At 67.6% G+C, this 57,671-nt stretch carries 16 protein-coding genes and 1 pseudogene (2 of these 17 only partly in view); 2 read left to right on the forward strand and 15 right to left on the reverse strand.

Going from position 1 to position 57,671, the window contains the following annotated elements:
- The 11 genes from ACWMMN_RS34670 to ACWMMN_RS34720 all read right to left on the reverse strand — a co-directional run.
- On the reverse strand, window positions 1-6,783 hold the 5' portion of the coding sequence (locus tag ACWMMN_RS34670) for an amino acid adenylation domain-containing protein (protein ID WP_486424468.1). Its footprint begins 2,304 nt before the window's first position; 6,783 of the gene's 9,087 nt are visible here — the first part of the coding sequence; it begins with the start codon at window positions 6,781-6,783; the stop codon falls past the left edge of the window.
- Entirely contained in the window at window positions 6,780-10,694 is a 3,915-nt protein-coding gene (locus ACWMMN_RS34675; protein WP_486424469.1) for an amino acid adenylation domain-containing protein, read from the reverse strand. The genes ACWMMN_RS34670 and ACWMMN_RS34675 overlap by 4 nt, the downstream gene beginning before the upstream one ends.
- Window positions 10,682-12,298, reverse strand: coding sequence for an MBL fold metallo-hydrolase (locus ACWMMN_RS34680; protein WP_059241576.1), 1,617 nt, complete (start codon window positions 12,296-12,298; stop codon window positions 10,682-10,684). Before ACWMMN_RS34680 ends, ACWMMN_RS34675 begins: the two co-directional genes overlap by 13 nt.
- A 10-nt stretch (window positions 12,299-12,308) precedes the next feature.
- A complete protein-coding gene (locus ACWMMN_RS34685) occupies window positions 12,309-25,715 on the reverse strand; it encodes an amino acid adenylation domain-containing protein (protein WP_486424470.1) in 13,407 nt (4,468 codons plus the stop codon).
- The gene (locus ACWMMN_RS34690) at window positions 25,712-29,035 is read right to left on the reverse strand and encodes a type I polyketide synthase (RefSeq protein WP_486424471.1); all 3,324 of its coding nucleotides are present in this window, start codon (window positions 29,033-29,035) and stop codon (window positions 25,712-25,714) included. The genes ACWMMN_RS34685 and ACWMMN_RS34690 overlap by 4 nt, the downstream gene beginning before the upstream one ends.
- On the reverse strand, window positions 29,032-33,435 hold the full coding sequence (locus ACWMMN_RS34695; RefSeq protein WP_486424472.1) for a beta-ketoacyl synthase N-terminal-like domain-containing protein: 4,404 nt from the start codon (window positions 33,433-33,435) through the stop codon (window positions 29,032-29,034). The genes ACWMMN_RS34690 and ACWMMN_RS34695 overlap by 4 nt, the downstream gene beginning before the upstream one ends.
- A 309-nt stretch (window positions 33,436-33,744) precedes the next feature.
- Entirely contained in the window at window positions 33,745-34,743 is a 999-nt protein-coding gene (locus ACWMMN_RS34700; RefSeq protein WP_486424473.1) for a TauD/TfdA family dioxygenase, read from the reverse strand.
- A gap of 78 nt (window positions 34,744-34,821) precedes the next feature.
- Window positions 34,822-36,132 (reverse strand): diaminobutyrate--2-oxoglutarate transaminase family protein, encoded by a 1,311-nt coding sequence (locus ACWMMN_RS34705; protein WP_486424474.1) that lies wholly within the window; start codon window positions 36,130-36,132, stop codon window positions 34,822-34,824.
- A gap of 160 nt (window positions 36,133-36,292) precedes the next feature.
- Window positions 36,293-37,243: a UDP-glucuronic acid decarboxylase family protein gene (locus ACWMMN_RS34710; RefSeq protein WP_059241587.1), complete on the reverse strand. Its 951-nt coding sequence runs from the start codon at window positions 37,241-37,243 to the stop codon at window positions 36,293-36,295.
- Window positions 37,244-37,389: 146 nt separating this feature from the next.
- The gene (locus ACWMMN_RS34715; protein ID WP_486424475.1) at window positions 37,390-38,109 is read right to left on the reverse strand and encodes a thioesterase II family protein; all 720 of its coding nucleotides are present in this window, start codon (window positions 38,107-38,109) and stop codon (window positions 37,390-37,392) included.
- A gap of 106 nt (window positions 38,110-38,215) precedes the next feature.
- Complete coding sequence (locus ACWMMN_RS34720) at window positions 38,216-38,434, reverse strand: hypothetical protein (RefSeq protein WP_340625994.1); 219 nt, start codon at window positions 38,432-38,434, stop codon at window positions 38,216-38,218.
- 23 nt (window positions 38,435-38,457) lie between these two features.
- On the opposite strand from ACWMMN_RS34720, the gene ACWMMN_RS34725 reads away from it, so the two are divergent.
- On the forward strand, window positions 38,458-38,844 hold the full coding sequence (locus ACWMMN_RS34725; RefSeq protein WP_486424476.1) for a hypothetical protein: 387 nt from the start codon (window positions 38,458-38,460) through the stop codon (window positions 38,842-38,844).
- Between the two features lie 51 nt (window positions 38,845-38,895).
- Here the strand turns inward: ACWMMN_RS34725 and ACWMMN_RS34730 are convergent, their stop codons facing one another.
- Complete coding sequence (locus ACWMMN_RS34730; RefSeq protein ID WP_486424477.1) at window positions 38,896-39,582, reverse strand: HAD family hydrolase; 687 nt, start codon at window positions 39,580-39,582, stop codon at window positions 38,896-38,898.
- A 148-nt stretch (window positions 39,583-39,730) separates the two neighbouring features.
- Between ACWMMN_RS34730 and ACWMMN_RS34735 the strand changes: the two genes are divergently transcribed.
- Window positions 39,731-40,921, forward strand: coding sequence for a WG repeat-containing protein (locus ACWMMN_RS34735; protein WP_486424478.1), 1,191 nt, complete (start codon window positions 39,731-39,733; stop codon window positions 40,919-40,921).
- Between the two features lie 96 nt (window positions 40,922-41,017).
- Here ACWMMN_RS34735 and ACWMMN_RS34740 read toward each other — a convergent pair.
- The 3 genes and pseudogenes from ACWMMN_RS34740 to ACWMMN_RS34750 all read right to left on the reverse strand — a co-directional run.
- Window positions 41,018-41,425: pseudogene (locus tag ACWMMN_RS34740) on the reverse strand (response regulator transcription factor); the annotation flags it as partial.
- 207 nt (window positions 41,426-41,632) lie between these two features.
- Entirely contained in the window at window positions 41,633-56,725 is a 15,093-nt protein-coding gene (locus ACWMMN_RS34745) for an amino acid adenylation domain-containing protein (RefSeq protein ID WP_486424479.1), read from the reverse strand.
- Between the two features lie 909 nt (window positions 56,726-57,634).
- Window positions 57,635-57,671 carry the 3' portion of a dienelactone hydrolase family protein gene (locus ACWMMN_RS34750; RefSeq protein ID WP_059241599.1) on the reverse strand. It continues 1,193 nt past the right edge of the window, so the window shows 37 of its 1,230 coding nt (coding positions 1,194-1,230); the start codon falls outside the window, past its right edge — the gene reads right to left on this strand; its stop codon occupies window positions 57,635-57,637.

The following is a 57,671-nucleotide window of genomic DNA, read 5'->3' on the forward strand; positions in this document are numbered from 1 at the left end:
CGCGTTGATGAGCCGGACCGCCGGATTCAGGCGGAACCACGCGTGCGCGGAGGCCGGCTGCAGGGTTTCGCCGATCGTCAGCAGCGTGTCGAGGTGCGGGAACGCCGGCGCCGGGTGCCGTTCCAGCTCATCGAGGAAGGTCGCCAGATAGGACGGCACGAACTGCATCGCCGTGATGCGGTCGCGGTGAAGCGCGTCGATCAGGCGCGCGGGCTCGAGAATGTCGGCATCGGGATAGATCACCGTCGTGCCGCCCGACACCAGTGCCGCGAAGCACTGCCAGACCGAAATGTCGGAGCAGTGCGAAGCGGTCTGTGCGACCGCGCTCTGCGCGCCGAGCCCGACCCTGCGCGCCATCGCGAGCACGTGATTGAGCATGCCGCGATGCTCGACCATCGCGCCCTTCGGCTGGCCGGTCGAACCCGACGTGAAGATCACGTACGCAAGGTCCGCGGGCCGGCAACGCGGCACCGGCGCGCCGGCGTCGCGTTGCTCGGGCACGCGCGCGGGATCGACCCGCGGGATCGACGCCAGCGCCGGCGGCGGCACGCCGTCCGTCGCGACGACGATGGCCGGCCGGGCCAGCGTCAGGAGGGTCTCGACCCGCTGGGCCGGATAGGCCGGATCGACCGGAACGTACGCCGCGCCGCACTTCCAGATGGCCAGGATCGTTTCCAGCATCAGCGGCGAGCGCGGCATCCAGACGGCGATCCGGTCGTCCGGCTGGATCGGCGCGACGTGCAGCAGATGACCGGCGATCCGGTTGGCGCCTTCGACGAGGTCGCGATAGGTGCGGACCTCCGTGCCGCAACGGACCGCAATGCGCTCGGGGTGCGCGGCGGCGACGGCTTCGATCAGTTCGGGCAGGGTCCGGTCGGACGGAACCGGCGCGAACGTATCGTTCCATCCGAGCACGATGGCGTCCCGCTCCGCGGCGGTGAGGAGCGCAACGCTGCGGTTCGGGCGATCTTCCTCGCCGGCGAGGCCGACGAGCAGCGTTTCGACGTGACCCAGCAGGCGGACGATCGTTTCGCGATCGAACCGGCCGTCGTCGTACAGCACCTGCAGCGACAGGCGCTTGCCCGGCGTCACGACCAGCGTCAGCGGGTAGTTGTTCGGATCGGCGACCTGGAATTCGCCGATCCGCAGGCCGGGCAGCCCGTCGGCCAGCGCTTCCTCGACCGGATAGTTCTGGAAGATGAGCAGGCTTTCGAAGAGCGGCACGCCGGGCGGCAGGCCCGCGAATTTCTGGATGTCGGCCAGCGGAAAGTGCGCATATTCCTCCTGCTGCGCGAGCTCCATCTGCAACTGCGCGAGCCACGCGGACGTCGGGCGCGCGTCGATGCGAACCCGCACCGGCAGCGTGTTGATGAACAGCCCGACCATCTCGTCCGACGCCGGCAGCGAGGCCGGGCGACCGGAAACGATCGTGCCGAACACGACATCCGCTTCGCCGCTGTAGCGGCCCAGCAGCTGTGCCCACGCGCCCTGCACGAGCGTGTTGAGGGTGAGGCGACGGGTTTGCGCGAAGGCGACGAGCCGTTGCGTGTCGCTTTCGGAGAGCCGCAGCGGCACTTCGACATAGGCGCCCGGCGCGGCCGTGCCGTCGAGTTCCGGGCGTCCCAGCACGAGCGGCGTCGTCGCCGGGAAATCCGCCAGCCTGGTCTTCCAGAAGCGTTCCGCCGCGGCTGCGTCCTGGCGCGCCAGCCAGCGCACGTACTCGGCGAACGCAGGCGGCGCGTCCTGCTCCGGCGCACCGTCGGCCGGCAGCGCCTGATAGGCGGCGGCCACTTCGCCCAGGAGCCGGGCGGAGCTCCACCCGTCGAGCAGGATGTGGTGATGGCTCCAGTGGAAGCACCATGCGTGATCGCCCATGCGGAACAGCGCGAGACGCATCAGCGGCGCCCGGGTGAAGTCGAAGCCGCGTGCCCGGTCCTGCGCGTCGTAGGTTTGCCGACGCTGTTCGGCCTGCGCGGCGGACGCCGCGCGCAGATCCTCCTCGTGCCACGGCAAGTCGATATGGCGATGCACGACCTGCACGGGGCTGTCGAGGTCTTCCCAGTGAAACGACGTTCGCAAGATGTCGTGCCGTTGCGCCACGGTATCCCACGCGCGGCGGAACCGTTCGACGTCGAGCGCGCCGTCGATACGGAAATTCAGGCTGCTGAAGTACGCATCCGACGCGGGTTCGTACAGCCCGTGGAACAGCATGCCCTGCTGGGTCGGCGTCAGCGCGTAGACGTCGGCGATCTCGTCCGGCATGACCGAGGCCGGCGCCTGCGCCTGGCCGGTCGCGGGCCGGGTCGATGCGGACGGGACGGCAGGGTCGGCGACCAGGGATTCGAGTGCCGCGATGTACGCTTGCGCGACGCGCCGGATGGTGGCGGCGTCGTGGCAGGCCCGGCTGAATTCCCACGCAACATGCAGGCGGTTGCCGGTCACATAGGCGTTGATGTCGAGCAGGTGTTCGCGCCGCTGGCTCGCATGGCGGCCGTCGCCGCTCGGCTCCATCGCCGGTTTCCAGTCGCGCGCGGCGGCGAACAGCTGGTCGGTCTGGCCCAGGTAGTTGAACAGCAGTGGCGGCTGCGGCGCCGGAGCGTCGAGCCGGTCTTGCAGCAGGCCGTAGCTGATGCCCGCGTTCGGCACGGCGCGCAGTTGCGTCTTCACCGACGCAATCAGGCGAGCCGGATCGTGCAGGCCGGGATCGACCGTCAGCGCGACCGGGAACACGGACGTAAACCAGCCCACCGTGCGCGAGATGTCGAGGTCTTCGACCAGTTCCTCGCGCCCGTGCGCTTCGAGATCCAGCAGGACGTCGGCGGATCCGCTCCAGTCGCTGACGGCACGCGCGAGCGCGGCAAGCAGCACGTCGTTGATCTGCGCGTCGTAGGCCCGGGGCGCGGCGCCCAGCAAGGCCGTCGTCGCGGCTTCGCCCAGCTCGACCACGATCGTTTCGGCGGACGACACGGTATTGGCGTCGGCCGGCGCGGTGCGGTCGAGCGGCAGGCCGGGCAGGTCGGCGCGCGCGAGGGCCTGCCAATGGACGCGATCGGCGTCGGCGGCGCCCGCGCCGGCCCAGCGCGAGATCGCCTGGGTCCAGGCGGCCCACGTCGCGCTGCCGCCCGCAAATTCGGGCGCCTTGCCGTTGCGCAGGCGGGTATAGGCGTCGTGCAGGGTTTCGAGCAGCGCCCCCCACGACACGCCGTCGACGACCAGGTGATGCGCAACCAGCAGCAGACGAAGCGAACGGCCTTCGTCGAGACGGAACAGGTCCGCACGCACGACGGGGCCATCCGACAGATTCAGGCTCGCATGCGATTGCGCGACGTGCTGCGCGAGCTGGTCGCGCGGAAGGTCGAACACGCCGACGGGCACCTCCGGATCGTCGACGACTGCCTGGATCCAGCCGGACTCGCCCGCGCGAAAGCGCAGCCGCAGCGCATCGTGCCATTTGACCGCGTGCCGCAACGCCTGGCGCAGCAAGGCGGGATCGAAATCCGCCGGCACGTCGAGCAGGACCGCCTGGTTGTACTGGTGCGGATCGTCCTGGTGCTGCGCGAAGAAACGCTGCTGGATCGGCGTCAGCGGCAGCGGGCCGGACGATGCGACGAACTCCGCCGTGCCGACCGTGCCGCGCGTCGCCACGGTGGCGAGCTCGGCAACCGTCGGATGCTGGAAGATCAGCCGGGTGGTGAGCTTCAGGCCCGCCTTGGCGGCCAGCGACACGATGCGCATGCTGAGAATCGAGTCGCCGCCCAGCGCGAACAGGTTGTCGTGGATGCCGGGCGCCGGAATGCCCAGCGCTTCTCCCCAGATGCGGCACAGCAGCGTCTCGGTGGGCGTGCGCGGCGGTGTCGGTGCGTGTACCGCCGCCGACAGCCGCGACCGGTCCAGCGGCGGCAGCGCCTTGCGGTCGATCTTGCCGTTGCCGCTCAGGGGCAGCGCGTCGAGCACCACGTAGATGGCGGGCACCATGTAGTCCGGCAGCGTGGCGGACAACGCGGCGGCTATCGCGGCATCGCTCAGCGACGCGCCGTCGCGGAACGCGACATACGCGCACAGCGCGGCGCGGCCGGCGTCGTCGCGATAGTCGAGCGCGGCCGCCTGGCGGATTTCCGGAATGGCGGCCAGCGCGTTGTCGATCTCCCCGAGCTCGATGCGGTAGCCGCGGATCTTCAGCTGGTGGTCCTTGCGGCCGTAGAGCGCGATCGTGCCGTCGGGGAGATAGCAGCCGATGTCGCTGGTGCGGTACATGCGGACGCCGCGCTCCGGAACGAACGGATCCTCGACGAAAGCCTCCCGCGTCGCGGCTTCGTTGTTCAGGTAGCCGCGGCCGACGGCGATGCCGGACACGCACAGTTCGCCGGGAATCCCGATCGGGCACAGGTTCATCTGCGGGTCGACGACGTAGAGGCGCACGTTGCGGATCGGCTTGCCGACCGGGACGTAAGGCGTGGCCGGCGCGCACGTCATGCGGTGCTGCGCGACGTCGTCGGACGCTTCCGCCGGGCCGTACGCGTTCACCAGCGCGATGTCCGGGAACACGTCGAACCACCGTTTCACCAGGGCCGGGCTGACCATCTCGCCGGTGACGAGCAGGTGCCGCAGGTGCCGCATCAGCGCCGGCCGTTCCGACGCGCGGTCGAGCACGGCGGACAGATAGGACGGCACCAGTTCGAGGATGCTGACCCGGGTGGCGTCCAGGGTCGCGACGAAGGACGCGGGATCGCGAATGCATTCGTCGTCGACGATCACGGTCTTGCCGCCGGCGAGCGGCGCCGTGAAAAATTGCCAGACCGAAATATCGAAGCAATGCGGCGCGGTTTGCGCGATCACCGACGACGCCGATATCGAAAACTCGTCGATCTCGGCGAGCATGTGATTCAGCATGCCGGCGTGCTCGACCATCGCCCCTTTCGGCTTTCCGGTGGAACCGGACGTGTAGATCACGTAGGCGAGGCTGTCGGGAGACACGGGGCGGCCGGGATTGGTGTCGTCGTCGCTCCCGGTGGCGTCGTCGAGCGACACGACCGGCGCGAGCGAGGCCAGCTCGGGCGGCAACAGGCCGTCGCAGGTCATCACGAGGGCGGCGCCGGAATCCTCGAGAATGGTGCGGATGCGCGCCGCCGGATAGTTGGGGTCGATCGGAATGTAGGCGGCGCCGCACTTCCAGACGGCGAGGATCGCCTCCATCAGGCGGGCCGACCGGTGCATGCAGATCGCGACCAGCGCGTCCGGCCCCAGCTCGGCGGCGGCCAGCAGGCGGTGCGCGATACGGTTGGCGCGGGCGTTCAGTTCACCGATGCTCAGGACGCTGTCGCGGTACTCGACCGCCGGCCGCCCCGGGTGCGCCGCGGCGGCCTGTTCCAGACGATGCACCACGGTGAGCGCGGCGTCGAACGGCACGGCGGTGTCGTTGAAGGTGTCCAGCAGTTGCCGTCGTTCGGCCTCGGGCAGGATCGGCAGGCGTCCGAGCAGCCGGTTCGGATCGGCCGCGAAGGCATCGAGCGTCGCGGCCACGTGGCCCAGCATGCGCTGCATCGTGTCTTCGTCGAAGCGCCGCGGATCGAACGACAGTTCCATCTTCCAGTCGTCGCGCGCCGTCACCACGAATTCGAGCGGGATGTCGGCGCGGTTGTAGAGTTGAACCTCGTCGACCGCCAGCCCGTGCGCGCCATGCGTCAGCGACGCGTCCAGCGGGTAATTCATGAACGTGATGTTGCTCTCGAACAGCGGCGTCGTCAGCGGCACGTCGCTGCAGCGCTGGATGTCGGGCAACGGCGTGTGCTCGAACGGCGCGCGGGCGGCCACGCGCGCCTGGATCATCTTCAGCCACGGCACCAGCGGCTGCCTGGGGTCGACCCGCACCCGCACCGGCACCGTATTGATGAACAGGCCGAGCATGGATTCGATCCCGGGCAGGTTCGCGCCCCGTCCGGACACGACGGCGCCGAACACCACGTCGGTCTCCCCGCTGTAACGCGACAGCACGAGCGCCCAGGCCGCTTGCGCGAGGGTATTGAGGGTGACGTGATGACGGGCCGCAAATTGCCGCAGGCGCGCGCTCAGGTCGGCCGACAGGTCGGCCTGCACTTGCGCGAGGCCCTCGCCGAAGCGCTCGCCCGCGTCCGCGCGCGCGGCCGTGGGCAGCGGGGTCGGCGAGTGAAAACCTTCGAGATAGCGCGCCCAGTATTGCTGCGCGGCTTGCGGCTCGCGCTGCTGCAGCCACTGGATATAGTCGCGATAGGGGCGCACCGCGGGGAGCGTCGGCGGCACGCCGTGCGCGAGCGCGCGATAGGCCTCGAAGATCTCCTCGATCACGAGCGACAGGCACCAGCCGTCGGCCAGGATGTGATGGTGGCTCCAGCTGAACAGGTAGGCGTGCTCGGCGACGCGCACCAGGCGGCAGCGCACGAGCGGCGCACGATCGAGCGCGAAGCCTTCGGCCAGGTCGCGGTCGAGATGCGCGCGCCACCGCGCGCGCTGTTCGTGGTCCGGCAGATCGCGCCAGTCGTCCTGCACCCACGGCAGCGTGGCGTGCGCATGCACGACCTGCATGGGCTTGTCGAATTCCTCCCAATGGAACGACGTGCGCATCACCGGGTGCCGATCGATCAGCTGCTGCCATGCGGCTTGAAACAGCGCGGGATCGAGGCTGCCGGTGATCCGGCAACCGAGCTGGTTGAAGCTGCTTCTCGCGCCGGGCGAGTGCACGGCATGAAAGAGCATCGCCTCCTGCATCGGGGAGAGCTCGTAGATATCGGCGATGGTGGGGGAGGTCACGATTTGATCCTTGATACGAGGGCGTCCAACGCTTCCTGACTGATGCGCGCGGCCGGAAAGTCCGACGGGCTCAGCCCGCGCGGGCCGTCGCCGCTGGCCTCGACGATCGACAGCAGGCGGCTGCGGTAGCACTGCGTCAGCTGCTCGATGACGCCGGGTGCGCAGGCCTCGCGGTTGTAGCGCCAGGTCAGGCGCAGACGCCCGTCGAACACCATCCCGTCGATCTCGAACAGGTGGCCGCGACGTGCGCGCGGGCTGTGCTCGGGACTCTGGAAGTCGAGCACCGGCTTCCAGCCCGTGTCGTCGGCCAGCACGCGGTCGATCTGGCCGAGGTAGTTGAAGCGCACCGGCGCCGGCGGCTGCCGCTCCAGTGCCGCCGCGATGCCGGCGTCGTTGCCGAGGTAGCGGGCGACGCCGTAGCCGAGCCCGCGCATCGGCACCGCGCGCAGCTGCTCCTTGACGTGGCGCAACGCGTCGACCGCCACGGTGGCGTCGCCGGCATTCAGGTACACCGGGTAGTGCGTGGTGAACCAGCCGATCGTGCGCGACGTATCGACGCCGTCGAAGAGGTCCTCGCGACCGTGGCCTTCGAGCTCGACGACCAGCGTGGCGTTGCCGGTCCAGTCGCCGAACGCGAGCAGCAGGGCCGCCAGCAGGACTTCGTTGATCTGGGTGTTGAACGTGCGCGGCACGTCCTGCAACAGCGCGAGCGTTTGCCCGGCGTCGAAATCGATGACCGTCGTGCCGGCTTCGCCGACGGTGCCGACGGGCATGTCGTCGAAGCATGCAGGCTCGTCCGCGCTGGCCTGGAGCCAGTAGTCGAGCCCGTCGGGCGCGCTCGCACCGAGTTCGGACAGGCGCGTCGACCAGTCGCGCCACGCCGTCGTCCTGGCCGGCAGCTGCACCGCTTCGCCCGCTTCGCGCTGGCGGCATGCGGCGTACAGGTCTTCGAACAGGATGCGCCACGACACGCCGTCGATCACCAGATGGTGCGCGACCACCAGCAGGCGCTGCGGCGCGTCGGGACCGAACTGGAACAGGTGCGCGCGCAGCAGCGGCGGCGCCGACAACGTGAAGCTTTCCTGCAGGTCGCTGGCGGTCGCGAGCATCGCCGCCTGGCGTGCGGCGGGCGCCGCGTCCGCCAGCGACGTGACGCCGAGCGGAATCGCCAGCGGCGGCGCCGCATGCGATTGCTGCCATGCGCCGGCGACGCGCTCGAACCCCAGCCGCAGCGCGTCATGATGGGTCGCGACCGCCGCCAGCGCGTGCTCGAGCACGTCCGGCCGCAGCGACGCGGGCACCTCGATCATGGTCGACTGGTTGTAGTGGTGCGGATCCGCCACGTCCTGTGCGAAGAACCACGACTGGATCGGCGTCAGCGGGGCGGGGCCGACCACCGGTTCCTGCGAAATCCGGAGCGACGGCGCCTCCACCGCGACCTGGGCAAGCGCGGCGATGGTCGGATGCGCGAAAAACTGGTCGGCGGTGAATTTGAGGCCGACCTGCTGGGCCAGCGACATCACCTGGATGAGCAGGATCGAGTCGCCGCCGAGTTCGAAGAAATTGTCGTGCACGCCGATCGGCTCGCGGCCCAGCACCTCGGACCAGATCTTGCCCAGGCGCGCTTCGACGTCATTGGCCGGTGCGGCGTACGCGGTTGCGCCCGGCACGGGCGCCAGCTCCAGCGCGGCGAGCGCCTTGCGGTCGGGTTTGCCGTTCGGTGTCAGCGGCAGGCGTTCGAGCGTCACGATCGAGGCGGGCACCATGAACTCGGGCAGGCGTTCCTTCAGATGTTCCCGCAGGCCGGCGACGCTGGCCGTCGCCGTGGCGACGCAGGCCACCAGCTGCTTGTGCTGCGGCGTATCCTCGCGCACGAACACGATCGCGTCGGTCACGCCGGCGTGCTGCCGGAGCGCCGCTTCGATTTCGCCCGTCTCGATGCGATAGCCGCGAATCTTCACTTGCGTGTCGCGGCGCCCGGTGACTTCCAGGTTGCCGTCCGGCAGCCAGACGCCGAGGTCGCCGGTGCGATAGAGGCGCTCGCCCGCTTCGAACGGGTGGTCGACGAACGCGGCGGCGCTCAGGTCGTCGCGGCCGACATAGCCGCGCGCCAGCGCGATGCCGGATACGCAGATCTCGCCGGCACACCCGTCGGGGGCCAGCGCCCCGTGCTCGTCGAGCAGGTACAGGTGCGTGTTGTGGATCGGCCGGCCGACCGGCAGACGGGCGCCGTAGGCGATCGCCGGATCGACCACGTAGTCCGCGATGCACACGGTGGCCTCGGTCGGGCCGTACGAGTTGTGGCACACGCGGGTCCGGGCCAGTTCGCGCAGATCCGCCACGCGCGCGTTGTCGCCCGCGCTGATGACCCGCTTCACGGCGCCGAGCGCGTTCCAGTCGAGCGACGCGAGATAGGCCGGCGTCGCGTTGACGGTGGTGACACCCTGCTGCGCGATGTAGTCGACGAAGCGCGGCACGTCCCGGATCACGGCGGTCTTCGCCAGCACCAGGCGCGCCCCCGCGAGCAGCGTGACGAAAATCTCCATGATCGAGCCGTCGAAGCCCGGGGAGTAGAACTGGACGAACCGGTCGTCGGCATCGAAACCGAAGGCGTTCACATGGTACTGCGCCATGTTCAGGAGCCCGGCATGTTCGAGCACGACACCCTTGGGGGTGCCCGTGGAGCCGGACGTGTAGATGATGTACGCCGCGTCGCCCGGCGCGACCTCGACCTGCGCCGACGCCGGTGCGGGTTCCAGCGTGTCGAGCTGAAAGTCGAGCGCGAACATCGGAATCGCCCAGAAATCGGCGAGCAGCGGCAGGTATTCCGAGTTCGTCAGCAGCGCCTTGACGTTCGCGTCCTCGATCATGAAGCGCAGCCGCTCCCGCGGAAACTCCGGGTCGAGCGGCAGATACAATGCGCCCGCCTTGAGCGCGCCGAGCATGCCGACGATCCAGCGCTCGGAACGGTCGGCGACCACCCCCACCACGTCGCCGCGCCCGATCGCGTATTCCGCGAGCAGGAAGCCCGCCAGCCGGGACGCCTGGTCGTCCAGCTGCGCATAGGTCAGCGATGCGTCGGCGGTCACCACCGCGACGCTGTCCGGCGTGGCCGCGACCCGTTGCGCGAACTGCGCGAGGAAGGTGCCATCCACGGCAACGGGTGCCGCATGCGCAAGCAGGCGCGCACGTTCCTCGTCATCGAGCAGCGAGACCGTGTCGAGCGGGGCGTCCAGCGCGCCGAAGCCGGCCACGACGTTGCGCAGGTGCCGCGCGACATGCTGCAGATAATGCAGCGTGAAGACCGTCGGCCGGCCCGTCAGGACGATCTCGTAGCACGCGCGATGCCGGATCTCGATCGACAGGTCGTAGTCCCCCGCCGTCCACGCTTCGTGCAGGCCGTCGAAGCGCACGCCGACGTTGGTCGCGGGCCGTGCGCCGCGCAGTTTGTGCGCGAGGGCCGCGATCGGAAAATCCTGATACGAATAGCTGCGCTGCACGCTGTCGCGCACCTGGTTCAGGTACGCGCGAACCGTGGGGCCGGGCTGGGCGGCGTCGAGCAGCGGGATGGAATCGGCGGAACCGTTCGCGGCTTCGGCGATCAGGCGCGGCGTATCCACGAACAGGCCGGCCGCGCCGTCGTAGCGCCCGAGCACCCGGAACAGCGCCGCCAGCAGCACGACGAACGCGCCCAGCTCGTTGCCGGCCGCGAGCTTCGCCAGGGCCTGCCCCGCGTCGCCGTCGAGCGCGAACGTCAGCGCCGGCGCGGGGCCGAGGGGCAACGCATACGCCTGCCACGCTTGCTGAAGACGGAAGTCTTCGTCGAGGCGTCCGAGCGCCTCGCTCCAGAACGCGAAGTGTTCCTGGTATTGCCCGCTGGTCGACAGCGCGTTGAGATTCAGTTCTGACAAAGCACGATCTCCCTGGTCGCGTACAGGATTTCGGAAGCGATGCCCTTGGCCTTGCAGTGCGCGACAAACTGGGTGGACTGGATATGGCTGGGCGAGTTTTCGTCGAAGGTGTTGTCGAGGAGGTGGTTGAGCCACGGCTCCTGGCCCATCGCGTAGACATACGCCGCGTTGAACGGGAAGTCGTCCACCAGCGCGGCCGCCTCGCCGAACTGGCAGCCCCGCGCCCGGCGCGAGCGGTCGAGGTCGCGCGGCAGCGCCTTGGGAAACAGCGGGCCGTAGACCCATGACGGCGGTGCGCCCTCGGTTTCCATCCCGACGAACAACGTGTCCGGCTTGCCGGCGAGGCGGAAGACATGCTCGTAAAGACGCGGGTCCAGGTTGCACGAATCGGCGATGCACAGCACCGAACGCGTGCCGAAGCGGATCATGAAGCTCTGCTTGCTCTGGATCGCCAGGTCGTTGTGTTCGCCCAGGAACGGAATGGCGGTGATGGCGCCGTTGGGCACCTTGATTTCGTCTGCATCCCTGACTTCCAGCACGTCGTCGAAACCGAGCTTGCGCAACGCCAGCGCCAGTGACGGATCTTGCGGAAACCCGTCGAGATTCCTGCCGACCACCACGGTCTTGACCTTGTGGCGAAGCTGCAGCAGCGTTTCGAGGACGATGTGATCGTGATGGCTGTGCGTGATCAGCACGTAGTCGATCTGGTCGGGCAAGTCCGCGAACGTATAGCGCGGCAGCGCGGTGTCGTAGCCGTAGCTGATCGCCGGATCGATCAGGATGCTCACGCCGCGGCTCTGCACCAGCAGGCACGCGTGGCCGTAATAGCGGATGCGGATGTCGTCGCCGTCGAACGAACGATCCGGTTTCGGCGCGGGCGCCTCCTCGACGAAGAACGTGCGGAACAGCGGCTCGTCCTTCTCCTCCACGCGCATCAGGTCGACGATTTTCGCGTAGCTGCCGGGCGTGTCGCGCATCCGGAACAGCGCATCGAGCGCGCGATCGTCGAAGGCCATGTTGCAAAACAGCGTGCGCTCGTCGCTGAGCCGGGGCGTGCTGAGAATGAACGGCCGGGGCGTGTTCTCGTCGATCGCCGACAGCGCGATGCTCTGGGCGTCGCGCGCGTAGAGCGGGCTCGCATACAGCAGGCTCTCGAAGAGCCGGAAGGACGGGTTGTGATTCAGGTCGTAGTAGATCTCGACATAGCCTTTCAGCACTTCCGGGATCTCGGGATAGATCGGATCCGATGCCATCCCCTTCGCCTGTTCCAGCAGCAACGTGGAGAATGTCTTGTAAGCCTTCGCCAGCTCCAGTTGGCGGGTCGCGCGAGCGGTGGTCTGCTCGATCAGCGCGCGGATTTCGTCGACGCGCTTGCCGCCCAGGTCGAGAAACGGGCCACCGCGCATCGCGGGATCCTTGCAGGCCGCCGCATGCATCATCGGCGACGCCGCATAGGATTTCATCAGCGGCAGGAACCGCTCGGCCACGTTGAGTGCGGCGGTCAACGGCGGCAGCGTGTGAAACCACGCGTACCAACCGTTGATCAGCGGTTCGAACTGAATGTTTTGCCGCAGGTAGACGTGTGTGCTGGACGAAATAGTCAACGAAGGCTCCTTAGAATGCGCTGAGTTCGACGGTCGGCTGACGGGTTTCGGCGTGCAGCGCAGGTTGTCCCAAGGTCAGGTTCCGGATGCGAACACCCGGATCGGCGAGCACTTCGCCGATGACGGACGTCAGCGCGTCGGCAAGGCCTTGCACCAGGGCCTCGCTGAACCGCCCCGCGTGATAGACGACGCTGATCGCGAGGCCCTCGGCGCGCGGCTCGGCCAGGAACCAGAAGTCCGTCGCGGCTTCCGTGTCCGCGCGTTGCGGATCGTGGTCCGGCCGCTCGGCAATGTGCACTTGTCCCGCATAGCGATCGACGGCGCCCTCGCGCTGGTTCTGCAGCGTCAGGCCGATGTCGAAGAGCGGGTTGCGTCCCGCAACGCGTTTGACGTGCAGTTCGTCGAGCAGGCGATCCAGCGGATACAGCGGATGGGAGAACGCTTCGAGGGTGGTGTCCCGCACCCGGGTCAGCAGCGTGTCGAAACGGTCGTCGCCGGCGACGCGATCGCGCAGCGCGAGCACGTTCAGGTAGGGGCCGACCTGCGCCTCGAGTTCGGGCAGCTCGCGGCCCGCGACCGGCGTGCCGACGACGATGTCCTCCTGGCCGGAACGGCGGTAGAACAGCGCCTTGATGGCGGACAGCAGCGCGACGAACAAGGTCGCGCCGTGACGCTTGCCGAGCGCATCGAGCGCCGCCGTCTCGGCGGCGGGCAGTTCGAACCGCCAGGTTTTCCAGCTCGGCGCAGCCGGCTGCTCGACGTCGCCCGGCAGTGCCAGCGCGCGCAGGCCGCCGCCCAGCTTGGCCAGCCAGTAGTCCTTCATGCGGGCGCCGTCCGGCCCGGCGAGCAGGCGGTTCAGCCAGCCGGCGTAATCCTTGTACTGGATCGAGAGGGCGGGCAGCGGATTGTCCCGACGCTGGACGAACGCGTCATAGAGCTTCGACAGGTCGTCGAGCAGCACCTCCGTGGACCAGCCGTCGCTCACGATGTGATGCATCGTGCAGAGGCAGACGTGCCGGACTTCGGACAACCTGAGCAGCTTGACGCGGAAGAGCGGGCCGGCGGCGAGATCCATCGGCGCGAGCCGTTCGCTCTCGTAGATCGAGATGACCTGGGCGTCCCGGTCCTCGGCATCCTGCAGATTGACGACCTCGACCGGGAAGGCCGCTTCGCCGGGCGGCAGCACCTGCTGGACCGGCTGATTGCCTGCCAGCACGAAACGCGTGCGCAGGATCTCGTGACGTTCGCTCAGCGCGCGGAACGCACGCACGAGCGCATCCACGTCGAGCACGCCCTCGAACAGCAGGGACGTGGGCAGCGGCCCGCCGGCCTGCCCCGCATTGAGGCGATCCTGGACCCACAGCCGGGTCTGGGCGGGAGAGAGTTCGTAGTGCGTCTGCGCCGGCAGCGGCGTCACGGGCACGTAATCGATCGGCTGCGTATCGGCGATGCGCTTCGCGAGGCCCGAAATGGTGGGGTGCGCGAACAGGCTGCGAATTTCCAGTTTCGCCTGCAGATCGCGACGGATGCGTGCGACGACCTTCGTCGCGGACAGCGAATTGCCGCCCAGCTCGAAGAAATTGGCGGTCGTACTGATGCGGGCCTGGCCGAGCACTTCCTGCCAGATGGCCGTCAACTGCGCTTCGAGCGCGTTGGCGGGCGCAACGTGGTCCGGGCCGTCGCCGGGTTCGGGCAGCCTGGCGCGATCGAGCTTGCCGTTGGGCAGGGTCTCGAACGCGGTCACGACGACGAACGCCGACGGCACCATGTAATCCGGCAACCGCTGCTGCAGATGGCCGCGTACCGCTTCGATCAGTTCGGCTTCGGGGTGCGACGCGCACAGCCATGCGACGAGTTTCGCGCCGTCGTCCACGCCGCGCACCGCCACGACGGCGGCGTCGACCAGCGGGTGCGAGGTCAGTACCGCCTCGATTTCACCGGGCTCGATGCGCAGGCCACGCAGCTTGATCTGGTGATCGATGCGGCCGAGGAATTCGATGTTGCCGTCGGGGCGGTAGCGCGCGAGATCGCCGGTACGGTAAAGGCGCGCCTGCGGGTCGGTCGAGAACGGATCGGCGATGAACTTCTCCGCGCTCAGTTCCGGTTCGCCGTGATAGCCGAGCCCGACCGGCGTGCCGCCGATCAGCAGTTCGCCCGCCACGCCGAGCGGCGTGGGCTGCATCTGCGCGTCCACGATATGAAGGCGGGCATTGGCGATGGGGCGGCCGATCGGGACGATGCGGTGCGGGTCGTCTCGCCGGCATTCCCATGCGCTCACGTCGACAGCGGCCTCCGTGGGGCCGTAGAGGTTGTACAGCCCGACGTCCAGGCGCTCGAAGCAGCGCTGCTGCAGGTCGTAGGGCAGCGCCTCGCCGCTGCACACGACGCGGCGCAGCGACGTGCAGTGCGCGTCGAGGTCCGGATGGTCGAGGAAGGCGCGCAGCATCGACGGCACGAAGTGGATCGTGGTGATCCGCTCGCGCTCGATGAGCGCGGCCAGATAGTCGGTCTCGCGCTGTCCGCCGGGTCGGGCGAACACGAGTCGCGCACCGGTGACGAGCGGCCAGAAGAATTCCCAGACGGAGACGTCGAAGCTGAACGGGGTCTTCTGCAGGACGGCGTCGTCGGCGTCGAGCGAGTAGGCGTGCTGCATCCAGAGGATGCGGTTGGTGATCGCGCGATGGGTGTTGAGCGCGCCCTTGGGGCGGCCGGTGGAACCGGACGTGTAGATCATGTAGGCGAGGTTGTCGCCGTTCAGATCGGGCTCGGGGTTGGCCACGGCGTCGAGATCGAGGCCGAGTTCGTTGGAATCGACGACGATCAGGGCGGCATCGGTATCGGGCAGCGCGGCGCGCAGATGTTGCTGGGTGAGGAGCCAGCGCAACTGCGCGTGCTCGATCATGAAGCGCACGCGCTCGGCGGGATAGTCTGGGTCGACGGGGACGTAAGCGCCGCCGGCCTTGAGGACCGCGAGGAGCGAGACGATCATGTCGAGCGAGCGCTCCATGGCGACGCCGACGAGGGCGTCGGGCCCGACGCCGAGCGCGATGAGCCGGTGCGCGAGGCGGTTGGCGCGCAGGTTGAGTTCGGCGTAGGAGAGCGTGGCGTCGTCATAGACGGCGGCGACGGCATCGGGCGTGCGCGCGACCTGCTGTTCGAACAGGCGGTGCAGCGGTTGCGCGGCGGCCTCGCCGAACTCCGTCGCGGTCCGGTTCCACTCGACGGTCAGCAGGTTCCGCTCCGCTTCGCTCGTCAACGGCAGCCGGGCAACGACGGCCGACGCATCGTCCGCGAGACGGGCGAGCAGGGTCCGGTAGATCGCGAGGAAACGCTCCACGGTGCTCTCGTCGAACAGATCGGTGTTGTAGTCGCAATCGATCAGGAGTGCCTGCCCCGAGTCGAGGACGTTGACGTTCAAATCGAACGCGGTGTGGCGGATCAGCGGGGCGACCAGGCCGACCGTCAGGCCCGGCAGGCCGGGCAGTGCCGACACGGGCTCCAGATTGAAGACCGCCGATACCAGCGGGGCGGCGTTGAGATCGCGCTGCGCGCCGATTTCGCGGACCAGCTCGGCGAACGGATAGTCCTGGTGCTCGAGCGCGTCGAGCAGGTTCTGCCGGGTGCCGGCCAGGAAGCTGGCCACGGTGGCCTGCTCGGGCAGCGTGGAGCGCAGCGGCAGCAGATGCGTGCAGTAGCCGGCGAGGCGATCGCTGCCGGCCACGGAACGGCCGGTCACCGGGATGCCGGTGACAATCTCTTGCTGGCCGGCGATGCGGTGCAGGAACAGGTTGAAGCCGGCAAGCAGCACCATGTAGAGCGTGCAGCCGTTCTGACGGGCGGCGGTGCGCAGCGGCGCGGCCGCCGCCGCGTCCAGATGCAGCGACACGCGCTTGCCGTGAAACGTCTTCACCGCGGGCCTCGGGTAGTCGGCCGGAAGGTTCAACGGTGCGGCCTGGCGCTCGCACTGCGCGAGCCAGTACGCGCGATTCGCCTTCGTTTCCGGGCTGTGGCGCTGGGTGTCGAGCTGCTTCAGGTATTCGCGAAACTGGAGCGGCGCCGCAGCCGGCGCGGCGCCGGCATACGCGCGGGCCAGATCCTCGAGCAGGATGCCGAACGTCGAGCCGTCACAGATGATGTGATGGGCCGTCATCACCAGCAGGTGACGTTCGCTGTCGACGCGCACGAGCGCGGCGCGAAAGAGCGGGCCGTTCACCAGATCGAACGGCTCGCGGCTTTCCTGGTCCCGCCACGCGTCCTGGTCCGCGTCGATCAGCGGAATCCGCAGCGTCAGCGACGGATGCACGATCTGGCCCGACCCGTCCGGCGTCACCGTCGTGCGCAGCGCCTCGTGTCGATCGACCAGGCCCTGGACGGCGGCGCGCATCGCGGCCTCGTCGAGCCGGCCCTTCAGTTCGAGGGTGGTGTTGACGTTGTAGGCCAGCGAGCCTTCGGGATCGATTTCCGACAACACCCACAGCTGGCGTTGCGCTTCGCTCAGCGCGGCGACCGTGCCGTGCTTCGAGTGCGGCCGGATGAAGCCGCCCCGGCGCAGGTCGGCGACGCTGTCCTTCACCGCGCGGATAAACCGGTCGACATCGGCATCCGTATGCGCGGTGGAGAGGAAGCAGGTGCGCCATTCCCAGATGTAGATGCCCTTTTCGAGCATGTGATAGAAGAACAGGTCCAGGTTCTCGGTGAATTCGAAACGGAACATCGAGCCGAACCACGTGACCTTGATCGGCGCCTCGGCCTCCACGAAGAACGCATTCAACGTGCCTGCGATTTGCGCGGTCCGTTCGTTGAGCGCGGCCTGCAGCGCCGGGCCTTCCTGTTCGATCTTCTCCAGCACGGCCAGCGCGGCCGCCATCGCCAGCGGGTACTGGCAGAACGTGCCGCCGAACGCGGTGCGGTCCGCGACCGGGAACGAGTGGTCGCCGTAGGTCCACATGCCGCCGTCGATGGCGTCCATGAAGCGGGTGGTGCCGGCGATGACGCCCAGCGGCAGGCCGCCGCCGATGATCTTGCCGTACGTCGCGAGATCGGCCCGGATGCCGAACATGGCCTGCGAGCCGCCCGGATGGACGCGGAAGCCGGTGATCATTTCGTCGAAGATCAGCGCGACACCGGCCTCTTCGGTGATGCGGCGCAGTTCCTTGAGAAACGCGACGGGCTGCAGGGACGGGTTGCGGCTCTGCACCGGCTCCACCATCACGGCCGCCAGGGTCGACGCCATGCCGCGAATGGCCTCGAGCGCGGCGTCGCTGCCGTAGTCGAGCAGGATCATGTTCTCGACCGAGCCGAACGGCACGCCGGGGGCGATGGTTTCCGTGACGCCTTCCGCGTTCGCCGCGGCGAGCGTGCCGTCGGCATGGCCGTGATACGAATGCGTGAACATCACGATCTTGTCGCGCCCGGTCACGGCGCGCGCGAGCCGCATCGCGGTCATGACCGCCTCGGTACCGGTGTTCGAGAACGCGACGCGATCGAGGCCGGTGACGCGGGCAAAGCGCGCGGCCACTTCGCCGACGAGGCTGGAGCGTGCGCCCAGTTCGAGCGGGCGTTGCCATTCGCGGCTGACCTGATGCTGGATGAAATCCGGCGTGTGGCCGAACAGATGCACGCCGAAGCCCATCGTGAAATCGATGTACTCGTTGCCGTCGATGTCCCACAGCCGCGAACCGGCCGCGCGCTCGCCGACGATCGGATACAGCATCTCCTTGGTCGAAAAGCGGAAGCCGACCGTGGCCCGGCTGTCGGCCAGCACCGGGCGGGACGCCTGCACCGATTCCTTCGATTTCCGGGTACGCGTCGTGTAGCGCGCGATCAGCGCTTCGAGATGCTCCTGCTGTACGGCGGACAAGCCGCGCGCCCGCTGTTCGACCGGGCTGCCCCACGGCATCATCGGCTTGGGCGGCCGGTTGTCGGTCGCGGCCGCAGGTGCCGGCGCGGGCTTCGCTGCGGGCGCGGCGGCCGGCACCGCGGTCGCGGCCTTGGCCGCGACGTTCGCAACGTTCGCGACGTTCGCGACGGCTTGCGCGGCGACCGTCGCCGGCCGGACGTCGGCGTGGCCGGTCAGCGACGTGCGCAGCAGCTCCATCTGCTGGCTCATGACGCGCGACAGCAACTGATTCTGTTCCAGCAACACGCGCTCGACCGTGGAGCCGCCTTCGGCCGCCACCCATTCCGCCGGCGCGGCGGCGAGCGGCGCCGGCACCTCCGCGGATGGCGCGAGCGCCACCGCGGACGGCTCGCCCACGGTCGCGACCACGGCCTCGGCCTCGGACGGCGCGGCGGCCGCCGGCAGATTGTCCGCGACATACTCGGCGAGCGCCTGCACCGTCGCCAGGTCTTCGAAGAAGCGACGCATGGCCAGCTTCACGCCGTACTGTTTCTCGATGTGCCGGATGGCCTCGATCAGCACGATCGAGTCGGCGCCCATTTCCAGGAACGGCAGGTCGATGTTGATGGTGGCGGGATCGGCCTGGATCAATTCGCCGATCTTGCCGCGAAGCCATTCGAGAACCTCGCCGCTACGGTCGTGGGTCGGCGTTGCAGCGATGGGTGATGCGCTTGTCTGAGTCATGGACGTGTCCGCTTTCTGAAACCAGGTACGGCTGCGTTGGAAGGGATAGGACGGCAATGCGACGCGCATGGGCGCGGGTGTTTCGGTTGCGGCCCAGGCGACATCGACGCCCCGGGCATAAAGGCTCGACAGCGTTTCGATCAGCGCTTGCTGCTCGACTTGCGGCCGCTGCAGGGCCAGGAACTGGATCCCGGCATCCGGCGCGCAGCACGCGCGGGCCAGGTTGACGAGCACCGGCTTGGGACCGATTTCGACCAGCACGTTGAAACCGGCTTCGGCGAGGCGCTCGACGCTGCTTGCGAACTGCACCGGCTCCCGGCAGTGGCGGCGCCAGTACGCGTCGGTGGGCGCCTCGTCCATCGCGGCGCCCGTGAGATTCGAATAGAACGGGATGGCCGGGCGCGCGACGGGCACGGCTTTCGCCGCGGCCTGGAAGCTGTTCAGCATCGGCTCGAGCAGCGGCGAGTGAAACGCGTGCGACGTGTTGAGCGGCACGGACCGGATGCCCTGCGCGGCAAACGCGTCGACCAGCCGTGCGATGCGCTCGCGCTTGCCGGAAATCACGATGCTGGCCGGCCCGTTGACGGCCGCCACCGCGACCTCGTGCGGACAGGCTTCGATCGCGCGCTCGACCGTGGCGAGGTCGGTGAAAATCGCCGCCATCTCGCCGTCGCGGGGCAATGCCTGCATCAACCGGCCGCGTTCGGCGATCAGCCGCAGGCCGTCTTCCGGCGAGAAGACGCCGGCCGCGCAAGCCGCCGCGTACTCGCCGACGCTGTGCCCCATCACGGCGTCGGGCACCACGCCGAACGACGCCAGCAACGTGGTGAGCGCGTACTGCAGCGAGAACAGGGCCGGCTGGCTGTAGCCGGTCTGGTGGATGTCCTCGGACGGCGCGGACAGCACCTCGAGCAACGGCTTGTCGAGCAGCGGATCGGCCACCGCGCGGCAGCGGTCGACGGCGTCGCGGAACACCGGATACGCGTCATACAGGCGGCGGCCCATGCCGGCGTATTGCGAGCCCTGACCGGTGAACAGGAACGCCATCTTCACGCGCGGCGCGGGCTGCACCGCGCCCGCAGGCTCCTTGGCCTGGAAGGCGCGCAGCTTGTCGATGGCGTCCTCGACGGACGTCACCGGCAGCGCCAGCCGGTGTGAGAAAGGCGAGCGGCCGGCCGCCGCAGAAAACGCCACGGCCGCGATATCGAGACCCGGTTCGGCTTCGAGCCGCCGCTGATAGCGCCCGGCCAGCTCGCGCAACGCCGCCGGCGTCTTGCCCGACAGCACCAACGGATGCACCTTGTGTCTCGACGGTGTCGCCCGTTGCGCCGGCACGGGGGCTTCTTCCAGCACCACGTGCGCATTGGTGCCGCTCGCGCCGAACGCGCTCACGCCGGCTCGCCGTGGCCGCTCGCCGCGCGGCCACGCGCTCGCCTCGGTGCAGATCTCGACGGGCAGCGCGTCCCACTGCACCAGCGGGTTCGGGCGGCGCAGATGCAGGTGGGCGGGCAGGCGGCCGTGGTTCAGCGACAGCACGACCTTGATGACCCCCGCGATGCCGGCGGCGGATTCCGTGTGGCCGATGTTGGTCTTCACCGAGCCGACGCGCAGCCGCCGGCTCGCGTCACGGCCTTCGCCGAATACCGTCGCCAGCGCCTGCACCTCGACGGGATCGCCGAGCGGGGTGCCGGTGCCGTGCGCTTCCACGTAATCGATGGACGCGGCGGGCAGCCCGCCCAGCGCCTGGCGGATGACGGCTTCCTGCGCGCGGCCGTTCGGTGCGGTAAACCCGCTCGATGCGCCGTCGTGGTTGACGGCCGAACCACGCAGCACGGCCAGCACGCGATCGCCTGCGGCGAGCGCATCGGACAGGCGCTTGAGCACCAGCGCGCCGCAGCCTTCACTGCGCACGAAGCCGTCCGCCGCCGCGTCGAAGGTCTTGCAGCGGCCGTCCGGCGCCAGCGCCCGCGTGCGCGACACGGCAATGGAGTTGTCCGGCGAGAGGATCAGGTTGACGCCGCCCGCGATCGCGAGATCGCATTCGCCGCTTCGCAGATTCTGGCTGGCGAGATGGATCGCGGTGAGCGACGACGAGCAGGCGGTGTCGATCGCCATGCTCGGTCCCTGCACGCCCAGTCCATAGGAGATGCGGCCGGCCGCCGTGTTGAGCGGATTGCCGGTGAAGAAATAGCCGTCGATGCCGCTGCCGCCGCCGTTGCGAAGCTGCAGGTTCGCGTAGTCGTTGGTGGTGATGCCGACGAAGACGCCGGTCCGGCTGCCCTTGAGCCCGTCGACGGGAATCCCGGCATGCTCCAGCGCTTCGTGACTGACTTCGAGCAACAGGCGCTGCTGCGGGTCCATCGCGGCCGCTTCGCGCGGCGTGATACGGAAGAAGGCAGGATCGAACTGGTCGACGTCGTCGAGGAAACCGCCGAAGCGGCAGTACAAGCGCCCCGGCGCTTCCGGATCGGGGTCGTAGTACGCGTCGACGTCCCAGCGCTCGCGCGGCACTTCGGAAATCGCATCCACGCCGTCGTTCAACAGCTGCCAGTAGGCATCGAGGTCGTGCGCGGCGCCCGGAAAACGGCAACTCATGCCGACGATCGCGATCGGCTCCGGCGTACCGGTCTCGCGGGCCGCCACGGTCGCCACGGCCGGCCGCGGCTGCACGACCTCCGTCGGCGCCGCGTGCGCGTCCGGCGTCGTGCCGGACGACTGCTCCGCCAGGAAATCGGCGAGGGCGTTGACCGTCGGATGATCGAACAGCAGCGCGACCGGCAACGGGATGCCCAGCGCCTTTTCGACGAGCGTGCGCACGTCCAGCGCCATCAGCGAATCCATGCCCATCTCGAAGAAGCCGAGATTGCGATCCAGCGCCTCCGTTTCGTAGCCGAGCACCTGGGCCACTGCGCGGTCGATGCTGTCCGCCAGCAGACGCTTGCGCTCGCGCGGCGATGCGTCGCGCAATGCCGGCATCGCCTGCGCGCCCGTGGCGGGGCCGGCCACCCGCACGCGGTCGAGGAAGGGGCGGGGCCCGCGCGCCTCGTACGAGGCCTGGAACAGCGCCAGGTCGATATCGACGACCGCCGCCTGCGGCACGGCGGGGAGGCGATCCAGCAGGTCGAGCGCGCGATCCGCCGCCAGCGGCCGGATGCCGACGCGCCGCAGCAGCGCTTCCGCCTCGGGGAACGTCATGCCGCCTTGCGCCCAGGGCCCCCAGTTCACGCTCAGGGCCGGCAGGCCCAGCGCGCGGCGATGATGCGCGAGCGCGTCGAGGAAGCGGTTCGCGGCGCTGTAGTGCGCCTGGTCGCGCGAGCCCCATGCGGATGCGATCGACGAAAACAGGATGAAGAAATCGAGCGGGAAGGGCGCGCTGTGCTGATGAAGCAGCCACGCGCCGGCGACCTTGGGTGCCAGGACCGCGTCGAGTTCCGCGCGCTCGACCTGCACGATCGGCTTGTAGCCGACGATGCCGGCCGCATGCACGATGCCCCGCAGCGGCACGCCGTCGCGCTGCAGCGCGGCGAAGAAATCGGCGACCGCCACCGGATCCGCGATATCGAGGCGCTCGCAGCGCAGTGACACATTGCGCTCGCGCAGCTCGGCGATCGCCTGCCGGCTCTCGTCGCTCGCCGCCCCTTGACGGCCGACCAGGATCAGCGTGCCCGCGCCGCGCGCCGCCAGCCATCGCGCGGTGTGCAGCCCGAGCGCGCCGAACCCGCCGGTGATCAGGTAGGCCGCGTCCGGATCGACCCGCAGCGCGGCCGTGTCGGCTTGCGCGAGCGGGCTCAGGCGTGCGACATGGCGCACGTCGCGCCGCAACGCCACCTGTTCTTCGCGGTGCTCGCCGAGCAGTTCCTGAAGCAGCGCCTGCGTCTCGTCCGCCGGCGCGGCCGGATCGAGATCGATCGCCGTGCCGAACCATTCCGGATGCTCGATCATCGCCCCGCGTGCCAGGCCCGACAAGGCAGCCTGTGCGAGCCCGGTGACGCGGGGCGCTTCGCCGGCTTCCACCGCGTCGCGCGTGACCACCGAGATCCTGGGCCCGATCGAAGGCGTCCCGGCGCGCTCGCTGCCGGCCCGCGCGTGCACGAGATGCAGCAGCGCGGTGGACATGCGCGACGTGCCTACGGCTTCGTCCAGCGCCCATAAAAAGACGATGCGCTGCCCGGGCGCGGCGGTCTCGTTCAGCAAGCGCACGAAATGGTCCGGCTGCTCGGGCGCGACCTGCCAACCCGCTTCCGCGCCACCGCCATAGTCGCGGCCGGGGCGTACCAGCGCGCACGATGCGCCGTGCGCGCGCAGCAGCGCGGCGAGCCGCTCGCCGACCCCGCTTCCGTCCGCGAAGATCAGCCACGGAGACGCGTCGGCGGCGAGCCGGGCCGGCGGCAACGCGGCTTGCTGCTCCCACACCACGCGATAGAGCGGAGGCGCGGCCGGGGCGCCGGGTTCGGCCGGGGTGAACGCGGCCCTGAGCAGGTCCGGAAAGAGGTTCAGCACGTCTTCCGGGTATTTGCCGGACGACTTGAGGTGCCGCAACGCGGCGTCGATGCTGCCGGCATCCATGCCGACGACGGGCGACGGGATCTTCTCCAGGCTGAAACGCTGCCGCTCGAACGGATAGTTCGGCAAGGTCGTGGCAGGCTGGGCCGGCGCCGGGAACAGCGCGTGCCAGTCGAATTGCCCGCCCTGCACGTACAGGGCCGCGAGTGCGTGCTCCAGTGCCTCGCCGGCGCACGGCGGCGGCAGCCAGCCGTCGGCGAGCCCCTCCGGCACGTGCGGCGCGTCGGCCTGATCCGGCGCACCGGCAAGCTGCAGCCAGTACTGCGGGTGCGTCACCTCGTCGGTCACCTCCGCGCCGAGACAGCCGGAAATCAGGCGGACCGACGGCCGTGCGAGCGGCATGTCATGAAGCGCAGCGCGCAACGCGTCGGCGTCCCGGCGGGCGGCCACGAGGCGCAGCGCGTCGGCCATGCTCACGACACCCGCCACGCAGGCCGCCACATATTCGCCGATGCCGTGCCCCGACACGACGGCCGGCCGGATGCCCCATCCCTTCCACAGTTCCGCCCACGCGAACTGGACCGCGAAACGGCCCGCGTCGGTATCGAGCGCCTCCAGCGGCACCGCGCAACGGTCGAAGGCATCGCGAAACAGCGGTTCCGATGCGTGGAGCGCGCGCGCGGCGCCGGTGCCCGGCACGCCGAACAGGGCGCCCAGGCGCAACGGCTTGCCCGTGCGCGCCACGGCCGCCGCCGCGCTCCGCCCGCCCGACACATAGGCCGCGCGAAACGGATAGTGACTCCTTCCGGTGGCGGCGGCGCGGCAGATGGCGGCCTGCTCCTGCGGCGTCGCGCCGGCGATCGTGCGCTCGTAGCGTAACGCGAGCGCCGCCAGCGCCGCTTCGGATCTGGCCGACAGCAGCAGCAACTGGCGCTGCGCCGCGTGCGCCGGTGCGACCGGCGGTTCCTCGACGATCGCGTGCGCATTGGTGCCGCTGAATCCGAACGCGCTGACCCCGGCGATTCGCCGGCGCTCGCCGCGACGCCATGCGACCGGATCGGCCGCGACGCGGATCGGGATCGCCTGCCACGGCGTATGCGGATTGGGTTGCGTGAAATGCAGGTGCGCCGGAATCCGGTCGTGCTCGAACGACAGCAGGACCTTGATCAGGCCGGCGATGCCGGACGCGGATTCGAGATGCCCGATATTGGTCTTGACCGACCCGATCACGAGCGGCTCGCTCGCCGTGCGGCCGGGACCGTAGACGCCCGCCAGCGCTTCGACCTCGATCGGGTCGCCGAGGGAAGTCCCGGTGCCGTGGGCCTCGACATAGGAGACGTCGCCCGGCGCGAGGCCAGCCTGGTTCAGCGCGCGGCGTATCACCCGTTCCTGCGAATCGCGGCTCGGCACGGTCAGCCCGCCGCCGCCGCCGCCCTGGTCGACCGCCGTGCCACGCACGATGCCGAGCACCCGGTCGCCGTCCGCGAGCGCGTCGGCGAGGCGCTTGAGCACGACCATGCCGCACCCTTCGCCGCGCACGTAGCCGTCCGCCGACGCGTCGAAGGTCTTGCAGCGTCCGTCCGGCGACAGCATGCGCGCTTGCGAGAAACTGACCATGACCTCGGGCGACAGCATCAGGTTGACGCCGCCCGCGAGCGCCATGCCGGTTTCGCGCGAGCGCAGGCTTTCGCAGGCGAGGTGCAGGCAGACCAGCGACGACGAGCAGGCCGTATCGATCGCCATGCTCGGGCCGGTGAGGCCCAGCACGAACGACAGCCGGCCGGCGGCCATGTTCAGCGCGCTGCCCGTGCCGGCATAGCTGCTCGACGGCATCGCCGCATTGGATACCTGGATCGCATGGTCGAAGCAGGTAATGCCGACGTACACGCCCGTGGCGGACTGCCGGAAGCGCTCGGGCGCGAGATGGGCATTCTCGAGCGCCTCCCAGGCCACTTCGAGCAGGAGCCGTTGCTGCGGATCGAGATAGGTCGCTTCGCGCGGCGCGATCCCGAAGAACGCCGCATCGAACTGATCGACGCGTTCGAGAAACGCGCCGTGGCGGGTCGCCATCTTGCCGGGCGCGGACGGATCGGGGTCGTAATAGCGATCGATGTCCCAGCGTTCGCCGGGCACTTCGGTGACGGCATCGCGCGCGTTGTCGAGCAATTGCCAGAACGCGTCCGGCGTATCGCTGCGGCCGGGGAAGCGGCAAGCCATGCCGATGACGGCGATCGGTTCATTGCGGTCCGAGCGCAGCGCCGCGATTTCCGCGCGCCGCTGGCGCAGTTCGTCGAGCGCGGCTTTCAGTGCATGCGTGGCCTTGGCGTTCATTGGGCGCCGATCTCCTGCGCGATCAGTTCGGAAAGGTCGTCCTCGTCGAGGTCGTCCGATGCTTCGTCGACGACAGGCGCGGGGAGCGACGGTGACAGTTCGCCGAGCACGTACTGGGCGAGCGCTTGCAGGTTCGGATAGGAAAAGAACAGCGTCGCGCGAAACGGCCTGCCGAACACCTTGGTGAGACGGTCGGTCAGTTCGAGCGCGATCAGCGAATCCAGGCCGAGATCGAGCAGCGATTGCCCGGGCGCGATGGCGTCCGGCCCGGGCAGACGCAACGTCTCGGCCAGCATCTTCGCGAGCGTGCCGGCGATGAGCTCGAGCCGCTCGCGCGACGCGCACGCATGCAGCTGGCGCAGCAATGCCGTCTCCTGCTGCGCAGGCTGCGCGGCCGGTTGCGCCAGCTCGGAAAACAACGCCGATCCGGCAGCCGGCGCATCGACCCGGAACAGCGTCGGCCAGTCGATGCGCGCGACCCCGGACTGGGCAACGCCGGACGCCATCAGCCGTTCGAGGGTCGCGATGGCCAGTTCGGGCGACAGCGTGCCCACGCCGAGCGCACCCAGCTGTTCATGCGCGCGCCGTCCGTAGTCGGTGGCGGCGTGGCCGATCTCGGCCCACGGGCCCCAGTTGACGCTGAGTGCCGGTTTTCCCTGCGCGCGCCGATGCTGCGCAAGGGCGTCGAGGAAGCTGTTCGCCGCCGCGTAGTTGCTCTGGCCCGGCATGGTGATCAGCGCGGCCATCGACGAGAACAGCACGAAATGGTCGAGCGGCAGGTCGGCCGTCAGCTCGTGCAGATACCACGCGCCATCGGCCTTGCCGCTGCCGGCGCGATGGAAGAAGTCGTCGTCCTGGCGAGTCAGCAGCGCATCGTCGAGCGTGCCGGCGAGGTGAAACACCCCCTTGAGCGGCGGCATCGAACGCGCGATTTCGCCGATCGCGTCCGCGACGTCCTCGCGACGCGACAGATCGGCGCGAATGAAGCGGGCGTCGAGCGTCTGCAGGATCTTTTCGGCGGCGGCGGAAGGCTCGCTGCGCCCGAGCAGCACGACCTTGCCGGCGCCGTTGCCGGCGAGCCAGGCCGCGAGCCGCAGGCCGAGCCCGCCGAGCCCGCCGGTCACCAGATAGGTTGCGTCAGGGTGGAACCTGACCGGCCGGTGGCTGACGAATTCGCGATTGTCGCGGGCGATGCGCGCGACGTGGCGCTGTCCGCCGCGAAACGCGATCATGTCTTCACGGCCGCCAGCCAGCACCGCCTGCACGATGTCCGTCGCCGACGGCTGCGCGGGATCGAGGTCGATCAGGCCGCCCCACAGCGGCGCATGCTCCACCGCGATCGCCCGGCCCAACCCCCACAGCGGCGCCTGCGCCACGGCGGTCGATTCGCCGTCCAGCACGTTCATCGCACCCGACGTCACCAGCCACAGACGCGCCTGCCGGGCCGACGGCGCGCGCGCCGCCAGCGCCCTGACCAGTTGCAGCACGCTCGCGCTGGCGCGCCGTCTCGCGGCGATATCGGCGGGCGCGAGATCGAGACTCCACAGATGGATGACGCCCTTCAGCGGCCGGTCGAGCGCGGGCAGCGCCGCGCTCGCGTCGGCGAACTGCAGCACACACGTATCGCCCGCGCTTTCCAGCAGGGCCGACAGTTGCGCGCCGACGCCACCGCGGTCCGCGAGAATCAGCCACTCGCCATGCGCCGAAGCGCCGGTTGCCGCTTCGACGCTCGACGGTCTCCAGACTCGCCGATAAAGCAGGGCGGCGAAGTCGTGCCGCTCGACCGCGCGCCCGGCGCGCACCTGCTGCAACCGCAGCGCATCGATCTCGATCAGCAGCCGGCCGGCGAGGTCGTGGACGCGGATATCGCCCTCCAGCGCGTGTTGCCCGGCCGGCTTGCGCAGCGTCGCGTGACTCCACGCCTGCGCTGACGACGGCGGCTGATGAACCCGTACCGCACCGATCGAACTGGGCAGGTACAGGTCGCCGGCCTCCAGCGCGTCCGGATCGATGGCGGCCGCGAGCACGCGGCTGCACGCATCGAGAAACGCCGGGTGCACCTGAAATTGCGACGACGCCAGCGCGTCGGCCGGCAGGCTGATTTTCCCCAGCGCCTCGCCGGCCGTGCGCCAGATCTGCCGGATCGCATCGAACACGCCGTCGATCTGCACGCCGTACTGCCGGATTTCGCCATTGAAGTCCGCGCCCGACGTCGTTTCGGTGCAGCGCGCCTGCACCTCGGCGGCATCGAATCTCGCCGGCTCGGCGCGCCGTTTGGGCGCGCACATTTCCCGCAGCCGGCGCAGGTGAGGAAGATTGCCCAGGATCAGCTCGACCGGCGGACCGAAATCGAGCAGGCATGCCACTTCGTCCACGCCGATCGACGCGAGGTCCTGCACCAGGTCGACGCAGGTTTCCGGCGTGCCGATGAGGCCGCGCGATTGCGCGAAGCGTTCATAGAGAAACTCGACGAATTCGTCCAGTTCGCGCGCCCCCATCGCGCGCACGTCCACCGACTGGCCACGGCTTTGCGCCAGTCCGTTCAGCAGTCCGATATTGCTGCGGATGTAGTTGCAGAACGGCGCGCGCGCCTGCTCGCGCACCCGCGTCGCATCGTCGCCGACGAACGTGTGCAGCATCACCGACACGGTGCCGGTCGCCGGGTCGAAGCCGTGCTTCGCGCGCGCCTCGCGGTAGAGGGCGATCTTGTGCGCGAGCTGGTCCCGGTCCTGGTCGAGCACGTGGGTCAGCAGGTTGGCGCCGACTTCGCCGGCGCGGACGAACGTCTGCGGATTGCCGGCGGCGGTCACCCAGACGGGCAGTTCCGGCTGCACCGGCGTCGGGTAGATGCGCAATTGCACCGGCTTGCCGACGCCATTGTTCGCATTCAGCGATCCGCCCCGCCACAGATTCCGGACGGTGCGCAGCGTGGTCAGCATGTCGTCCTGCCGGGTCGCGTATTTGTCGGGCGCGAGCACGAAGTCGTCCGGATTCCATCCGGAGGCGAACGACACGCCCACGCGGCCGTTCGACAGGTTGTCCACCATCGACCACTCTTCCGCGATCCGGATCGGGTTGTGCAGCGCGGCGACCACGCTGCCCGCGACCAGCTGCACGCGTCCGGTGACCGCGGCGAGGGCCGCGTGAAGGACGGCGGGATTCGGGTACAGCGAGCCGAATTCGGTGAAATGGCGCTCCGGCACCCAGACGCTGGAGAACCCGTTCGCATCGGCGAAGCGCGCGCTCTCCATCACGAGCTGGTACTTGTTGCCGGACAGCGCCTCTTCACTGCTGGCGAAGAACATCAGGCCGAATTTCATGCGTGGCTCCGATCCGATTCGTGAATTTCGGCACTGGCGCAGATCTGCCATGTCGCGGCAGCGCTCGTGTCCTCGATCCGGTGATAGACGGCAAACGAAAACGGCCCCCAGGACTGGCGGCTCAGCACGGTCTGCACGGCGCGCGATGCATGCGGATGCAGCGGCAACGGCGCATGCAGTGCGAGGTCCTTCAGCGTGGTATGGCCGTCGGCGCCGATCTCCGCGGTGGCCGCCAGCGCCATTTCCACATAGGCGGAATAGGGCAGTACGGGCGGCCCTTTCACGCGATGACCGGCGAGAAAGGCGGTGTCCGGCGCGTCGAGACTCGACTCCCAGATCCACGTGCCGGGCAAATGCGCGTGCTGCGCCATGCGGCGCCCGAGCAACGGATGCCGGGGCGCGCGCGGGTTGAGCCAGAAGCCGCGACGCTCGAACGGATAGGTCGGCAGCGCGAGCCGGCGGGACGGGGCGGGCTGCTCGACGGCATGCCAGTTGACCGATGCGCCGCGCACGTAAAGCTCGGCGAGCGTGTGCAGGATCGCGTCCCAGGCGGCCGCATGCGCGCCGATCTCGATGACGATGCCAGGGGTGCCCGCCGCCACGCCGTCCGGGGCCTGCGGCTCGTCCGCCAGCGAGGCCACGGCGCGATGCCCGTCGCCCGCGCTGCTGACGGCGTCCGGCGTGATGCCGAAGGACATCCACAGTTGCGCGAGCGCGCGCTGGAATGCCGTGAAGCCGGCCTCGGCCTCGGCCGCGTCCGGTTGCTGCTGCATCAGCGCGCTGAAAGCGGGGCTCGCCGCGCGCAATTGCCGAATCGCATCGGCGCTGGCGCCGTCGTCGGCGGAAAAGTGAAACGTCACTGCGGGCGGTGTGTCGGCGGCCTCGCCGGCCGACACGGCATGCAGCCGTGAACGCAACGCACCGAGACTCGATGCGACGATGGCCGCCCGCCGCGTGAAATGGGTGCGCCCGGTGTTCGCCGTCGACGCGACCTCTCGCAAGCGGACCTCGGGATGGGCGTCGAAATACGCGGCATAGGACGCCGCCAGCGCTTGCAACGCTTCGGGCGTGCGCGCGGAGAGTGTCACGACGTGCGTCGCGGGCGCCGCCGGGTCGTCTTCGACCGCTCCGGCGTGCGGCGCTTCGGACAGGATCATGTGCGCATTGGTGCCGCCGAAGCCGAACGAACTCACGCCGGCCACGCGCGGCCCGTGTTCCGGATGCCAGGGCACGACCTGCTGCGGAATGCGGAACGGCGTGTCGTCGAGCGCGATATGCGGATTGAGCGACCGGAAATGGAGGTTCGGCGGAATGGCGCGATGGTGCAGCGCCAGCGTGGCCTTGATCAGGCTCGCGATGCCCGCTGCCGATTCCAGGTGGCCGATGTTGGTCTTCACCGAACCGATCCAGCAGCGCGCTTCAGGCTGGCGCGATTCACCCAGCACGGCCGTCAGCGCGTTCAGCTCGATGGGGTCGCCCAGCGGCGTGCCCGTTCCGTGCGCCTCGACGAAGCCGATGTCCTGCGGCCGCACGCCGGCATCGCGCAGCGCGCTGCGAATCACGGCCTGCTGAGCCGGGCCGTTCGGCGCGGTCAGACCGTTGCTGCGGCCATCCTGGTTCACCGCCGAGCCGCGGATCACGGCGAACACGGTGTCGCCGTTCGCGAGCGCATCGTCGAGACGCTTGAGCAGCACCATGCCCACGCCTTCTCCGCGCACATAGCCGTTGGCATCCGCGTCGAATGCCTTGCAGCGGCCATCCGGCGACAGCATGCCCGCCTGCGTGAAGGATGCGCTCAATTGCGGCGCCAGGATCAGGTTGACCCCGCCGGCAAGCGCTGCATCGCTCTCGCCGCGCTGCAGCGCGCAGCACGCGTGGTGAACCGCGACGAGCGACGACGAACACGCGGTGTCGACCGCCCAGCTCGGGCCGCGCAGATCGAGCATGTAGGCAATGCGGTTGGCGGCGACGCTGAGCGCATTGCCGGTCGCGACATACGGGCCGACATCCGCGTCTTCGTCCTGCGCCAGCCGGACGTAGTCGGAATTGCTGATGCCGACGATGACCGCGGTGCGGCTGCCGGCGAGATGCCGGGGGACGATCCCCGCGTGCTCGAACGTCTCCCACGCCACCTCGAGAAGCAGGCGCTGCTGCGGGTCCATCGTTTCGGCCTCGCGGGCGCTGATGCCGAAGAATTCCGCATCGAACTGATCGACCTGGTCCAGCAATCCCGTGGTCGGCAGGCCGCCGGCGCGCGCGTTCGATGCGCCGACCGCGTCATGGCCTGCCAGCAGGCGCTGCCAGAATGCGTCGGGATCACGGGCGCCGGGGAAGCGGCATCCCATGCCGACGATGGCGATATCCGTGCGTGCGGCGGCAACGGGCGCGTCGTCCGACGCCGCATGCCCGGCGCCGCAGAAATGGCGCGCCAGCAGCGCAATGCTCGGGAAATCGTAGACGACGGTAGGCGAGACCGGCTGCCCGAGCCAGTCCTGCAACTCGCCCGAGAGCAGGATCGCGTCTTTCGAATCGAGCCCGAAGGTGCTGAACGGCGCGTCGGGGTCGAGCTTGCCGGGCGCGATGCCCGACAGATGCGCGACCCGCTCGATGCACCACTGCACCAGTTCCTGCGTGCCGCGCACCGCGGTGGCCGGGCGTGCGGCCTCCCGGGAGAACGAACGCCGCCATTCGCCCGCGATCGCGAGCCCCTGTTCATCGACGAAGGCCTGCCGGATTCGGCTGCGCTGGATTTTCCCGCTGGACGTGCGCAGGATCGTCGCGGGTTTCAACAGGATCGCCGCATACAGATCGACATCGTGCACTTCGGCGAGCTGGCGCCGGATCGCCGTGGCGACGGCTTCGGCATTCAGCGTGGCGAGCGCTTCGCGGCGCACTTCAGCGGCGACGACGACCCGCTCCACGTTATCGACGTTGATCGAGAACGCCGCTGACGCGGCGGGCGCCAGCGCGGGGTGGCTTGCCTCGGCCGATTGCTCGAGATCCTGCGGGTAGTGATTGCGGCCCGCGACGATGATCAGGTCTTTCAGGCGGCCGGTGACGAAGAGGTGCTCGCCATCGACGAAGCCGAGATCGCCCGTGCGCAGGTAGCGCGCGTCATCGCCGTCCAGCCTCGCGCGGAAGGTGCGCTCCGTTTCCTCGGCGCGGTTCCAGTAGCCGACGCCGACGCTCGTGCCCGTCAACCAGATTTCTCCGATTCGGCCGGGCGGGCAGCGCTGACCGGTCTCCGGGTTCACGATCTGCAGGCGATGCCCCGCCCAGGCGCGGCCGCATGAGACGAGCGCGTGGCGCTTGCCGTGCGTGCTTCTGGTCGCGACGCCTTGCGCGAGATCGTCGGCGTCGAAGTCGGCCACGAGCGGCTGCGAGCGCGCCGGCTGGCCGGAGATGAACAACGTCGCCTCGGCCATGCCGTAGACCGGGCGCATGGTTTCCGCGTGGAAGCCGCGCGATGCGAATGCGCGCGAAAAACGCGCTACCGATTCCGCACGCACCGGTTCCGCGCCGTTGAATGCCACCCGCCAGCTGCCCAGATCCAGCTGTTCGCGGGCTTCGTCCGAAATCTTGCGTGCGCACAGGTCGTACGCGAAATCCGGCGCCGCGCAATGCGTGCCGCGATACTTCGTGATGGCTTTCAGCCAGCGGTGCGGTTTCTGCACGAACGCCGCCGGCGCCATCAGCACCGACAGCACGCCGAGATAGATCGGCAACAGCACCTTCCCGAAGAAACCCATGTCGTGAAACACCGGGAGCCAGCTCACGAACACGGCCGACGCATCGGCATCGCTGGCCTCGGCGATGACCGCCATGTTGCTCAGAATGTTCGCATGACTGATCATCACGCCTTTGGGCGTACCGGTGGAACCCGATGTGTATTGCAGCAGCGCCAGCGTCTGCGGCGTGATGTCCGGCGCGCGCCATTGCTCGGCCGGTGCGTCGAAGCCCCGATCGGTCGCGAGGATCCGCAGTTCCAGCGTGTCGGAATAACCGTCCGCGCGATGCGCGATGCCGCCGAGCGTGGCTGCGTCGGTCAGCGCGACGACCGGCCCGGCGTCGGCCACGATCGACTTGAGGCGATCGGCGGGACGATTCCTGCGCGGCGGATAGGCGGGCACGCCGATCAGGCCGGCGTACAGGCATCCCACCCACGCGCAGATGAATTCCAGCCCGGGCGGATAGACCAGCAGGACGCGATCGCCCGGTTGCGCAATCTCCTGCAGGCTGGCGGCGATGCCGCGCGCGCGCTTGTCCAGGTCGCCATACGTGAGTCGGGCGAGTTCCGATTCGCCGTTATCGAGAAAAATGAATGCCGTCTTCTCCGGTTCGACCTTGCCGCGAAACTGCAGAATTTCCGTAACAGTCCTGAATTTTGTATCGGGAAGCATACTCAACCTTCGTTGTCTGCCAAACGTTGATTTGAATGCACGTCACTTGTGAATCCGTGCGTTCATTCCGACGGGCAAAGACAGTCCGTCATGCAGGCCCTGTGCCGGGCGCATACCGGGTTCACTGTCGCGTCGCGTGACCTCAGGACCAATCGCGGCGCGCCCGCCAGCCTTGCTTCTTGAATCGGGTTATATTGAGATTAGAGCATCGCGCCCAACCGGCGTCTGCCCTGTAATTCAAGGACACGACGTTTCGTGCGCGTGTTCAATCGGACTGGTCATTCAATCGCGCGATCAGGGTTTCGCCGGCTATCTGGCCGACGGCGTTCCCGTATCGGGGGAGTAGGGGTCCAGCAGCGACACGACCACCTTGCGCTCGCCTTCGAACGGGTTGCGCCCATGCGCGAATCGCATGTTGTCGACGAGCAGGACGTCGCCGCGCTGCCAGGGAAACTGGATCGCGCATTCGCGGTACGCGTTGCGGATCTGCTCGATGTCGTCGAGATCGAACGGACTCCCGTCGCCGTAGAACGCGTTGCGCGGAACGCGATCCTCGCCGAACAGGCTGACGATCGAACTGGCGAGCGATGCTTCCAGGTTCGAGAGGTGGAACAGGTGGGCCTGGTTGAAGAAGACCCTGTCACGGCTGACCGGATGGTAGGCCACGCCCTGGTTGATCTGTGCGGTGCATAACGTGTCGTCGTCGAGCCATTCGTGCTCGATGCCGTTGTCTGCGCAGAAGGCCGCGACCTGGCTGCGGTCGGTGGTCTGAAAGACGGTTTCCCACGGAATGTCGACGTGCCGCCGGTAGTGCCTGACATAGCGGACCTGTTTCGCTTCGAAGTTCGCCAGGATGCGTGCTCCGATCCTGCGGCTCACCTCCCGCATGTCGGCGATCGGCGTTTCGCCGCCGGCCGTGGGCGCGCAAAGGCAGCAGAATGCGACGCGCAGCGGCCAGCTGCGTTGATACGCGTTTTCGCAATGGAGCGCGATCGTCTCGCTCGGCGGATACTCGGTGGCGGTGAAGATGCCGTTGCCGATCGAGGTGCGCGGCGTGGAACGATAGACGTAGTCGGACTGATGAGCCGACACCGCGTTCGAAAACGCCTCGAAGTCGGCGATCGATGACACGTCGAAACCGCGAAACAGGAGCGCGCCGTGTTCCAGAAGCCGCGCTTCGAGTTCAACTCGATTGTCGTTCACCGCCAGCACGAAATCGCGTGCGTTCACTCGCCCGCTCGATGCCGGCTCCAGCAGCAACGGCGAGGCCCCGTCGGCAAGCAGCTTGCGTTCCGTCATGCCCAGCATGGTCAACTATTCCTTATCTGAACGTGGATCGCGACGCAACGCGGACCGACCGGCCTTCACGGTTACGCCGCGGTATGCCTATGCGCGGCAGGCCGTCGCCACCGCTTGCTCGAAGCGGTTGAGAATCTCGTGGATATCCGCTTCCGAGACGATCAACGGCGGCAGGAACCTGAGTACCGCGCCATGGCGGCCGCCGGTTTCGATCACGAGTCCGTTGCGCAGGCAATGCAGCTTGATGGCTTTCGCGAGCGCCGCATGGGGCGGACCGGTTCGGCCATCGCGGCCGGGCAGCACGACTTCGACGCCGATCATCAGGCCGCGGCCGCGAACCTGGCCCAGGCTGGGGAAGCGTTCGGCAATCCGTTCGAGGCCGGCGACCAGCAGCTTGCCGGCCGTGTCGGCGTGCGCCGACAGCCCGTCTCGCTCGACGATGCGCATGGTCGACAAACCGGCCACCATCGCGATCTGGTTGCCGCGGAAGGTGCCCGCGTGCGAGCCGGGCGGCCAGGTGTCCAGGCGCTGGTCATAGACCACCACCGATAGCGGATAGCCGCCGCCGAACGCCTTCGACAACACCAGGACGTCGGGCCGGATGCCGGAATGCTCGATGGCGAACAGCGCGCCGGTCCGGCCGAGGCCGGTCTGCACTTCATCGACGATCAGCGGGATTTCATGCCGCAGCGTCAGTTCGCGCAGCTCGATCAGCCAGGCGTCGGAAGCGGGGATGCAGCCGCCTTCGCCTTGCACGACTTCGACGATGACGGCCGCGGGTTTCGTGATCCCGCTCTCGGGATCGGACAGGACCGTGCGGATATAGTTGATGCTGAGTTGATCGGTTGCCGAGCCGTCGGTGCCGAACGGGCAGCGAAAGGCATAGGGGTAGGGCAGGAAATGAACGTCGCGCCCGTTGCTGCCGGCCGATTTCGGCGTGAGATTGCCCGATGCGGCGAGCGCGCCGGCCGTCATGCCGTGGTAGGCCCCGTGGAACGCCATGATCGTCGGGCGGCCCGTATGATGCCGGGTCAGCTTGATCGCCGCTTCGACGCCGTCCGCTCCGCTCGGACTGCAGAACTGGATCTTGCCGGTATCGGCGATCGCGTTCGGCAACATCGAGAAAAGCTGTTCGACGAACGCGTGCTTGGCCGGCGTCGCCAGGTCGAGCGCCTGTTGCAGTTGACCGGAGGACAGGAACCGCATGACGGCTTCGTTGACTTCCGGGTGATTGTGCCCGAGCGCGAGCGTTCCGGCATTGGACAGGCAGTCGATGTATTCCTGCCCGTCGGAGTCGCGCATGCGTATGCCTTCGGCATGGGTAAACAGCCGTGGGAACGACGTCGCGTAGGTTCGCGCGTTCGATTCGACATGCTTAAGATAATCGAGTTGTTCCATGCGTAGGAATCCGGCTTGCAAACGCGGATGATGGACACTGGCGCATCAGCATCGCTTCGTGTCGGCCAATGGTGCAACGGCAAGGGTGCAGCGGTACGGCTGATTGAAGCATGGTCTTCGTACCGCGTCTGCCACGGGAAAGCGGGACACCGGCGTGGCGTCAGGCCGGCACGGTCGAGCGGAAATAGTCGATGGTCCGCCGCAGCCCCGCTTCGAGCCCGACCGTCGGCTTCCAGTCGAGGTGGGTGCGTGCGAGGTTGATATCCGGGCAACGTTGTGTCGGGTCGTCCTTCGGCAGCGGCCGGAATACGATTCGCGACTTCGATCCCGTCAGCCGCAGGACGATCTGCGCGAGTTCGCTGACCGCGATCTCGTGCGGATTGCCGAGATTGATCGGGCCGGTGATATCCGCGGGCGTGCCCATCATCCGGATCAGGCCGTCGACCAGGTCGTCGACGTAGCAGAACGCGCGCGTCTGGCTGCCGTCGCCATACAGCGTGATGTCCTCGCCGCGCAGCGCCTGCACGATGAAGTTGGACACCACGCGACCGTCGTTGGGATGCATGCGCGGCCCGTACGTGTTGAAGATCCGTACCACCTTGATTTGCACGTTTTGCTGGCGGTGATAGTCGAAGAACAGGGTCTCCGCGCACCGTTTTCCTTCGTCATAGCAGGCACGCGGCCCGAGCGGGTTGACGTTGCCCCGGTACGTCTCCGGTTGCGGATGCACGTCGGGGTCGCCGTACACTTCGCTCGTGGAAGTTTGCAGCACGCGTGCGTGCGTGCGCTTCGCGAGCCCCAGCATGTTGATCGCGCCCATCACGCTGGTCTTGGTGGTCTGCACGGGATCGAACTGATAGTGGATCGGCGATGCCGGACAGGCGAGGTTGTAGATCTCGTCCACCTCCACGTACAGCGGAAAGGTCACGTCGTGGCGCAGCGCCTCGAAGCTCGGGTTGCCGAGCAGCGTTGCCACGTTCTGCTTGGTGCCGGTGAAATAGTTGTCGACGCACAAGACGTCATGACCGAGTTCGACCAGGCGCTCGCACAGATGCGAACCGAGGAAACCTGCGCCACCGGTTACGAGGATCCGCTTTCGATTACGTTGCACAGTTGCACTCCAGGTTTGACGCGTGGGTAAGTGGCGAGCCGCCGCCGGGCACGTGCGACCGGGCCGCGTGGCGTTTCGCTGCGACGATCGCGGCCAGGCCCGGCGCGCCGATCGCGCGACGTGGATCCGGGCGTGTGCGATGCCCGTCATGCTTGCAGGGCACTCGGCGCATCGTGATCCGCACGCCGCAGGCGCGTCGCGATGATGTCGGCCATCGCCCGCATTTCGCTCCGGATAAAGAAGTGATCGCCGTCGATGACATGAAAATCGCAGCGCCCGGTCGTCGCGGCCTCCCAGCCTGAAACGGAATCGGCGGGAACCTGCCTATCCGCCACGCCGGCGAACGCGGTGATGTCGACGGCCAGCCTGCGTCCGGGCACGGCCCGGTAGTTCTCGATCAGCGTGAAATCCGCACGCAGCGCCGGCATCATCAACGCCATCATTTCGCGGTTGTCCAGCACCGGCTTCGGTGTGCCGCCCATCTCGTGCAGCGCGTCGATGAACGCGCGGTCGTCCAGCGCCTGCATTTTTCGAACCGGGCGCTCCTGCCCCGGTGCAGCGCGCGCGCTCACGAACAGATGCCGGAGGTTCGATTGCGCGTGGGCGGGAAGCCGCAGCGCCAGTTCGACGGCAATCGCCGCGCCCATGCTGTGGCCGAGCAATGCGAAGGGACGATCGAAGCAACTGCCGAGGTCGTCCAGCAACGCGTCGATCAGCGTTGCCATGTCTCGCACGGCAGGCTCCGACAGGCGGCTGCCCCGGCCGGCAAGCTCGTGGCGGTGCACCTCGATCCCGGGCAACAGCGGTTGCAGGCCACGATAGACGGCGGCCGAGCCGCCCGCGTAAGGGAAACAGATCAGACGCATGCGAACGGGTACTCGAGCGGCTCACTTGCTGCCGGGCGACCGGCGATCGCGCTGCGGGCATTCGCGGGTTCGGCGTTGTTCACGATTAAAAGTTCGGTCATTGCTTTCATGGTGATGCGTCGGCCATCTTCACCTTGAGCGAGTCGGGCTTGAACGCCCGGCGCGGCTTCGCGAAGTGCCAGGCGACAGGCCGTTTCATAGCCGCTTCGTTGGCGCCGTACGAAGGCCGCGTGGCCGCGCGCGCGACGCCGCCGAAGCGTTGATTCGCGTCATGGAAATTCATGGTGCCGCCCGGATTAGGAATGCACACGGTCCGGCTGGGCATGAGTAAAACATGAGGCCGCGTGGATGTATGTCGTAGAAAAACGGGACGTGCGGCAGGAGGGGATGCGAGCAGCTCACGCGTCGTCGTGCGCGCTGCGGAGAAATGCGGGGGGAGTCGACACCGGGCTTGGCGACGCCGCGCTCGGCGGCCACTTTGATGCGCGCCGTGCAATCTCGCGAATTCCCCAGCGTTTCGCATTTCCGGGGCTCGAGCGTCGCCCGCGTCGGTCAGGAATCGACGCAATAAACGATGAATGCGAGCGCAGTCTGCACGCGCCTTTCGGCGACAGCGTGTACCGGCACGCGATCCGCGATGAGCGCGTCGTCGAAGGCGGCCAGCGGATCGAGGTCGGAAACCACGCGCTCAACTGCCGGTCAAGGGCGATCCGCTCGCGGGCGCCGTCGAGCTGACTGGCGCGCAGTCGGAGCACTCAGGAAAGCCCTGAATGACGGTCGCATTTGTCAGCCAGCCGTTACGATCCCGAGCAATCGGGCAAGCCGGACATCGTCGAAATCCGGAAAGACAACCGCCCCGCGCGTGGTCAAGACGTCCGCTTTCGGCGGCATGCCGATACCGATGAATTCGAGGCCGAGAGCGCCGGCGACTTCAAGATCCCAAAGCCCGTCGCCGATGGAAACAGTCCGGCAAGACGATGCGACGCCATAGTATCGTCGGGCACGTTCGACGGCGGCGGCGACGAGATCTGTCCGTGACGGGTACACCGACGACGTTACCAGCAGATCGTCGTCGAACGGGATCCCGACGGCCTGCAGTTTCCGCTCGCTGACGCGCCGTACGCCGCCAGTCGCAAAGACAATGCCCCAACCCGATGCGATCGCCTCCCGCACGAACCGGCCGGCGCCCGGGATTTCCATCAGCGCCCGACGGGCGAGCGCGGCCACGAAATGACGATCGACCGCCTGCTCGAAGGCAGCCACAGCCGATGCACTCATCGGGCTCCTGCCGTTGGATGACAGTGCGTGAGCGAGGATTCCGGTGTCGGTGTGATGCGGATAGCGTCCCCAGTTGGTATCGAGCGCCGGCAGCTTCAACGCAAGCATCGCAGCCAGGAACGCGGACTGATGCAGGGCGACCGAATCGGTCAGCGTGCCGTCGATATCCAGTACAAGTATGTGTTCGGTTTTCATGGGATGACGTTACGAAGAGGACGGCGTGCCGGTCGCACCGCACCGACCGGTCGATTCGATCGGTGGGCAGGCGAGCCGCTATCATAAGCATCCGGGACGCTGAATGCCAACGCGTCACTCACGACAGGGAACTTCGATGGCGCACCGTATGTACATGTTCAATCTGCAAGACATCGGTCCGGCCGACACGCCATGTCTGAGTATGGTGGAGTGGAACGACGACTTCCCGACGGTGTTGAGTCCGCTGCTGGCCGTGGCGCCATTCCTTGCACGCAATCGTTGCAACGATACTGGTGACAACGACGGAATTTATGCTGCAGCGGAAGGCGGCAAGGCCCGGATGGCCAGGTTGTACGCGTTCCTGGAGCGTCATGCCGACCGCCTGATCGACGATCTCGAGGCGTTCCGGGAAGCAAAGCGCAAGATCTTCGCGTTCCTCGAGAATCGTGCGATCCATCGATACTTTCACCTGAACGGATGGGACGTGTTCAACCTGTCGGCGGCGCCGCACGTCGAACTCGCCCAGGCGCTGCTGGCGCGCATCGAGCGCGACAACGCGAGAATCGAGCACGCGATCGAGGCCGACGATCCCGCCCTGCTCGACCAGTGCGAGGGTCTGGCGGAAGAAGCTGTCACCCGCTTTCGCGAACTGATCAACCAGGACCATTACGACTACGGATGGGAACCGTTGACGTCGATTTACTACGAGCAGGTCGAAGTGTTCGAGCAGGACGGGAAGATGGGCGTGATGACCATCACGGGCGAGGTGCTGGTGCCGCCGCGCTACGACGAGATCGGCTTCGATGCATGGACGGAAGTCGCCATCGTCCGGCAAGGCGACCGCTATGGACATATCGACAGCCAGGGGACAACGATTACGCCGGTGCAGTACGACCGCGTATGGGCGTTCTGGCGCGGGGAGTATGCACGAGTGCTGCACAACGGCAAGTTCGGCGTGGTGGATCGCAACGGCGTACCGGTCATCCCGTTGGCCTATACGGCCTTGACCGCGCTGCAGTACTCCGGCAGCCAGTGCTGGGCAGCCTGCGAACACGAACGATGGGGCGTACTCGATACTTCAGGGCAATGGCGTCTGCCGGCCGAGTACGAATCGGTCGACGACTCGATCGGCCGGATGGTTGCGACCCGCCCGGGCTGCGACGTGCCGGATATCTTCACCTGCCGCTTCGCGCGGCTCGGGACCTTGCCGGACGAGCAGATCCGCGCATACGAGGTCGAACGGGACGATGGCAGCCGCGTGTATCACTATGAAGTCGAGCACGCGGATACCGGCACGACCGCCGTGTTCGACGAAGATGGCGTACAGGTTCGAACCTGACACGGCGAATCGGTCTCATGTTTTCGCACCCGGACACGCGGGTGCACGGCACCGGCCTCGCCATGCGGCTGCGATCCGGCTGCAGCCGGCTTACGTAGCCGCGTCGGCCTCGTCCGGACTGACGCGATACGCGCGCCGCAACAGCGCACGGGCGCGCGCGACGAGTACGCGGGGATCGAGCGGTTTCACGAGGTAGTCGTCCGCGCCCGCGTCGAAAACGGCGACCTGGTCGCAGGCATCGGCGCGAGCGGTCAGGACGATCACGGGTACGTTCGAGCACGCGCGGATCTGCCGGCATAGTTCCAGGCCGCCGGAATCCGGCGGCATCGGATCGAGCATCACGAGCGCGGGCAGATGCTCGCGCACGGCTGCGACGGCAAGGTCGCCGCGGCGAACGATCGTCACCGCGAACCCGTACCGGCCCAGATAGTCGTGAACCTGCTGCGCGAACCGTTCGTTATCTTCGATCAGCAGGACACGGTGTGTGAGCGTTCCACCATTCATTCGGCGTGCTCCTGAATGACAGGCCTTCGCGGCGATGACCGTGACAGCCGTCGGCCGACTCGCGGTGCGCAACGCGCAGAAAGCGCGAGTCGTTCGTGCGGCCGACCGGCGAAGCAGGCGGGCCGGCCGGCCTTCGGTCGGCGACGGACCAGCCCGCCTGGGGCCGGTGCATGCTCGTCGTCGACCGCCGCGAAACCGGCACCCCGGTCAGGAAAGCGAACCATCGCTCATGCCCCCGACGTATTCCCCGTGACGCGGCCACGCACCCGTGACGGAGACCGGTGACGCCGACGACACCTTTCCGTGTGTTGCGCCCGCGTCGAGCGCAGCAGCAACGATCGGCCCGATCGCGGCCAGCGCTGACGTGCTCATCATCGTTTCGTGCAGGCATGCGACGTCGTGCACGTCGATTTTCCCGCGCACATACGGCTGCCACGCCCGGACATCGCGTGGCTGATAGGCCTCCGGCCGCTCGAGCGTCGCCCTGAAGAAGACCACGTCGCCATCGAATACGTCAGGCGCAAACATGCCGGCCTGCGCAGGCGCCACCTGGAATTGCCGGACGATCGATTCGAATGTCCGCGCGTTGAACGTCCTGAACATCGGATTGTGTTCGGCAAGGCGCGTCTTGAGCGTGTCGATCGTCAGCGAGCGGGCGCTGGCCGACTGCGGCGTGTCCACGAATGCGCGTATCAGCACGTCGATGACTTCCGTCTCCGTCGGTGCGGGGTAAGCCTCGCTTCCCACTTCCGGATAACCGTCGAGCATCGCAAGCAATGCCACTTTTTCACCGGCGCATTGCAGCTGGGTGGCGATGGCGTGCGCGATATGGCACCCCAGCGACCAGCCGAGCAGATGATAGGGGCCGGTGGGCTGTACGCTGCGAATCTGCCGGACGTAGTCCTGCGCCATCTCCTCGATCGACTGCGCGTCGGTGCCGGCTTCGGTGAGCGCGCGCGCCTGCAGACCGTAGAGCGGCCGATCCCGCAGATGATGCGTCAGGCTCGCATACGGCCAGCTGAAGCCGCCGGCCGGGTGAATACAGAAGAGTGGCGGACGCGCCCCCTGCGGCTGGAGCGGCAGCAGGACAGCAAGCGCGTCGGACGCCCCCGTTTCATGTATCCGGGGCGCCAACTGTGCAACGGTGGGCGCTTCGAACAGCGTGCGAATCGAGACCTCGTGCCCGAACGTCTCGCGGATTTTCACCAGCAGGCGGGCGGCGACAAGCGAATGCCCACCGAGCGCAAAGAAGTTGTCGTGCCGGCCGACGCGCTCGATGCCGAGCAGGTCGGACCACAACGCGGCGACGGTACGCTCGGTCTCGCCCTGCGGCGCTTCGTACTGCGCCTGGGCGAACGCATCGTCGTCCGGCTCCGGCAGCGCGCGACGGTCGAGCTTGCCGTTCGAGGTCAGCGGCAACGCATCGAGCACGACGAACGCCGCCGGCACCATGTAGTCCGGCAACCGGGCCGCAAGGTGCTCGCGCAACTGCCGGACGCGTTCTGCACGTGGCGCCTCGTCGTCGAGCGTCACGTATGCCAGCAGTCGGGTGTTGCCAGCCGCATCGGGGCGCGCCAGCACGATGGCTTCGCGCACGGCGTCGTGCGACGCAAGCTGCGCCTCGATTTCGCCCGGCTCGATACGGAAGCCCCGGATCTTGACCTGATCGTCGTTGCGGCCGAGGAACACGATGTTGCCGTCCGGCATGTACCGCGCCAGATCGCCGGTGCGGTACATGCGTGCATCGGGTTCGCCGGCCGCACGGGCGAACGGATCGGCCAGGAACCGCTGCTCGGTCAACTCCGGTCGGTTGAGATAGCCGCGTGCAACACCTTTGCCGCCGATGTACATCTCGCCCACGGCACCCAGCGGCACCGGCGCCTGCGACTCGTCGAGCAGGTAGATACGTGTATTGGCGATCGGCTTGCCGATCGAATGAACTACCTCGCCGGATGACGGCTCAAGCTCGCCGGAGGTGGCGACGACCGTGGTTTCGGTCGGGCCGTAGTTGTTGACGATGCGCAGCGACGGCGGCAACCCGGCGGGCAGGGTCGTGATGCGATCGCCGCCGATCAGCAGCGACTTCAACCCGTGCGGCAGGCCCGACTGCATCGCGAGCAGCGCCAGCGGCGTGACGAGGAACGCACAGTCCATCGACTGTCGGCGCCACCACGCGAGCAACGCTGCGGCATCGGACGCCAGCCCCGCCGGGGGCAGCAGCAGCGCGGCGCCGGCGCAGAGCGCGGGCCAGAGTTCCCACACGCTGGCGTCGAAGGCCAGGCTGGCGGTGGCCGGCACGCGGGAACCGGCGTGCAGCTCGAACCGTGCGATATGCCACGTCACGAGATTGGCGAGTTGCCGATGCTCGATCATGACACCCTTGGGCGTACCGGTGGAGCCGGACGTATAGATGACATAGGCAAGATGACGCGACGTCAGTCCGCGCGCGAGCGGTGGGAGATTGTCCGGCGAGTGCGCGCCCCACGGCGGCGAGACCACACTGATATCGACAAGCGCGGGCGTGGCCAAAGACACATCGGCGAGCGCCTTGTGTCCGACTTGATCGACGAGAACGACCGCCGGCGTGGCGTCGTCGAGGATATGGGCAAGCCGCGCACCGGAGTAAGCGGGATCGATCGGCAGGTAAGCGCCGCCGGCCTTGAACACGGCGAGCAGCGCGACGACCATCGCGACGCTGCGCTCGGCGCACACGGCAACGAGTGTATCGGGCCCGACACCCAGCTCGACGAGGTGATGCGCGAGCCGGTTGGCGCGGGCGTTGAGGGCGGCATAGGAGAGTTGCTCGTGGTCCGCGACGAGCGCGACGGCCTCGGGGGTTTGCCGGGCCTGCGCCTCGACGAGTTCGTGGATGCACTGGTGTTCGGGGTAGGTGGCCGCCGTCGCATTCCACGTGTGCAGCAGCAGATGCCGCTCGTCGGCATCGAGCAGGTCGATCTGCCCGACCGGCTGCGCGTCGTCCCGGGTCATCGCGCGCAACACGGCGATCAGGTACGCGCCATGACGCGCGATCGATGTCTCGTCGAACAATGCGGTCGCGTAGCGCAACGCACCGGCCACCGCGCGGCCATCGTCAACCAGGTCGAGTTCGAGATCGAACTTCGCCCGGTCGAACGCGCTCGCAACCGGGGTGACATCCAGATCCGGCAATTCGAATGTCCGCACGTCGGTGTTCTGCCAAGAAATCATCACCTGGAATATCGACGTATGACCGAGCCGTCGCGGCGGCTTCACGATTTCCACGACCTGTTCGAACGGAAGATCCTGATGATCCTGTGCGGCGACGACGGCCCCCTGGACGCGCTCGAGCAGTTGCGCGACCGACGGTACGCCCGACAGGTCGATGCGCAGTGCAAGCGTGTTCACGAACAGGCCCACGATGGATTCGAATTCGGGACCGGAGCGATTCGCGACCGGGGTGCCGATCACGACATCCTCCTGGCCGGCGAGGCGCCCCAGCACCGCGGCCCAGGCCGCGGTGACGACCGCGAAGACCGTGACGCCGCGCCGCGCGGCGAGCCGTCTCAGATCCCGTGTGAGCACCGCGTCGAGTTCGAACGGCAACCGCGCCGCGTCGAACTGCTGATGCGCGGGCCGCGGGCGATCGGTCGGCAGCGTCAGCAGCGTCGGGATGCCTGCCAGCGCTTCTTTCCAGTAACCTGCTTCGCGCTCGAGTCGTTCCGCGCCAAGCCATTGCCGTTGCCACGCAACGTAGTCCGGGTACTGGAATGCCAGCGTCGCAAGCGGGTTCGGGCGTCCTTCCGTGAAGGCCCCGTAAAGCGTACACAGCTCCTTGACGAGCACGGACAGCGACCAGCCGTCGCAGACGATGTGATGCAGCGTGAGCATGAAGACGTGCGCGTTCTCCGACAACCTGACGAGGCGCGCGCGCACGAGCGGCCCGTGTGCGAGTTCGAACGGGCGCGTGGCTTCTTCCTCGCACAGGCGCAGCCAATGTTCCGGCGCACCGGGTTCCGTCGACAGATCGTCTTCGCGCCAGGGCATGCCGTCGCCGGCCGGAAGGAGCGCCGCGCGGGTATCGCCGCTCGCGCCAGCCGTCTCGGGAAACACGGTGCGCAATGCCTCGTGGCGTGCCCACAGCGCATCCAGCGCGCGATGCCACGCGGCGGCGTCCAGCCCGCCGTCGAGCCGCAGCACGAGCGGGACGTGATAGATCGTGCCCGCGCCTTCGAAGCCGCTCAGGAACATCATTCGCTGCTGCGCGAACGACACCGGAAGCGGGGCAGCGCGATCGACACGGGCGATCGGCGGCGCATCGTCGCGGCTTCGCGCCCCGACCACCTGCGCGACCGCACACACGGTCGGATGATCGAACAGCGTCGAAAGCGACAGCCTGACCTCGTGCATGGCCCGCAAGCGATTCAGCATCCGCACGGCAAGCAGCGAATGTCCGCCGAGCGCAAAGAAGTTGTCGTGCCGGCCGATGCGTTCGACGCCGAGCAGTTCGGCCCACAACGCGGCGATGGTGCACTCGGTCTCGCCTTGCGGCGCCTCGTACTGTGCCTGGACGAAGGCGTTGTCGTCCGGCTCCGGCAGCGCGCGACGGTCGAGCTTGCCGTTCGGCGTGAGCGGCAACACGTCGAGCACGATGAACGCCGCAGGCACCATGTAGTCCGGCAGCCGGGCCGCAAGGTGCTCGCGCAGCTGCCGGACGCGTTCTGCACGTGGCGCCTCGTCGTCGAGCGTCACGTATGCCAGCAGTCGGGTGTTGCCCGCCGCATCGGGACGCGCCAGCACGATGGCTTCGCGTACCGCGTCGTGCAACGCAAGCTGCGCCTCGATTTCGCCGGGCTCGATGCGAAAGCCCCGGATCTTGACCTGATCGTCGTTACGGCCGAGGAAGATGATGTTTCCGTCCGGCAGGTAGCGCGCCAGATCGCCCGTGCGGTACATGCGTGCATCGGGCTCGCCGGCCGCACGGGCGAACGGATCGGCCAGGAACCGCTGCTCGGTCAGCTCCGGACGGTTCAAGTAGCCACGCGCGACCCCGACCCCGCCGATGTAAAGCTCGCCGACCGCGCCCAGCGGTACCGGCGCCTGCGATTCGTCGAGCAGGTAGATCCGCGTATTGGCGATCGGCTTGCCGATCGGCACGGAGGGCGCATCGAAATCTGCCGGGCACGTAAAGGCGGTCACGTCGATGGCGGCTTCGGTCGGACCGTAAAGATTGTGCAACTGAGCATGGGGCAACCGCTCCAGGCAGCGCCGTGCGGTGGCCACCGGCAACGCCTCGCCGCTACAGACGATGCGCGAGAGCGTCGTGCAGCGTGCGAGGCCGGGCGCCTCGAGGAAGCCGCTGAGCATCGACGGCACGAAGTGCAGGGTGGTAACCCCGTACTGCGCGATGACGTCCGTCAGATAATCGGCGTCACGGTGCGCGCCGGGCGCGGCCATGACGAGCGTGGCGCCATTGGCCAGCGGCCAGAAGAATTCCCAGACCGATACGTCGAAGCTGAACGGCGTCTTCTGCAGCACAACATCGCGGGCATCCAGACGATACGCCGACTGCATCCAGGTCAGGCGGTTGATCAGCGCATCGTGCTCGTTCTGCACACCCTTGGGCAAGCCGGTGGAGCCCGAGGTGTAGATGACGTAGGTGAGATGACGCGGGGTCAACCCGAGCGCGTGCGGCGACAGATCGTCCGGAGACTGGCCGTCCCACGGCGGCGACGCGACACTCACATCGACCAGCGTGAGCTTCGCCAGATGCGCCTCACCGAGCGCGTCGGCAAGCGCCTGGCGTCCGACCGGATCGACGAGCACGACGGCGGGTGCGGCGTCGGAGAGGATATGCGCGAGGCGCGCGCCGGGATAGGCGGGATCGAGCGGCACGTAGGCGCCGCCGGCCTTGAGGATGCCGAGCAGCGCGACGACCATCGGCGCGCCGCGGTCGAGGCAGACGGCGACCGGCGTATCGGGGGTGACGTCGAATTCGATCAGGTAACGCGCGAGCCGGTTGGCGCGCGCATTGAGTTCGGCATAGGAGAGGCGCTCGCCGCCGGAGATCAGCGCGGTGGCATCGGGCGTACGCCGGACCTGCGCCTCGAACAGCCCATGCAGATACTGGTGCCGGTCATACGGCGCATCCGTCGCGTTCAGCGTGTCGATCAGCAGCGCCTTTTCGTCGCTCGATACGAGATCGATCGCCCACACCGCGACGCTGTCGTCCTCGCACGCACGCTCGATGAAGTCGAGAAGACGCGCCGCATGGCGCGAGACGGCCACCGGATCGAACACGTTGCGGTTGTACCGGAGTTCGACATCGATCGGCGCGTTTTTCCCAAATTGCGTAAACAGGAACGACAGACCGTTCTCCGGCCCGGACAGCCATTGGACGTGCGTGGGCTGACCGGCCACTTCGACGGGATGCCGCAGGAACAACGTATTGACGCTCACGTCGATATGGCGAGGATCGATCCCGTAACGTCTGACCATGTCGCCCAACGGGAATCTTCCGTGACGCATCGCGCCCCGGAACGTTTCGCCAATCTCGCCCAACGCCGCCGAAACCGGCATGTCGGGCTGCTCGAGCGACACCGGAAGCGGAATGACCTTGGCGAATTGCCCGGGGATGTCGAGCGCTTCGCGCGTCCGGTTCAGGAACGACGCGCCGACGACCGTATGCCGTTGGCCCGCGATACGCATCAGATAGATGCCGGTCAGCGCAGTCAGGCATTCCGACGGCGACAGCGCATGCTTCTGCGCGGTATGCAAGAGCCGCGCCTGCAAGGCCGGCGAGAACGTGCTGCGCATCGACGCGACGACGCCGCGCGCCTCGACGGGATGCGCATGGTCGGCCACCAGCGTCACCAATGCAGGACCGTCCATCTTCTTGCTCGCCGACTGCCAGAAGGTGGCGTCCCGCTCGTACGTCGACGAACAGAGATAGCGCTCGTCGAGCGCAAGCGTATCGAGAACGATCCGGTCCATGTCGAACGTATGGGACGGATCCTTTTCGAGCGCGGCATAGTTCTTGCCGATGCGCGCGAACAATCGCACCGCAGCCCAGCCGTCGGTCTGCAGATGATGCGACCGCAACGCGACCAGTACGCTCCCGGGCGATTCGAACAGCGCGACCGCATTGGTCCTGTCATCGAGGTTGTCGTTGAGCGTCTCGTGCCAGTCGATGACCGCCTGTCGCATCTCGGCGTCCGTCCTGGTCGCGGGTTCGACGAAATGCTCGAAGCGCGTCGTCGGCATCGGCCCTTCGCATTGCAGGCCGGCATCGGAGAGTTGGAGCCAGAATGACTGGTTCTGCGCAATGAGCGCGCGCGAGGCGATCACGAGCCGCTCGCGATCGATCTCCGGCGCGCAGCGCATCGCCGCAATCGAAAAGAACGATGTCCCGTGCCGCGACGCCTGCTCCTGGAGCCAGACCGCCTGCTGCGCGGGCGACAGCGGATACCAGGTTCCGGACGGGCTGGCCGGCGCGTCGATCAGCCTCGCGACGTCCGGGCCCGATGCGCCGGCCCGCGCGTGAGCGACGCCGGCGTCCCAAAGGTCGGCGACCGACGCATCCGGCCGCTGCACGCTTTCCGTCACGAACGCCAGGAACAACGCGAAGATCGCGTCGATGCTCGCCGGGTCGAACAGGTCGGCACTGTACGAGACGTCGGCGCCGACGGTCTCGCCCGTATCCAGGAACACGACGGCAAGATCGGCGCCGCGCCCGACGCGTGCGCGCGGAACGGCCTCGAGCGTCAGGCCGGAGAGCGTCTCGCGTTCCGCTCCCGGGCCTTGCTGGAACTGACAAAAGACCTGGAAGATCGGGTCGTGCGAAGCGCTGCGCGGCGGATTGACGGCGGCAACCACATGGGCGAAAGGCAGCTCGCCCGCTTCGAGAGCGGACAGGAGTTCCTGCGACGCCGCGAGTAAATGGCTGGCGACGGAAGCGGATCGATCCAGCCGATGGCGAAGCGGCAGCGTGTTCACGAAGAGGCCGACCATCTCCGCGGTCGCCGCGTGCGTTCTGCCTTCGGTCACCGTGCCGATCACGATGTCGCGGCTGCGTGCGAGTTGCGCGCACGTGATGGCGAGCGCCGTCTCGAGCACGACGAACGGCGTGACGTTGTATGCAGCCGCGACTTGCCGGATCTGCTGCACGAGATCCGGCGCGAGCACGTGTTCGGTCCGTCCGGCGCTGTCCGACAATCTCACCGGGCGCGGCCGGTCCGACGGCAGATCCAGGCACGCGGGCGCACCGGCGAGGCGTTCCCGCCAGACCTGCTCCAATTGCGAGAGATGCCCGGCGTCAACGTGCCGCTTCGACCACGCCGCGTAGTCCCGGTATTGCAGCGCGAGCGGCGTGAGTGTCGGCAGCGCGCCGGCGGCCAGCGCCGCATACGCGTGGCGGAAGTCGCGCCAGACCGTCGTCCACGACGTGGCATCCATCGCGATGTGGTGAATCGAGATCATCAGGATCGAACGCTGCGGCGACTCGATGAACAGCGTCGCGCCGAAGACAGGGCCGCTGAAGCAATCGAGCAGCTTCGCAGCCTCCGATTGCGCGAGTGACATCGCATCCTCTCCGGCGACGTCGCGGCGTTCCAGACGGAAGCTTTCGGAGCGCTCGACGACAGGCATGAACGCTCCGGTGGCGGCGTCGCTCGCATAGTGCGTGCGCAGGATTTCGTGACGGTCGACGACCGCGCGCAGCGCGCGGTCCAGCACATCGTCGCGTACGTGGCCGGACAGGACGAAGAGGCGCGAGGAGTTGAACATCGAGCCGCGCGCCGCACCCGCTTCGATCGCGAGAATCCGCTCTTCCGCGAAGGACAGCGGCATCGGCGCATTGCGGTCGATGCGAACGATGTCGTGACCGCTTTCGTGCGACGTGGCATCTGCCAGTGCCAGCGCCAGTTCCGCGACGGTCGGCACTTCGAATACCTTGCGCAGCGGCAGTACCTTGCCGGTTTCGTTGACGATGCGCGAGACCATGCGAATGGCGACAAGCGAATGTCCGCCGAGCGCGAAGAAGTTGTCGTGCCGGCCGATGCGCTCGACGCCGAGCAGGTCGGCCCACAACGCGGCGATGGCGCACTCGATCTCGCCTTGCGGCGCCTCGTACTGCGCCTGGACGAACGCGTCGTCGTCCGGCTCCGGCAACGCACGACGGTCGAGCTTGCCGTTCGGCGTGAGCGGCAACGCGTCGAGCACGATGAACGCCGCCGGCACCATGTAGTCCGGCAACCGGGATAGAAGGTGCTCGCGCAACTGCCGCACGCGCTCGGCACGCGGCGCCGCGTCTTCCAGCGTCACGTATGCCAGCAGTCGGGTGTTGCCCGCCGCATCGGGACGCGCCAGCACGATGGCTTCGCGTACCGCGTCGTGCAACGCAAGCTGCGCCTCGATTTCGCCGGGCTCGATGCGAAAGCCCCGGATCTTGACCTGATCGTCGTTGCGGCCGAGGAAGATGATGTTTCCGTCCGGCAGGTAGCGCGCCAGATCGCCCGTGCGGTACATGCGTGCATCGGGCTCGCCGGCCGCACGGGCGAACGGATCGGCCAGGAACCGCTGCGCGGTCAGCTCCGGACGGTTCAAGTAGCCACGCGCGACCCCGACCCCGCCGATGTAAAGCTCGCCGACCGCGCCCAGCGGTACCGGCGCCTGCGATTCGTCGAGCAGGTAGATCTGCGTATTGGCGATCGGCTTGCCGATCGGCACGGAGGGCGCGTCGAAATCTGCCGGGCACGTAAAGGCGGTCACGTCGATGGCGGCTTCGGTCGGACCGTAAAGATTGTGCAACTGAGCATGGGACAACCGCTCCAGGCAGCGCCGCGCGGTGGCCACCGGCAACGCCTCGCCGCTACAGACGATGCGCGAGAGCGTCGTGCAGCGTGCGAGGCCGGGCGCCTCGAGGAAGCCGCTGAGCATCGACGGCACGAAGTGCAGGGTGGTAACCCCGTACTGCGCGATGACGTCGGTCAGATAATCGGCGTCACGGTGCGCGCCGGGCGCGGCCATGACGAGCGTGGCGCCATTGGCCAGCGGCCAGAAGAATTCCCAGACCGATACGTCGAAGCTGAACGGCGTCTTCTGCAGCACGACATCGCGGGCATCCAGACGATACGCCGACTGCATCCAGGTCAGGCGGTTGATCAGCGCATCGTGCTCGTTCTGCACACCCTTGGGCAAGCCGGTGGAGCCCGACGTGTAGATGACGTAGGCGAGATGGCGCGGGGTCAACCCGAGCGCGTGCGGCGACAGATCGTCCGGAGACAGGCCGTCCCACGGCGGCGACGCGACACTCACATCGACCAGCGTGAGCTTCGCCAGATGCGCCTCACCGAGCGCGTCGGCAAGCGCCTGGCGTCCGACCGGATCGACGAGCACGACGGCGGGTGCGGCGTCGGAGAGGATATGCGCGAGGCGCGCGCCGGGATAGGCGGGATCGAGCGGCACGTAGGCGCCGCCGGCCTTGAGGATGCCGAGCAGCGCGACGACCATCGGCGCGCCGCGGTCGAGGCAGACGGCGACCGGCGTATCGGGGGTGACGTCGAATTCGATCAGGTAACGCGCGAGCCGGTTGGCGCGCGCATTGAGTTCGGCATAGGAGAGGCGCTCGCCGCCGGAGATCAGCGCGGTGGCATCGGGCGTACGCCGGACCTGCGCCTCGAACAGCCCATGCAGATACTGGTGCCGGTCATACGGCGCGTCCGTCGCGTTCAGCGTGTCGATCAGCAGCGCCCGCTCGTCGTCGGGCACGATCTGCAGGTGCTCAAGCGAACCGGAACCCGCCTCGAGCGCGTCCGCAAGTTGCTCCAGCGCACACTGCATGTATGCGCATAGCCGTTCCGCCAGCGCCGGTGCGGCGACCTGCGCGACCAGTTCAAGCGCATCGCCGTCATCCTCGACGGACAGCGTCACCGGGTAATGGGTCCGCTCGTGCGCACCCAGCAGTTCGACATCGGACGGCCACTGCGCGTGGCCATCGGCGTGTACGTTGTGGCGGTAATTCAGCAGCGCGCTGAAAAGCGGCGCGTTCGCGCCGATGCCGCTGCATCGTTGCGCCAGCGCGAGCGATGCATGCTCATGGGCAAGCAGGCCTGCGAGCCGACTCTGCGTATCGCGGACTGCCGTGCGCACATCGGTCGCGTCGATGTCGATGCGCAGCGGCAGCGTATTGATATACAGGCCCAACGTGCGGTCGGAGCCGGCGCCGGCCGCCATGCGCCCGAACAACACCGTCCCGAACACGACGTGCCGTTGCCCACTCGTGCGGGCGAGGACGAGCGCCCACGCCAGATGGCACAACGTGGCGAGGCTCACGCCGATGGTTTTCGACAGCGTACGCAGTCGTGCGTCGAGCGTGCCCGGCATCGTTCGACGCGCGTCGTACAGCGGCGCCATGTCGTCGTGCTGGAGCGTGAGGCCGAACGGAAGGGTCGGCGCATCGACGTCATTCAGCATCTCGCTGAAGAACGCCTCGTGCGCACTCGCGGGCATCCCGAGACGCGCATGGGCGACGAGGTTGCGGTAGGGCTGCGGCGCGGGAAGGCGGTGTATCTGTCCGGCGAGCATCGCCTGGACTTCTTCGTTCAGGATCGCAAGCGTGGAATGGTCTCCGACGAGGTGATGGAGCAGCATCGTCGCGTGCCAGCGTCCTCCCGTCGCCTCGGCGATCACGAAGCGCAGGAGCGGGGCCTGGGTCAGATCCATCCTGTCACGCCCCGGATGGATGAGGCCCGGCAACTGCTCCGCGGCGCACCCGCTGGCGTCGTCGAGGGCCAGCTCGGTCACGTCGATGTGTGCGCGCCGCAGCACGACCTGTACCGGTGAACCAAGCCCTTCCCACAGCACGGCCGTGCGGAGGATGTCGTGCCGCTCGACGAGACAATCCATCGCCTGAAGATAGCGATCGAGCGCGGCGCGATCGGTAAAGGCCAGATGCGCGCTCAGCAGATAGGGGTCGCCCTGCGTGCTGAGTACATGATGAAACAGGATGCCGTCCTGCAACGGTGAAAGGGCGTAGATGTCCTGAATGTTCGCGATGCCGCCCGGCACCTGCGCGACGATGCGATCGATGTCGTCTTGCGACAGATCGGCGAGCGGCAGGAGATCGGGCGTGATGGCCTGCGTATCGGGCCCGAGCCGGTTTTCCGGCACGACCACTTCGCGCGACTGACCGAGAGTGGCGGAGAGTGCGGCGAGGGCCGGTTGCTCGAACAGGTCCCGTATCGCAAGCGTCAGCCCGATCTGGCGCAAGCGCTCGATCAGCTGGACGGCGACAAGCGAATGCCCACCGAGTGCAAAGAAGTTGTCGTGTCGGCCGACGCGCTCGACGCCGAGCAGGTCGGACCACAACGCGGCGACGGTACGCTCGGTCTCGCCCTGCGGCGCATCGTACTGCGCCTGGACGAACGCATCGTCGTCCGGCTCCGGCAGCGCGCGACGGTCGAGCTTGCCGTTCGAGGTCAGCGGCAACGCGTCGAGCACGACGAACGCCGCCGGCACCATGTAGTCCGGCAACCGGGCCGCAAGGTGCTCGCGCAGCTGCCGGACGCGTTCTGCACGTGGCGCCTCGTCGTCGAGCGTCACGTATGCCAGCAGTCGGGTGTTGCCCGCCGCATCGGGGCGCGCCAGCACGATGGCTTCGCGTACCGCGTCGTGCGACGCAAGCTGCGCCTCGATTTCGCCCGGCTCGATACGGAAGCCCCGGATCTTGACCTGATCGTCGTTGCGCCCGAGGAACACGATGTTGCCGTCCGGCAGGTAACGCGCCAGATCGCCGGTGCGGTACATGCGTGCATCGGGTTCGCCGGCCGCACGGGCGAACGGATCGGCCACGAACCGCTGCTCGGTCAACTCCGGACGATTGAGATAGCCGCGTGCAACACCTGCGCCGCCGATGTACATCTCGCCCACGGCACCCAGCGGCACCGGCGCCTGCGACTCGTCGAGCAGGTAGATGCGCGTATTGGCGATCGGCTTGCCGATCGAATGAACTACCTCGCCGGATGACGGCTCAAGCTCGCCGGAGGTGGCGACGACCGTGGTTTCGGTCGGGCCGTAGTTGTTGACGATGCGCAGCGACGGCGGCAACCCGGCGGGCAGTGTCGTGATGCGATCGCCGCCGATCAGCAGCGACTTCAGCCCGTGCGGCAGGCCCGACTGCATCGCGAGCAGCGCCAGCGGCGTGACGAGGAACGCACAGTCCATCGACTGCCGGCGCCACCACGCGAGCAACGCTGCGGCATCGGACGCCAGCCCCGCCGGGGGCAGCAGCAGCGCGGCGCCGGCGCAGAGCGCGGGCCAGAGTTCCCACACGCTGGCGTCGAAGGCCAGGCTGGCGGTGGCCGGCACGCGGGAACCGGCGTGCAGCTCGAACCGTGCGATATGCCACGTCACGAGATTGGCGAGTTGCCGATGCTCGACCATGACACCCTTGGGCGTACCGGTGGAGCCGGACGTATAGATGACATAGGCAAGATGACGCGACGTCAGTCCGCGCGCGAGCGGTGGGAGATTGTCCGGCGAGTGCGCGCCCCACGGCGGCGAGACCACACTGATATCGACAAGCGCGGGCGTGGCCAAAGACACATCGGCGAGCGCCTGGCGTCCGACTTGATCGACGAGAACGACCGCCGGCGTGGCGTCGTCGAGGATATGGGCAAGCCGCGCACCGGAGTAAGCGGGATCGATCGGCAGGTAAGCGCCGCCGGCCTTGAACACGGCGAGCAGCGCGACGACCATCGCGACGCTGCGCTCGGAGCACACGGCAACGAGTGTATCGGGCCCGACACCCAGCTCGACGAGGTGATGCGCGAGCCGGTTGGCGCGGGCGTTGAGGGCCGCATAGGAGAGTTGCTCGTGGTCCGCGACGAGCGCGACAGCCTCGGGGGTTTGCCGGGCCTGCGCTTCGACGAGTTCGTGGATGCACTGGTGTTCGGGGTAGGTGGCCGCCGTCGCATTCCACGTGTGTAGCAGCAGATGCCGCTCGCCGGCATCGAGCAGGTCGATTTGCCCGATCGGCCGCTCAGGATTGGCGAGCGCGGACTCGATAAAATGCAGCAGCCGCTTTCGATGCGCCAGCACACTTGCGTTGTCGTAAAGCTCGGCATTCGCGTCCACGTGCAACGTACACCCGGGATCGCGCGGATCTCCTGTCACGGTCACCGCGAAATCGTTGACGAGGCCATTGGCGAGCGCATGCAGGGTCGCACGGCTCTCGCCGAATTCCCACCGGTTGCCGTACGGCACGATATTGATGCGCGGACCGAAGACCGGTGCGGTGACCGCACCGCGCAGCTGCTTGATCTCCTTCACGCGGAACTGCTGGTGCTTCATGTGCGAGAAGACTTCGGTGCTCACGTGCCGCGTCAATTCCACGAGCGTCATGTGCGGCGCAAGAGGCAGCCGCATCGGCAGGATGTTGGCGAACATCCCGGGCAGTGTGCGCGTCTCCTTCGTGCGCGCCGATACCGGGAAATCGAACACGGTAGTCCGGCCGTTGCTCGTTCGGTAAAGGTACGCCGCCACGATGGCCGTGAGAACGAGCGGCCACTTCGCGATCTGCGTCTCGATCCGGTCGAGCTGTTCGACAAACGCAAGCGGAAGCGGCGCGGATTCCCGCCTGAAAAAGCCGTTCGCGCGCGGCGTCGTACCGGCCAGGGTTTCCGGAGCAGGCAGGGTGTCGACGTAGTCTTGCCAATACTGGCGGTCGTTCGCGTAGCGCGACGATGACCGGTACGAGCGGTCGCCGTCCGTCATCAGGTCGGTCGCGCCGAAATCTGCGTCGGGGACAGGCTGCTGTCGCGTCAGTGCCGTGTAAATCTGGGCAACCCGGCGTGTCACGAGCGGGATGCTCGCCCCATCCATCACGATATGGTGATAGCGCTGGTACCAGACATAACGCTCGTCGCCGAGCTTGAACAGCATCTGGCTGAACAGCTTGCCGGAGAGCAGGTCGAACGCCGTGCTCGACTCGATCTGCATGACATTCCAGCAAGCTGAAAACGGGTCTGCTTCATTCGACACATCGATAAAATCCAGCCCGAATGCAACCGGTTCGCATTCAAACTGCAAGGGCCCGGCCGGCGTTTCGAGAAAGCGAAAATGCAGGCTCCGGGCTTCCTGGATAACACGGCTTAATGCCGCCTCGAAGGCCGGACGATCTAGCGCGCCATTGATATCCACATAGCCACGGCTGTCGAACAACGGGTTGTCGGGTTCGAGTTTCTGCGAAAACCACATTTCCATCTGCGCGGCAGTCAGCTCCGCGAATTCCTGAGGGTCTTTTGTATTCAAAATTATCCTCGTCATTGTTCAATACACGCGACTTGATGGCGAAGGGCGCGAATGATGAGCGATCACACATCGCGCGTTTCAATAACCTGAAAAATCAAACCCATTCTTGACGGTTGTTCACCGGCAGCCCGCGAGCAGGGTTGTTTTCAAGGCCAGACAGGCGAAACGGGGAGGTGTTGCTTGATTGGATGTGCGAACTGGCGACTCTAAGTATTCGTGCCACATGAATATTTGAAGCGCACTGTAGCATGCTGATTGTGAAAATTAGCTTACTCAATGCGAGTTATTTTCATATCAGACATAATCCGCAACAAATTAATAATTCGTTTCGATCCGGGTATTTTTATTATTTACCAGCCCGATTCAATAAAAAAATAATCAATTCATCGAATTATTGAACGATGAAGGCGACCATGCTGACGCCCTCGGAACACAAAGCGTCGAGACCGATCGTTCACGATCGTCAAAAACCAAAAGCCTCGTAACGTCAGGGCTGACGAACGAGGCTCTTGGCAAATCGATATTCCGATACCGCGAATCGCGAGATATCGACCCACGTTGCGACCGCTTTGTGCACGCCCGTCGCGACTGGCCGGTCGAACGTGTCGATGTTCAGCGCGTACATCGCGCGGCCAAACGGCGTCACGCGATTGCCATTCATGCCTGGCTTTGTGACGCGGAACATGACGGCGTGGTCGCGTTAAAACGCCACCCGCCCGATTCTTGTGCGGCAGATCGATTGCATTTCCAGACTGACCGATTCGAAAACGCGTCAGAACCGAACACGCATGGCGCCGACCGCCGTGTCGACACCCGAGCAGGCGACCGAATCAGCGCAACCGGTGTGCACGGTCGACGGCCGTGCACACCGCCGTGGCCCCGGCGGCGCCTATTGCGGACTCGCCGCCTCCGGTGCTGCGCGCGTCATGCTCGCACCGGTTCGCTCTCGCGCCAGCGCGCC

This window comes from Burkholderia cepacia complex sp. TUM26381 (genome assembly GCF_057439935.1).

Bases quoted from the DNA above. Each gene is read 5' to 3' on its own strand.
- ACWMMN_RS34725 (WP_486424476.1), top strand. From the start codon at position 38,458: ATGTATGTCGTAGAAAAACGGGACGTGCGGCAGGAGGGGATGCGAGCA.
- ACWMMN_RS34700 (WP_486424473.1), bottom strand. From the start codon at position 34,743: ATGCTGGGCATGACGGAACGCAAGCTGCTTGCCGACGGGGCCTCGCCG.
- ACWMMN_RS34685 (WP_486424470.1), bottom strand. From the start codon at position 25,715: ATGAACGCCAAGGCCACGCATGCACTGAAAGCCGCGCTCGACGAACTG.
- ACWMMN_RS34690 (WP_486424471.1), bottom strand. From the start codon at position 29,035: ATGAAATTCGGCCTGATGTTCTTCGCCAGCAGTGAAGAGGCGCTGTCC.
- ACWMMN_RS34735 (WP_486424478.1), top strand. From the start codon at position 39,731: ATGTACATGTTCAATCTGCAAGACATCGGTCCGGCCGACACGCCATGT.
- ACWMMN_RS34695 (WP_486424472.1), bottom strand. From the start codon at position 33,435: ATGCTTCCCGATACAAAATTCAGGACTGTTACGGAAATTCTGCAGTTT.
- ACWMMN_RS34705 (WP_486424474.1), bottom strand. From the start codon at position 36,132: ATGGAACAACTCGATTATCTTAAGCATGTCGAATCGAACGCGCGAACC.
- ACWMMN_RS34730 (WP_486424477.1), bottom strand. From the start codon at position 39,582: ATGAAAACCGAACACATACTTGTACTGGATATCGACGGCACGCTGACC.
- ACWMMN_RS34720 (WP_340625994.1), bottom strand. From the start codon at position 38,434: ATGCCCAGCCGGACCGTGTGCATTCCTAATCCGGGCGGCACCATGAAT.
- ACWMMN_RS34715 (WP_486424475.1), bottom strand. From the start codon at position 38,109: ATGCGTCTGATCTGTTTCCCTTACGCGGGCGGCTCGGCCGCCGTCTAT.
- ACWMMN_RS34745 (WP_486424479.1), bottom strand. From the start codon at position 56,725: ATGACGAGGATAATTTTGAATACAAAAGACCCTCAGGAATTCGCGGAG.